This is a genomic window from Telluria sp. ZT3P39 (genome assembly GCF_059685935.1).
The window spans coordinates 55,396-111,154 of record NZ_JCASIH010000014.1 but is presented as its reverse complement, the minus strand read 5'-3'; the positions used below and the strand labels follow the sequence as shown (position 1 = coordinate 111,154).

The 55,759-nt window shown below is 65.8% G+C and carries 53 protein-coding genes (2 of these 53 running past the window's edge); 34 read left to right on the top strand and 19 right to left on the bottom strand.

Going from position 1 to position 55,759, the window contains the following annotated elements; genetic code table 11:
* A protein-coding gene (locus AC56LR_RS14640; protein ID WP_497131444.1) for a CidA/LrgA family protein crosses the window boundary here: on the top strand, window positions 1-288 show its 3' portion. The gene continues 63 nt to the left of window position 1, outside the view; only the last 288 of its 351 coding nucleotides appear in the window; its start codon lies beyond the left edge, outside the window; the stop codon is at window positions 286-288.
* The gene (locus AC56LR_RS14635) at window positions 281-1,018 is read left to right on the top strand and encodes an LrgB family protein (RefSeq protein ID WP_497131442.1); all 738 of its coding nucleotides are present in this window, start codon (window positions 281-283) and stop codon (window positions 1,016-1,018) included. Before AC56LR_RS14640 ends, AC56LR_RS14635 begins: the two co-directional genes overlap by 8 nt.
* Window positions 1,019-1,162: 144 nt before the next feature.
* Here the strand turns inward: AC56LR_RS14635 and AC56LR_RS14630 are convergent, their stop codons facing one another.
* On the bottom strand, window positions 1,163-1,759 hold the full coding sequence (locus AC56LR_RS14630) for a hemerythrin domain-containing protein (protein WP_497131440.1): 597 nt from the start codon (window positions 1,757-1,759) through the stop codon (window positions 1,163-1,165).
* 295 nt (window positions 1,760-2,054) lie between these two features.
* On the opposite strand from AC56LR_RS14630, the gene AC56LR_RS14625 reads away from it, so the two are divergent.
* Complete coding sequence (locus AC56LR_RS14625; protein ID WP_497131469.1) at window positions 2,055-3,002, top strand: manganese catalase family protein; 948 nt, start codon at window positions 2,055-2,057, stop codon at window positions 3,000-3,002.
* Window positions 3,003-3,062: 60 nt separating this feature from the next.
* On the top strand, window positions 3,063-3,986 hold the full coding sequence (locus tag AC56LR_RS14620; RefSeq protein ID WP_497131438.1) for a ZIP family metal transporter: 924 nt from the start codon (window positions 3,063-3,065) through the stop codon (window positions 3,984-3,986).
* A 19-nt stretch (window positions 3,987-4,005) separates the two neighbouring features.
* Here AC56LR_RS14620 and AC56LR_RS14615 read toward each other — a convergent pair whose 3' ends face one another.
* From AC56LR_RS14615 to AC56LR_RS14605, 3 genes are all read right to left on the bottom strand, one after another.
* A complete protein-coding gene (locus AC56LR_RS14615; RefSeq protein ID WP_497131436.1) occupies window positions 4,006-5,256 on the bottom strand; it encodes a lipopolysaccharide biosynthesis protein in 1,251 nt (416 codons plus the stop codon).
* Window positions 5,257-5,581: 325 nt separating this feature from the next.
* The gene (locus AC56LR_RS14610) at window positions 5,582-6,226 is read right to left on the bottom strand and encodes a dienelactone hydrolase family protein (RefSeq protein ID WP_497131435.1); all 645 of its coding nucleotides are present in this window, start codon (window positions 6,224-6,226) and stop codon (window positions 5,582-5,584) included.
* 143 nt (window positions 6,227-6,369) lie between these two features.
* On the bottom strand, window positions 6,370-7,713 hold the full coding sequence (locus tag AC56LR_RS14605; protein WP_497131434.1) for an MFS transporter: 1,344 nt from the start codon (window positions 7,711-7,713) through the stop codon (window positions 6,370-6,372).
* A gap of 190 nt (window positions 7,714-7,903) precedes the next feature.
* Here AC56LR_RS14605 and cyoA point away from each other — a divergent pair, with 190 nt between their 5' ends.
* Genes cyoA through AC56LR_RS14560 form a run of 9 tightly spaced genes read left to right on the top strand, consistent with a single transcriptional unit; the run spans window position 7,904 to window position 15,685 of the window.
* Window positions 7,904-8,926: a ubiquinol oxidase subunit II gene (cyoA, locus tag AC56LR_RS14600; RefSeq protein WP_497131433.1), complete on the top strand. Its 1,023-nt coding sequence runs from the start codon at window positions 7,904-7,906 to the stop codon at window positions 8,924-8,926.
* A 2-nt stretch (window positions 8,927-8,928) separates the two neighbouring features.
* On the top strand, window positions 8,929-10,932 hold the full coding sequence (gene cyoB, locus AC56LR_RS14595; protein ID WP_497131431.1) for a cytochrome o ubiquinol oxidase subunit I: 2,004 nt from the start codon (window positions 8,929-8,931) through the stop codon (window positions 10,930-10,932).
* Window positions 10,925-11,566 carry a cytochrome o ubiquinol oxidase subunit III gene (gene cyoC, locus AC56LR_RS14590; RefSeq protein WP_497131430.1) on the top strand — a complete coding sequence of 214 codons (642 nt, stop codon included), beginning with the start codon at window positions 10,925-10,927 and terminating at the stop codon, window positions 11,564-11,566. The genes cyoB and cyoC overlap by 8 nt, the downstream gene beginning before the upstream one ends.
* Window positions 11,563-11,964: a cytochrome o ubiquinol oxidase subunit IV gene (gene cyoD, locus AC56LR_RS14585; protein ID WP_489872801.1), complete on the top strand. Its 402-nt coding sequence runs from the start codon at window positions 11,563-11,565 to the stop codon at window positions 11,962-11,964. The genes cyoC and cyoD overlap by 4 nt, the downstream gene beginning before the upstream one ends.
* Window positions 11,964-12,761 (top strand): SURF1 family protein, encoded by a 798-nt coding sequence (locus AC56LR_RS14580; RefSeq protein WP_497131428.1) that lies wholly within the window; start codon window positions 11,964-11,966, stop codon window positions 12,759-12,761. Before cyoD ends, AC56LR_RS14580 begins: the two co-directional genes overlap by 1 nt.
* 17 nt (window positions 12,762-12,778) lie before the next feature.
* Complete coding sequence (locus tag AC56LR_RS14575; RefSeq protein ID WP_497131427.1) at window positions 12,779-14,116, top strand: ATP-binding protein; 1,338 nt, start codon at window positions 12,779-12,781, stop codon at window positions 14,114-14,116.
* Window positions 14,113-14,655, top strand: coding sequence for a response regulator transcription factor (locus AC56LR_RS14570; protein ID WP_497131425.1), 543 nt, complete (start codon window positions 14,113-14,115; stop codon window positions 14,653-14,655). The genes AC56LR_RS14575 and AC56LR_RS14570 overlap by 4 nt, the downstream gene beginning before the upstream one ends.
* On the top strand, window positions 14,655-15,035 hold the full coding sequence (locus AC56LR_RS14565; protein WP_497131423.1) for a c-type cytochrome: 381 nt from the start codon (window positions 14,655-14,657) through the stop codon (window positions 15,033-15,035). Before AC56LR_RS14570 ends, AC56LR_RS14565 begins: the two co-directional genes overlap by 1 nt.
* On the top strand, window positions 15,032-15,685 hold the full coding sequence (locus AC56LR_RS14560; RefSeq protein ID WP_497131421.1) for an MOSC domain-containing protein: 654 nt from the start codon (window positions 15,032-15,034) through the stop codon (window positions 15,683-15,685). Before AC56LR_RS14565 ends, AC56LR_RS14560 begins: the two co-directional genes overlap by 4 nt.
* A gap of 21 nt (window positions 15,686-15,706) precedes the next feature.
* Here AC56LR_RS14560 and AC56LR_RS14555 read toward each other — a convergent pair whose 3' ends face one another.
* Window positions 15,707-16,465, bottom strand: a complete 759-nt coding sequence (locus AC56LR_RS14555) for a ZIP family metal transporter (RefSeq protein WP_497131419.1) — start codon at window positions 16,463-16,465, stop codon at window positions 15,707-15,709.
* A 229-nt stretch (window positions 16,466-16,694) separates the two neighbouring features.
* Between AC56LR_RS14555 and AC56LR_RS14550 the strand changes: the two genes are divergently transcribed.
* Window positions 16,695-17,135: a hypothetical protein gene (locus AC56LR_RS14550; RefSeq protein WP_497131417.1), complete on the top strand. Its 441-nt coding sequence runs from the start codon at window positions 16,695-16,697 to the stop codon at window positions 17,133-17,135.
* A 158-nt stretch (window positions 17,136-17,293) separates the two neighbouring features.
* Window positions 17,294-18,376, top strand: coding sequence for a S41 family peptidase (locus AC56LR_RS14545; protein WP_497131415.1), 1,083 nt, complete (start codon window positions 17,294-17,296; stop codon window positions 18,374-18,376).
* Window positions 18,377-18,386: 10 nt separating this feature from the next.
* Here the strand turns inward: AC56LR_RS14545 and AC56LR_RS14540 are convergent, their stop codons facing one another.
* The gene (locus tag AC56LR_RS14540; protein ID WP_497131413.1) at window positions 18,387-18,887 is read right to left on the bottom strand and encodes a MarR family winged helix-turn-helix transcriptional regulator; all 501 of its coding nucleotides are present in this window, start codon (window positions 18,885-18,887) and stop codon (window positions 18,387-18,389) included.
* Window positions 18,888-19,098: 211 nt separating this feature from the next.
* Here AC56LR_RS14540 and AC56LR_RS14535 point away from each other — a divergent pair, with 211 nt between their 5' ends.
* Together AC56LR_RS14535 and AC56LR_RS14530 are read left to right on the top strand one after the other, a co-directional pair.
* Entirely contained in the window at window positions 19,099-21,801 is a 2,703-nt protein-coding gene (locus AC56LR_RS14535) for a bifunctional diguanylate cyclase/phosphodiesterase (RefSeq protein WP_497131411.1), read from the top strand.
* 99 nt (window positions 21,802-21,900) lie between these two features.
* A complete protein-coding gene (locus AC56LR_RS14530) occupies window positions 21,901-24,372 on the top strand; it encodes a penicillin-binding protein 1A (RefSeq protein WP_497131409.1) in 2,472 nt (823 codons plus the stop codon).
* 143 nt (window positions 24,373-24,515) lie between these two features.
* Here the strand turns inward: AC56LR_RS14530 and AC56LR_RS14525 are convergent, their stop codons facing one another.
* Window positions 24,516-24,674 (bottom strand): peptidoglycan DD-metalloendopeptidase family protein, encoded by a 159-nt coding sequence (locus AC56LR_RS14525; RefSeq protein WP_497131407.1) that lies wholly within the window; start codon window positions 24,672-24,674, stop codon window positions 24,516-24,518.
* Between the two features lie 148 nt (window positions 24,675-24,822).
* On the opposite strand from AC56LR_RS14525, the gene AC56LR_RS14520 reads away from it, so the two are divergent.
* The 4 genes from AC56LR_RS14520 to AC56LR_RS14505 all read left to right on the top strand — a co-directional run bounded on the left by AC56LR_RS14520 (window position 24,823) and on the right by AC56LR_RS14505 (window position 31,660).
* Window positions 24,823-27,579: a type VI secretion system Vgr family protein gene (locus tag AC56LR_RS14520; RefSeq protein WP_497131406.1), complete on the top strand. Its 2,757-nt coding sequence runs from the start codon at window positions 24,823-24,825 to the stop codon at window positions 27,577-27,579.
* Window positions 27,580-27,607: 28 nt separating this feature from the next.
* The gene (locus AC56LR_RS14515; protein ID WP_497131405.1) at window positions 27,608-29,641 is read left to right on the top strand and encodes a phospholipase D-like domain-containing protein; all 2,034 of its coding nucleotides are present in this window, start codon (window positions 27,608-27,610) and stop codon (window positions 29,639-29,641) included.
* Between the two features lie 90 nt (window positions 29,642-29,731).
* Window positions 29,732-31,255: a tetratricopeptide repeat protein gene (locus AC56LR_RS14510; protein ID WP_497131404.1), complete on the top strand. Its 1,524-nt coding sequence runs from the start codon at window positions 29,732-29,734 to the stop codon at window positions 31,253-31,255.
* Between the two features lie 150 nt (window positions 31,256-31,405).
* Entirely contained in the window at window positions 31,406-31,660 is a 255-nt protein-coding gene (locus tag AC56LR_RS14505; RefSeq protein ID WP_497131403.1) for a PAAR domain-containing protein, read from the top strand.
* A gap of 85 nt (window positions 31,661-31,745) precedes the next feature.
* Here AC56LR_RS14505 and AC56LR_RS14500 read toward each other — a convergent pair whose 3' ends face one another.
* The 3 genes from AC56LR_RS14500 to AC56LR_RS14490 all read right to left on the bottom strand — a co-directional run bounded on the left by AC56LR_RS14500 (window position 31,746) and on the right by AC56LR_RS14490 (window position 33,753).
* Window positions 31,746-32,273: a M23 family metallopeptidase gene (locus tag AC56LR_RS14500; RefSeq protein ID WP_497131401.1), complete on the bottom strand. Its 528-nt coding sequence runs from the start codon at window positions 32,271-32,273 to the stop codon at window positions 31,746-31,748.
* Window positions 32,274-32,331: 58 nt separating this feature from the next.
* Entirely contained in the window at window positions 32,332-33,480 is a 1,149-nt protein-coding gene (locus tag AC56LR_RS14495) for a mechanosensitive ion channel family protein (protein ID WP_497131400.1), read from the bottom strand.
* Window positions 33,481-33,573: 93 nt separating this feature from the next.
* Window positions 33,574-33,753: a DUF3606 domain-containing protein gene (locus AC56LR_RS14490; RefSeq protein ID WP_497131398.1), complete on the bottom strand. Its 180-nt coding sequence runs from the start codon at window positions 33,751-33,753 to the stop codon at window positions 33,574-33,576.
* A gap of 126 nt (window positions 33,754-33,879) precedes the next feature.
* On the opposite strand from AC56LR_RS14490, the gene AC56LR_RS14485 reads away from it, so the two are divergent.
* The 3 genes from AC56LR_RS14485 to AC56LR_RS14475 all read left to right on the top strand — a co-directional run bounded on the left by AC56LR_RS14485 (window position 33,880) and on the right by AC56LR_RS14475 (window position 36,873).
* Complete coding sequence (locus AC56LR_RS14485; RefSeq protein WP_497131396.1) at window positions 33,880-34,194, top strand: thioredoxin family protein; 315 nt, start codon at window positions 33,880-33,882, stop codon at window positions 34,192-34,194.
* Window positions 34,191-35,495: an MFS transporter gene (locus AC56LR_RS14480; RefSeq protein WP_497131394.1), complete on the top strand. Its 1,305-nt coding sequence runs from the start codon at window positions 34,191-34,193 to the stop codon at window positions 35,493-35,495. Before AC56LR_RS14485 ends, AC56LR_RS14480 begins: the two co-directional genes overlap by 4 nt.
* A gap of 73 nt (window positions 35,496-35,568) precedes the next feature.
* Window positions 35,569-36,873 (top strand): aspartyl/asparaginyl beta-hydroxylase domain-containing protein, encoded by a 1,305-nt coding sequence (locus AC56LR_RS14475; protein ID WP_497131392.1) that lies wholly within the window; start codon window positions 35,569-35,571, stop codon window positions 36,871-36,873.
* A gap of 8 nt (window positions 36,874-36,881) precedes the next feature.
* On the opposite strand, the gene AC56LR_RS14470 is transcribed toward AC56LR_RS14475, so the two are convergent.
* Together AC56LR_RS14470 and AC56LR_RS14465 are read right to left on the bottom strand one after the other, a co-directional pair.
* Window positions 36,882-37,691, bottom strand: a complete 810-nt coding sequence (locus tag AC56LR_RS14470) for a DUF481 domain-containing protein (protein ID WP_497131391.1) — start codon at window positions 37,689-37,691, stop codon at window positions 36,882-36,884.
* An 88-nt stretch (window positions 37,692-37,779) separates the two neighbouring features.
* Complete coding sequence (locus AC56LR_RS14465) at window positions 37,780-39,072, bottom strand: NCS2 family permease (protein ID WP_497131389.1); 1,293 nt, start codon at window positions 39,070-39,072, stop codon at window positions 37,780-37,782.
* Window positions 39,073-39,212: 140 nt separating this feature from the next.
* Between AC56LR_RS14465 and AC56LR_RS14460 the strand changes: the two genes are divergently transcribed.
* Together AC56LR_RS14460 and AC56LR_RS14455 are read left to right on the top strand one after the other, a co-directional pair.
* Complete coding sequence (locus AC56LR_RS14460; protein WP_497131387.1) at window positions 39,213-40,421, top strand: hypothetical protein; 1,209 nt, start codon at window positions 39,213-39,215, stop codon at window positions 40,419-40,421.
* A gap of 452 nt (window positions 40,422-40,873) precedes the next feature.
* Complete coding sequence (locus tag AC56LR_RS14455) at window positions 40,874-42,067, top strand: glycosyltransferase family 1 protein (RefSeq protein ID WP_497131385.1); 1,194 nt, start codon at window positions 40,874-40,876, stop codon at window positions 42,065-42,067.
* A 140-nt stretch (window positions 42,068-42,207) separates the two neighbouring features.
* Here the strand turns inward: AC56LR_RS14455 and AC56LR_RS14450 are convergent, their stop codons facing one another.
* A complete protein-coding gene (locus AC56LR_RS14450; RefSeq protein WP_497131384.1) occupies window positions 42,208-43,299 on the bottom strand; it encodes a mechanosensitive ion channel family protein in 1,092 nt (363 codons plus the stop codon).
* Between the two features lie 104 nt (window positions 43,300-43,403).
* On the opposite strand from AC56LR_RS14450, the gene AC56LR_RS14445 reads away from it, so the two are divergent.
* Window positions 43,404-43,829: an NUDIX hydrolase gene (locus AC56LR_RS14445; RefSeq protein ID WP_497131382.1), complete on the top strand. Its 426-nt coding sequence runs from the start codon at window positions 43,404-43,406 to the stop codon at window positions 43,827-43,829.
* A gap of 140 nt (window positions 43,830-43,969) precedes the next feature.
* A complete protein-coding gene (locus AC56LR_RS14440; protein ID WP_497131381.1) occupies window positions 43,970-44,803 on the top strand; it encodes a phytanoyl-CoA dioxygenase family protein in 834 nt (277 codons plus the stop codon).
* 38 nt (window positions 44,804-44,841) lie between these two features.
* Here the strand turns inward: AC56LR_RS14440 and AC56LR_RS14435 are convergent, their stop codons facing one another.
* The 3 genes from AC56LR_RS14435 to AC56LR_RS14425 are packed head-to-tail and all read right to left on the bottom strand — an operon-like array spanning window position 44,842 to window position 45,789.
* Window positions 44,842-45,123: a DUF5985 family protein gene (locus AC56LR_RS14435; RefSeq protein WP_497131379.1), complete on the bottom strand. Its 282-nt coding sequence runs from the start codon at window positions 45,121-45,123 to the stop codon at window positions 44,842-44,844.
* A gap of 4 nt (window positions 45,124-45,127) precedes the next feature.
* The gene (locus AC56LR_RS14430; protein ID WP_497131377.1) at window positions 45,128-45,385 is read right to left on the bottom strand and encodes a DUF5985 family protein; all 258 of its coding nucleotides are present in this window, start codon (window positions 45,383-45,385) and stop codon (window positions 45,128-45,130) included.
* Entirely contained in the window at window positions 45,385-45,789 is a 405-nt protein-coding gene (locus AC56LR_RS14425; RefSeq protein ID WP_497131376.1) for a hypothetical protein, read from the bottom strand. The genes AC56LR_RS14430 and AC56LR_RS14425 overlap by 1 nt, the downstream gene beginning before the upstream one ends.
* Window positions 45,790-45,967: 178 nt before the next feature.
* On the opposite strand from AC56LR_RS14425, the gene AC56LR_RS14420 reads away from it, so the two are divergent.
* The 3 genes from AC56LR_RS14420 to AC56LR_RS14410 all read left to right on the top strand — a co-directional run bounded on the left by AC56LR_RS14420 (window position 45,968) and on the right by AC56LR_RS14410 (window position 48,834).
* Window positions 45,968-46,744, top strand: a complete 777-nt coding sequence (locus tag AC56LR_RS14420; RefSeq protein ID WP_497131374.1) for a DNA/RNA non-specific endonuclease — start codon at window positions 45,968-45,970, stop codon at window positions 46,742-46,744.
* Between the two features lie 14 nt (window positions 46,745-46,758).
* A complete protein-coding gene (locus tag AC56LR_RS14415) occupies window positions 46,759-47,016 on the top strand; it encodes a hypothetical protein (protein WP_497131372.1) in 258 nt (85 codons plus the stop codon).
* A gap of 147 nt (window positions 47,017-47,163) precedes the next feature.
* Complete coding sequence (locus tag AC56LR_RS14410; RefSeq protein WP_497131370.1) at window positions 47,164-48,834, top strand: hypothetical protein; 1,671 nt, start codon at window positions 47,164-47,166, stop codon at window positions 48,832-48,834.
* Window positions 48,835-48,946: 112 nt separating this feature from the next.
* On the opposite strand, the gene AC56LR_RS14405 is transcribed toward AC56LR_RS14410, so the two are convergent.
* From AC56LR_RS14405 to AC56LR_RS14395, 3 genes are all read right to left on the bottom strand, one after another.
* Entirely contained in the window at window positions 48,947-51,811 is a 2,865-nt protein-coding gene (locus AC56LR_RS14405) for a M16 family metallopeptidase (RefSeq protein ID WP_497131368.1), read from the bottom strand.
* Between the two features lie 102 nt (window positions 51,812-51,913).
* Complete coding sequence (locus tag AC56LR_RS14400) at window positions 51,914-52,825, bottom strand: sensor domain-containing diguanylate cyclase (protein ID WP_497131467.1); 912 nt, start codon at window positions 52,823-52,825, stop codon at window positions 51,914-51,916.
* 220 nt (window positions 52,826-53,045) lie between these two features.
* Window positions 53,046-53,996 carry a sensor histidine kinase gene (locus tag AC56LR_RS14395; protein ID WP_497131366.1) on the bottom strand — a complete coding sequence of 317 codons (951 nt, stop codon included), beginning with the start codon at window positions 53,994-53,996 and terminating at the stop codon, window positions 53,046-53,048.
* Window positions 53,997-54,180: 184 nt separating this feature from the next.
* Between AC56LR_RS14395 and queE the strand changes: the two genes are divergently transcribed.
* The 3 genes in view from queE to tadA are tightly spaced (at most 16 nt apart) and all read left to right on the top strand, a layout consistent with a single transcriptional unit that may run on beyond the window.
* Window positions 54,181-54,816 carry a 7-carboxy-7-deazaguanine synthase gene (gene queE, locus AC56LR_RS14390; protein ID WP_497131364.1) on the top strand — a complete coding sequence of 212 codons (636 nt, stop codon included), beginning with the start codon at window positions 54,181-54,183 and terminating at the stop codon, window positions 54,814-54,816.
* A 16-nt stretch (window positions 54,817-54,832) separates the two neighbouring features.
* On the top strand, window positions 54,833-55,279 hold the full coding sequence (gene queD / locus AC56LR_RS14385; RefSeq protein WP_497131362.1) for a 6-carboxytetrahydropterin synthase QueD: 447 nt from the start codon (window positions 54,833-54,835) through the stop codon (window positions 55,277-55,279).
* Window positions 55,272-55,759, top strand: partial view of a tRNA adenosine(34) deaminase TadA gene (gene tadA, locus AC56LR_RS14380; protein ID WP_497131361.1) — the 5' portion only. 10 nt of this gene lie beyond the right edge of the window; only the first 488 of its 498 coding nucleotides appear in the window; the start codon lies at window positions 55,272-55,274; the stop codon falls past the right edge of the window. Before queD ends, tadA begins: the two co-directional genes overlap by 8 nt.

Genomic DNA, 55,759 nt, shown 5'->3' with positions numbered 1-55,759 from the left:
CTCGGCCTCCCGCTGCCCGGCCCCGTGGCCGGCATGCTGCTCCTGATGGCGGCGCTGGTCGCGTATCCACCCTTGCTCGAGACGGTGGAGCAGGGCGCCAACACCCTGCTCGCGCACCTGTCGCTGCTCTTCATTCCGGCCGGCGTGGGCATCGTCGCCACCGCCGCCAGCGGCAGCGGGCACTGGTTCGCGATCCTCGCCGCGCTGGTCGCCAGCACGGTGCTGGCCCTCGGCGTCACCGGCCTGCTGCTGCGCGGCCTGGACGGCGCGAAGGAACACGATGCCTGAATTCGCGGGCCTGAGCCACTTCTGGGTCTATCTCTCCGCTTCGCCGCTGCTGGGCCTGACCATGACGCTGTGCGCCTACCTGGCCGCGCAGCGCGTCTTTGCCTTTTTTGGGGGCTCGCCCCTGGCCAACCCGGTGGCGATCGCGATCGCCCTGATCGCGCTGGTGCTGTGGGGCTCGGGCATGTCCTACGGCCGTTATTTTGCCGGCGCCCAGTTCGTGCACTTCCTGCTGGGACCCGCGACGGTGGCGCTGGCGGTGCCGCTGGTGCGCCAGCTGCCGCGGCTGCGGCGCGCCTTCCTGCCGCTCGCCTGCGCGCTGGTCGCCGGCTGCGTGACGGCCATCGTGTCGGCGGTGGCGATCGCCGTGCTGCTCGGCGCCACGCCGGAGCTGGCGGCCACGCTCGGACCGAAGTCGGCCACCTCGCCGATCGCGATGGCGGTGTCCGAGCGCCTCGGCGGCATTCCGGCGCTCACGGCCGCCCTGGTGATCGGCACCGGCATCTTTGGCGCCATCGTCGCGCGCTATGTGTTCGACGCCTTGCGCATCACCTCGCCCGCGGCCTGCGGCTTCGCGCTGGGCCTGGCCGCCCATGGCGTGGGCACGGCGCGCGCCTTCCAGGTCAGTGCCGAGATGGGGGCATTTGCCGGACTGGCGATGGGATTGAATGGCGCCATGACGGCGTTGCTGGCGCCGTGGCTGGCGCCGCTGGTGATGCGCTGGCTGGCGTGACAGGTGCTGGCGGAGCGTCGCGGCGATGCAAAAGCTGCTTGGACGCGCGGGCAGCGCACGCGGTACGGCATGGCGCCGTATCGGGTGGAGCTGCCCACCCTACGGTGAGCGAGCAGCCCGGTAATCAGCAGCGCATTCGGCGCGTCAGGCTGGGTTGGATTTCCAGGACTTCTTCGGGCCAAATGCCTTGGCCGCGAACACGGCGCTGGCCAGGCCGACCAGCAGGGCGGTGCCGCTGCCGGCGAAGCCGACGGCATGGTTCTTGGCCAGCTTGCCGGCCTTCGGGCCCGCCAGCTGCAAGCGGCGCTGGGTCATCTGGGCGCCCAGCCCGGACAGCGCTTCCTTGCTCAGCATCGCTTCGGCATGCGGCAGCAGCGTGGTTTCCTCGTCGGCCACGTGGTGCATCACGTCGCGCATCAATTCCATGACGAGCTTGTCGTGGCGCGGATCGGAGCCGCTGGTGCGGCGCAGCTCGGCGATGAGGCGGCGCATCTCGTCGTGCTCGGGCTCGGCCTTGTGCACGAAGGGCTCGCCGGCGTCGCGCTGGCGCATGACTGGATAGAAGATTTCTTCTTCCAGCGTGGCGTGAATCTCGAGGGCGTCGCAGATGGTGTCGGCCAGGGCTTTCTTGACGCTCGGGCGCTTGTCCTTCTGGTACTGGTGGAAGGTGGCCATGACGTGCGAATGGTCGAAGCGGATCATGTTGATGATCGTCGGGCTCAGCTTATTAAGAGAAAACATTGTCGATCTCCTGTGGTCAGTCAACCAACATGGTAGTGCCCGGGCGCCCGACTTTACTGTAGGCGCGCGCGCCGTACCGGCGTCGGTGCAGGTCGCATGCGGCGGCCTGCTCGGGCGCACAGTCAAGATTTCTCGACCGACATTATCTTTACGTTTATTAACAGGATGTCACTCCAGTCCTACAGCCGCACGCGCCGACCCCTGATTACCTCGACCACGCATGCCTGCCAAGATGGATCATCCGGCTGCCGACCCCGGCGGCGGCCACGTGTTCAATCCACGGAGGACCAAGTTCATGTTTGCACATAACAAGCGTCTGCAATATACGGTCCGCGTCAGCGGCCCCAATCCAGGGCTGGCCAACCTGATGCTCGAGCAGTTCGGCGGACCGCAGGGCGAACTCGCCGCGGCGATGCGCTACTTCACCCAGGCCGTCTCCGAAGACGATCCGGGCCGCAAGGACATGCTGTTCGACATCGCCACCGAAGAGCTGAGCCACCTCGAAATCATCGGGCACATCGTCGCCATGCTCAACAAGGGCGCCAAGGGCCGCCTGTCCGAAGCGGTCGACAGCGAAGCCGAGATGTACAAGTCGATCACCGGCGCCGGCAACGACAGCCACATCACCCAGGTGCTGTACGGTGCCGGGACTCCGCTGACGAACTCGGCCGGCGTGCCATGGACGGCCGCCTACATCGACTCGATCACCGAGCCGACCGCCGACCTGCGTTCGAACATCGCGGCCGAAGCGCGCGCCAAGATCGTCTACGAGCGCCTGATCGCGCTCACCGACGACCCGGGCGTGAAAGAGGCGCTGGGCTTCCTCATGACGCGCGAAGTGGCGCACCAGAAGTCGTTCGAGAAGGCGCTGTACGCCATCGAGCCGAATTTCCCTCCGGGCAAAATGCCGGCCGATCCGCGCTTTGCCGGCGTCTACTACAACATGTCCCAGGGTCCGGGCGAGACCCGCGGCCCGTGGAACCAGGGCGCCGACTGGGACTTCGTCACCGACCGCGAGAAGCAGCAGGCGGTCGACGGCGGCTCGGGCGAGGCCGAGGTGGCCCTGCCGAGCGGCGACATCGACATCCTCAAGCAGATGGCGCTGCGCACCATGTCCGATCCGATGTCCTCGCCGCGCACCGGCGCCGAACTCGGTATGAGCATGCAGTCCGCCGCTGGTGGTACGATGGCTGGAACATCGGACAATGCCACGGGCAAACCGACGAAAGCAATGAAGAAGTAAGCCAGCGCCGCGCGGCATGGAGCGACAGCGCCGCCGCGCGGCCTTTTTCACGGGCATTGCATGAATTTTCGTACAGAGCACGCACACGGCAACAAGCTGTTTTCCGCACGCGCTTTCCTGCGCGCGCTGACCTTCCGCCACGTCGTCGGTTTCCTCGTTTGCGGCGTCGGCTGCGCCCTCCTGCTCGGCAGCATGGTCGAGCAGCTCATGACCGCCAATCCCAAGATGCACCGCGCACTGATCGGCGGCGCGACCGCCGCCGCCGCCACTGCGCTGGGCACCCTGCCGGTCTTGCTCGCACAGAATTTCTCGAAACGCACGTACGACTGCTTCCTCGGTTTCGGCGCCGGCGTCATGCTGGGCGCGACCGCGTTTTCGCTGATCATCCCGGCACTGGCCGCGGCCAAGTCGGCCGGCGCCGGCAACTGGGAGGCCAGCCTGATGGCCGGCGCCGGTATCATGGCCGGGGCCGGCGCGATCCTGCTGCTGGGCCGCGCGGTGCACGTCGAGGGCATCCTCGAACAGGGCGAAGAAGGCGTGTCGCTGCGCCGCGCCTGGCTGTTCGTCTGGGCGGTGGCGCTGCACAACCTGCCGGAAGGCCTGGCCATCGGCGTGGCCCATGCCGGCATCGACCTCGAAAAAGCGCATGCCCTGACCACCGGCATCTCGATCCAGGACGTGCCCGAAGGGCTGGTGGTGGCGCTCGCCCTGCGCACGGTCGGCTACGGCCGCCTGACGGCGGTGGGCCTGGGCGTGGCGTCCGGACTGATCGAGCCGGTCGCGGCGGCGTTCGGCGTGGCTCTGATCGGCATTGCCGCCGGCATGCTGCCCTTCGCCCTGGCGGCCGCGGGCGGCGCCATGCTGTTCGTGATCGTCAACGACGTGGTGCCCGAGTCGCGCCAGAGCGGCAACGGGACCTGGGCCAGTATCGCCCTCGTGTTCGGGTTCATCCTGATGACGGTGCTCGATACGGCACTGTCCTAGCGCCTGGCGGTTCCGAGGCTCAGGCGGCGGCCCGCCGGGGCAGCGAGCACTGGTGCGACATGAACAGATACACCAGGTACAACACCGAGCGGCCGATGGTGTAGGCAAGCAGGCTTTCGTGCAGCGACAGCGGCGCGAGGAACACCAGCAGGGTCATCGCGAACAGCACGACCTGCCACACCAGTTCCACTTTCTGTTTGCCCGCGATGAAGAAGACATAGCTCAGCGGGCTGGCAATGAAATTCAGGAAGCACAGCGGCGCCAGCAGGCGCGCCAGCTCGCCCGCCTGGCGCCAGGCGGCGCCGAAGACCCAGTCGAACAACTGGGGCGCAAACAGGAACAGCACCAGCGCCGGTCCCAGCGCCAGGCCCAGCAAGGCCTTGAAGGTCGCGCGGTAAATGTCGCGGCAATTGCCCACGGCCTCGAATTCGTGCACGGCTTCGCGCTTGAACACATCCAGGACCGAGACCGCGATCAGGGCGGTCGGTGCGCTGATCACGCGCTGGGCCAGCGCGAACAGGCCTGCGGCGAGGGCGCCATGGTGGATGCCGATCATGAACAGGGGCAATTGGCCGACCAGGGTGTTGAGCAGGCTCGAGGGCAAGGAAAAGCGCCAGAAGGCCTGGTGCTTGCGCAGGTAGCCGCGCTGTTCCAGGTCGAGTGCGAGTTTCAGGTCCGCCCTTGGGGGCGCCAGCAGCAGGCGCGCCGCCAGCAGGCCGCTGCCCAGGCCGATCAACTGGCCCGCCATCAGCGCGGTACTGTTCAGGCCGGCGTACAGCAGCAGCAGTTGCGCCAGTGCGATGGTGCCGGCCTGTAGCACCTTGGCTTTGGCGGCCTTGGCGAACAGGTTGTGCGAGGCTGCATAGGCCAGCGAAGTCTGCACGGTGGCGGTGAGCCAGGTGCCCAGGCCGATCGTGAGCAGCTCGAACCAGGACATCGCGCACACCACAGGCAGCCCGAGGGCGCGCGCGGCCAGCGCGAACACCGTCATCATGAGGGCCAGCAGGGTGGCCGAATAGGCGACCACGCCGAAACACAGGCGCTGCTGCTCCTTGCCGTGGTCCAACACCATGGCGGCTTCCAGGCGCAGCGTGGCGACGATCGAGGCCACCGCGATCACGCCCAGCCAGACGCTGAAGGCGCCCATTTCGGCCGGTGTGCACATGCGGGTGAGCAGCGGGGCGACCAGCAGCGGCACGGCCTGGGCGCCGGTCGACCCGGCCAGTACCGTGGCGACGTTTTTCCAGAAGCCCGACCGTGGCATGCTCATGAAGGCACCGTCCGCATATGCTTTCCGGCAAACATCACCGGCGCAAGCCCTGGGCGGCGGCAGCGCATCGCCGCGTCGTCTCCGTATTCGATGTCGTGGAAAGTTTGTGATGACGCATTAACAACCCGGACTGTTTGTGAGGACGCAAAGCCACGTCATCAGGCATGCGCGGCGCCGCTTGCTTCGGCGACATGGCCGCACGCGTAATCAGCCTTGTCAGGCTGCCACCACATGCTAGCGTGCGCTGCCGCGCGGCCTTTGTCCGGATCCAATGTGGCGTGTAAATTCGTGTAAATCCGTATGCTCGCCGGCTCCGGGGCGCAGCTCACGGCCTGCCCAGATGGCGCAGGAACCAGTCCCGGGCCAGATGCGCCACCTCCTCGAGTTTGCCCGCTTCTTCGAACAGGTGGGTGGCGCCGGGCACGATCGCCAGCTCCTTCTCGCAGCGCAAGGCGGCCAGTGCCGCGCGGTTCAGCGTGACGACCACGCCGTCGTCGCCGCCCACGATGAGCAGGGTGGGCGCCAGCACCGCCGCCAGCGCGTCCGGGCCAGCCAGGTCGGGACGGCCGCCGCGCGACACCACGGCGCCTATGCCGCCGCCGGCACGCGCGGCCAGCCGCAGCGCGGCGGCGGCGCCGGTGCTGGCGCCGAACAGGCCGAGCCGCAGGGATGCCGTGAGCGGCGCGGACGCCAGCCATGCGGCGCCGGCGTCCAGGCGATCGGTCAGCAGGCCGATGTCGAAGCGGCGTTCGGGGATGCCTTCTTCGGCGGGGGTAAGCAGGTCGAGCAGCAGGGTGCCGATGCCGGCCTCGCGCAAATGCGCGGCGACCTGGTTGTTACGTGGACTGAAGCGGCTGCTGCCGCTGCCATGGGCGAACAGGACAAGGCCGGTGGGCATCGGCGGCAGCTCGAGCATGCCTTCCATCACGGCGGCTTCTGCCGCGATCCTGACCAGGGAATGGTGCGTCATGGCATTCACCTCGGAGCGAATGTGGATTTGACTGCGCAGGGAGGGGAAAATTCGGGGAAAAATGCGGGGAATGCGTGGGTGGAGCGGTGAAGCACCGCGGGGCGGGCGGCAGCGCCGTCCACCCCACGGGTATTGCGGGACGATTAGTCCTTGATCTCGAGCTTCCGGTTCAGGCTCAGCGCCGCCAGCGAGCCGACCGCACCCGACAGCAAATACAGGCTCACATAGCCCAGGCCATAGTGCGCCGACAGGCCCAGGGCGACCAGCGGAGCGAAGGCCGCGCCGACCAGCCAGGCCAGGTCGGAGGTGAGGGCCGCGCCGGTGTAGCGGTATTGCTGCTTGAAGTTCGAGGTCACGGCGCCGGCAGCCTGGCCGTACGACAGGCCCAGCAGCGTGAAGCCGACCAGGATGAAGATGTTCTGGCCGGTTTCGCCGCCATCCATCAGGCTCGGCACGAAGGCCGAAAACAGCGCGATCAGCGCCGCCAGCGTGCCCAGGGTGGTGCGGCGGCCGACCTTGTCGGCGATATAGCCGGATGCCAGGATGGCCAGCGCGGCCAGCACGGCGCCCCACATCTGGATATGCAGGAACTCGTTCATCGGACGGGTGTCGTAGAGCTGGATCCAGGACAGCGGGAACACGGTGACCAGGTGGAACAGCGCATAGCTGGCCAGGGCGGCGAGGGCGCCGATGGCGATGTTGCTGCCTTGCGACTTGACCAGCTCGCCGACCGGCGCCGGATCGAGTTCATGGGAATCGAGCAGGCGCGAGTATTCGCTGGTGGACACCAGGCGCAATCTAGCGAACAGCGCGACCACGTTGATCATGAAGGCGCAGAAGAAGGGATAGCGCCAGCCCCAGACCAGGAAATCGTCCTGCGACAGGTTGGTGAGCAGGAAGGCGAACAGGCCGGCGGCGATCAGGAAGCCGATCGGGGCGGCGAGCTGGCCCAGCATGGCGTACCAGCCGCGCTTGTGCTCGGGGGCCGACAGCGCCAGCAGCGAAGGCAGTCCGTCCCAGGAACCGCCCTGGGCCACGCCCTGGCCGATGCGCATGAGCGACAGCACCACGATCGACGCCGCGCCGATCTGGCCGTAGGTCGGGATGAACGCAATAACAACAGTGCAGGTGCCCATGAGGAAGAGGGCAATGGTCAGCTTGATCTCGCGGCTATAGCGCTTCTGGATCTCCATGAACAGGATGGTGCCGATCGGGCGCGCGATGAATGCGAACGCGAAAACCGTAAATGAGTATAGTGTGGCATCGAGCCGGTCAGCCCACGGGAAAAACACCGCCGGGAAAACCAGCACCGACGCGATGGCGTAGACGAAGAATTCGAAATATTCCGAGGCCCGGCCAATGACCACGCCGACCGCGATGTCGGCCGGGTGGATTTCACCGTCCCGGGCATTGATGTTGCGGGCACCGCTGGTGGGGTGGCTGATGGGAGCGGCGCCTGCGCCGCCGTACTGGGTCGAGCTTTGCATATCTTCTCCTGATTCCTGAATCTGATTCTTTGTTCTTGTTGCTGATCTCTACCCGGCCCGAGGGGTCAATATTTACCGCAATGCATTTATTGCAATACGGCAAGGGTGGGACAAAGTGTCCAATGGTTCCCGTAGGCCGTTGGCAGTACAGTAGCATGTTCTTATTCCCATGTAACGTTAGATACCTAGCATGATTCCTAAAATTGTCCGCCGCGGACTCCCATTACTCCTGCTCGCAGTGCTGTCCGGCTGCAACACAGTCGTAATGAATCCCAACGGCGATATTGCAAGACAGCAGGCCGACCTGATCACGGTCTCGGTCCTCCTGATGCTGATCATCGTCGTCCCGGTGATGATCCTTATTGTTCTGTTCGCCTGGCGCTACCGCAAGAACGCGGGCGCCAAGTACGAACCCGACTGGGACCACTCGACCAAGCTCGAGCTGGTGATCTGGGGCGCGCCGCTCCTGATCATCATCGTGCTGGGCCTGATCACCTGGGTCTCGACCCACAAGCTCGACCCTTATCGTCCGCTCGACCGCATCGACGCCAACCGTCCGATCGCCGCGTCGACCAAGCCGATCGAGGTGCAGGTGGTGGCGCTCGACTGGAAATGGCTGTTCATTTATCCGGAGCAGGGCATCGCCTCGGTCAACGAGCTGGTCACGCCGATCGACACCCCGATCCGCTTCAAGATCACTGCCTCGACCGTGATGAACGCCTTCTACATCCCGACCCTGGCCGGCATGATCTACGCGATGCCGAGCATGGAGACCACCCTCAACGCCGTGCTGAACAAGACCGGCGACTACGAAGGCCGGTCGACCAATTTCAGCGGCGAAGGCTTCTCGCACATGAAGTTCGCCTACAAGGGCGTGACCGCCGGCGAGTTCGACGCCTGGGTCGCGAAAATGAAGGCCACGCCGGGCGCGCTGGACCGCGCCGGCTACATCGAGCTCGAGAAACCGACCTCGCGCGAACCGGTGCGCCATTACGGTTCGGTCGAGCCGGCCCTGTTCAACCGCGTCCTGAACCGTTGCGTGGCCGACGGCGCCGTCTGCATGAACCAGCAGATGGCGGACGACCACAAGCGCGCCCAGGTCGCCGCCGCGATCAAGCAGCTGCCGAAATCGGGCGCCGCCCAGATGGCGGAAGCGGAAGTCTGCGTCACGCCGGTTGCCGGCAGCGCTCCTAACACTATTGTGAAAAAGTAATCATGCAAGACTCATTCGACCTGACGAAGCTTATCTTCGGCCGGCTCAGCTGGGATGCAATTCCCTTCCATGAGCCGATCCTGCTGGCGACCTTCGCCGGCGTGATCGTGGGTGGCCTGGGCCTGGTGGCCCTGATCACCTACTTCCGCCAGTGGAGCGGCCTGTGGAACAACTGGATCACCAGTATCGACCACAAGAAAATCGGCATCATGTACATGATCCTGGGCCTGGTGATGTTCCTGCGCGGCTTCGCCGATGCGCTGATGATGCGCGCGCAGCAGGCGTTCGCCTTCGGTTCCAACCACGGCTTCCTGCCGCCGGACCACTACGACCAGATCTTCACCGCCCACGGCGTGATCATGATCTTCTTCGTGGCGATGCCGTTCGTGACGGGCCTGATGAACTACGTGGTGCCGCTGCAGATCGGCGCGCGCGACGTGGCTTTCCCGTTCCTGAACAACTTCTCGTTCTGGATGACCACCATGGGCGCCGTGCTCGTGATGGCCTCGCTGTTCGTGGGTGAATTCGCGCGTACCGGCTGGCTGGCCTATCCGCCGCTGTCGGGCATCCTCGCCAGCCCCGGCGTGGGCGTGGACTACTACATCTGGTCGCTGCAGATCGCCGGCGTCGGCACGCTGCTGTCCGGCGTGAACCTGATCGTCACCATCGTCAAGATGCGCGCACCGGGCATGGGCCTGATGAAGATGCCTGTCTTCGTCTGGACCTCGCTGTGCACCAACATCCTGATCGTGATGTCCTTCCCGATCCTGACCGCCGTGCTGGCCATGCTGGGCATGGACCGCCTGTTCGACACCAACTTCTTCACGAACGACAAGGGCGGCAACGCCATGATGTACGTGAACCTGATCTGGATCTGGGGCCACCCCGAGGTCTACATCCTGGTGCTGCCGGCCTTCGGCATCTTCTCGGAAGTCGTCTCGACCTTCTGCGGCAAGCGCCTGTTCGGCTATACCTCGATGGTGTACGCCACCGTCGTGATCATGATCCTGTCCTACCTGGTGTGGCTGCACCACTTCTTCACCATGGGTTCGGGCGCCAGCGTCAACTCGTTCTTCGGCATCACGACGATGATCATCTCGATCCCGACCGGCGCGAAGATCTTCAACTGGCTGTTCACGATGTACCGCGGCCGTATCCGCTTCGAGCTGCCGATGATGTGGACCGTGTCCTTCATGCTGACCTTCACCATCGGCGGCATGACCGGCGTGATGCTGGCCATTCCAGCGGCCGACTTCGTGCTGCACAACTCGCTGTTCCTGATCGCCCACTTCCACAACGTGATCATCGGCGGCGTGCTGTTCGGCCTGTTCGCCGGCTTCAACTACTGGGCGCCGAAGATGTTCGGCGTGAAGCTGAACCAGTTCTGGGGCAAGGTCTCGTTCTGGCTGTGGTCGATCGGCTTCTGGGTCGCCTTCACCCCGCCGTACATCCTGGGCTTCATGGGCGTGACCCGCCGCGTGAGCCACTTCGAAGATCCGTCGATCCAGTGGCTGTTCCAGATCTCCTTCTTCGGCACCCTGATGATCGCCGGCGGTATCGGCGCACTGCTGCTGCAGATCTTCTTCACCTGGAAAGACCGCGTCAAGCTGCGCGACGTCACCGGCGATCCATGGGACGGCCGTACGCTGGAATGGGCGACCACCTCGCCGCCGGCCGACTACAACTTCGCGTTCACGCCGGTCGTGCACGACAACGACACCTTCGCCGACATGAAGAAGAACGGCTACCAGCGTCCATTGAAGGACTATGTGGCGATCCACATGCCGAGCAACACCTGGGCCGGTTTCGTGATCTCCGCGCTGGCCATGGTGGTGGGCTTCGCCGTCATCTGGCACATGTGGCTGCTGACCGCGGTGTCCTTCGTCGCCATGATGGCCGCGATCATCGTCCACACCTTCAACTACAAGCGCGATTACTACATCTCGGCCGAGCAAGTGACCCGTACCGAGGAAGCGCATACCCGTCTGCTGGAAAGCCATGTCTGAAATTAAAGCCACTATGAACGCCGGCGCGCTGAGCGCCGACGAGGTGACCGCGCGCTACCTGGTGCGCGAGCACCACCCGGAAAACGGCACCCTGCTGGGTTTCTGGATCTACCTGATGAGCGATTGCCTCATCTTCGCGTCCCTGTTCGCCACCTATGCGGTGCTGGGCCGTAACTACGCCGGCGGTCCGTCCGGCGCCGAACTGTTCGACCTGTCGCTGATCGCGGTGAACACCGCCTTCCTGTTGATGTCGTCGATCACCTTCGGCTTCGCGATGATCTCGGCGCAGGCGAAAAACGTCGGCAAGACCATCCTGTGGATGGGCGTGACCGGCCTGCTCGGCCTGGCCTTCCTGTCGCTCGAGATCTACGAGTTCTACCACCTGATCCACGAAGGCGCCGGCCCGTCGCGCAGCGGCTTCCTGACCGCCTTCTTCTCGCTGGTCGGCACCCACGGCCTGCACGTGCTGTTCGGCTTCGTGTGGCTGGTGACGCTGATGGTCCAGCTGAAAAAGCATGGTCTCACCGGCGAGAACTTCCGCCGCCTGCAGTGCCTGTCGCTGTTCTGGCACTTCCTGGACGTCGTCTGGATCGGCGTGTTTACCTTTGTCTACCTGCTGGGAGTGCTGCCATGAGCGTGCAACACCACGAACACGGCCACAACCACGATGGCCATGAAACCTATGTGACCCATTACAGCGCCAAGGATTACGCGATCGGCTTCGTGCTGTCGCTGATCCTGACCGCGATCCCGTTCTGGCTGGTGATGGGCAACGTGCTGCCGCCCAACACCACCCGCATCGTGATCCTGGCCTTCGCGGCGGTGCAGGTGGTGGTGCAGATGATCTACTTCCTTCACCTGAACTCGAAGTCCGAGGACGGCTGGAACATGATGGCGCTGATCCTGACCATCGTGCTGCTGGTGATCGTCATGTCCGGCTCCATCTGGGTCATGTACCACATGAACGCCAACATGATGCCGGCCATGGGCGGCGCCAGCGATACCACCCACGGCACCCACGACATGCCGTGATGCGGGACCCGCGCGGCCAGCCGGCAGGACCATCCTCGCACCCACCACGCAGCGCCATTGCGCGCCGCGTGGTGGGGGTGGTGACCCTGTTGCTGGCCGTGCTGTTTGCGGGTCTGGGAACCTGGCAGGTGATGCGCCTGCAATGGAAACTGGACCTGATCGCACGCGTCGACGCACGCGTGCATGCCCCGGCCGCCGCCGCACCTCCCGCGGCGCGCTGGGCGCAAGTGTCCAAGGCGGCCGACGAATACCGGCGCGTACGCCTGGCCGGGCACTACCTCTACCCATTCACCACCCCCGTGCAAGCCTTGAGTGAGCTGGGCGCGGGCTTCTGGCTGCTCACGCCGTTCTGCACGGAAGAGGGCCATATCGTCTTCATCAACCGCGGCTTCATTCCAGCCGCGGACAACAAACCGGGTACCTATGCGGCGCGGCGCGCCGGCGCCAATGCCTGCGCCGCCGCGGGCGAGCGGGTGGAAGTCACCGGCCTGCTGCGCATCAGCGAGCCTGGCGGCGGCTTCCTGCGCGAGAACGACCCGACCGGCAACCGCTGGTATTCGCGCGACGTGGCCTTGATCGCGCAGGCGCGCGGCCTGGCGAAGGTCGCACCGTATTTCGTCGACGCCGGCCGCGGCCAGGACCCGCCAGGGGCCCCCGAGCGGGCAGTGGGCGGGCTGACCGTGATCGCGTTCCAGAATAACCACCTCGTGTATGCGCTGACTTGGTATGCTCTGGCCGTGATGGTGATTGGTGCATGGTGGTGGGTACGCCGGCATGGCGCCGGCACCGACGACTGACGCATACACGGGCATCGATGCAATCCCCCCTCGATTTTTTTGCCAAGGCGGCGCGTTCCTCGCCCCAGGCGGCAGCGGCGAACGTGGAGTTCGCGGCCGGCCACAAGAACATGCTGCAGCTGATCGAGCTGCGCTGGATCGCCGTGATCGGGCAGATCACGACCATCGCCTCGGCCATCCTGATCTTCGGCGTCGACCTGCCGCTGGTGCACATGCTGCAGGTGCTGGCCTGCCTGATCGCCTTCAACGTCGCCAGCCACCTGCGCTGGCACGAACGCCGGCCGGTGTCGAACGGCGAAATGTTCATGGCCCTGCTGGTGGACGTGGCCAGCCTGACCGTGCTGCTCTACCTGTCCGGCGGCATCACCAATCCCTTCGCCTTCCTCTACCTGCTGCAGGTGATCCTGTCGGCCGTGCTGCTCGAGGTGTTCTGGACCTGGACCATCGTGGCGATCACGATCGGCTGCATGGCCGTCCTGGCGATGTACGCGCAGCCGCTGGCGCTGCCCTTCGACCATGCGCGCGGCATCTCGAGCCTCTACATCCAGGGCCTGCTGGTGTGCTTCGCGCTCGACGCGGCGCTGCTGGTGATGTTCATCTCGCGCATCTCCGACACGCTGCGCCAGAAGGCCGCGCAACTGGCGCTCCTGCGCCAGCACGCCGTGGAAGAAGAACACATCGTGCGTATGGGCCTGCTGGCCTCGGGCGCGGCGCACGAACTGGGCACGCCGCTGGCCACCGTCTCGGTGATCCTGGGCGACTGGAAGCGCATGCCGCAATTCCGCAACGACCCCGGCCTGCTGGAGGAAATCACCGAGATGCAGACCCAGCTCCAGCGCTGCAAGTCCATCGTCAGCGGCATCTTGCTCTCGGCCGGCGAAGCGCGCGGCGAATCGGCGGTGCGCACCACCGTCAAGAGCTTCCTCGACGGCCTGGTGGCGTCGTGGCAGGCGAGCCGCCAGGTGGGCAGCTTCCAGTACAATGACCGCATCCTCGAGGACCTGCCGGTAGCGTCGGACTCGGCGCTGAAGCAGACCATCGACAACCTGCTCGACAACGCGCTCGAAGCTTCGCCAGGCTGGGTCGGGTTAGAGGCCGGCATCGAGGATGGCGTGCTGTACCTGGTGGTGCAGGACCGCGGTCCCGGCTTTGCGCCGGAGATGCTCGGCCAGATCGGCAAGCCCTACCAGTCGACCAAGGCCCAGCCGGGCCACGGCCTGGGCCTGTTCCTGGCCGTGAACGTGGTGCGCAAACTGGGCGGCGCGGTGACGGCAGTGAACCGGGCGGAGGGCGGGGCGCAGGTGACGCTCACGCTGCCGCTGTCAAGCATCGAACTGGAAGAGGACCGCATTTGACCGCCACACCCGAGCGCCTGCTGCTCATCATCGAAGACGACGAGGCCTTCGCCCGCACCCTGAGCCGCTCCTTCGAGCGGCGCGGCTACACGGTGCTAGTCGCCCACGGCCTGGACGAAGCGACCGCGCTGATCGGCACGCATTCGCCCGGCTACGCCGTCGTCGACCTGAAACTCAAGGGCAACAGCTCGGGCCTGGCCTGCGTCCAGCTGCTGCACGAGCACGACCCGGACATGCTGATCGTCGTGCTCACCGGTTTTGCCAGCATCGCCACCGCGGTCGAGGCGATCAAGCTCGGCGCGGTGCAATACCTGGCCAAGCCATCGAACACCGACGACATCGAGGCCGCCTTCGGGCATGTGGCCGGCAACGCCGAAGTCGAGCTGACGGCGCGCTCGACCTCGATCAAGACGCTCGAATGGGAGCGCATCCACGCCGTGCTGGCCGAAACCGATTTCAACATCTCGGAAGCGGCGCGCCGGCTAGGACTGCATCGGCGCACGCTCGCGCGCAAGCTGGAAAAGCAGCGGGTCAAGTAATGCATCGCGCCTTCGTCCTCGGCTTCGTGCTGATGGCCGCCGCCTCCGGCGCGCAGGCGGCCGATCCGCTTGCGGCCGGACGCCTGGCCTTCAAGCGTTGCGCCAACTGCCATCAGGTCGGGCCGACCGCGCGCAGCAACTTCGGCCCCCAGCTCAACGGAATCGTCGGCCGCCGCGCCGGTTCGGCGCCCGATTTCGCCTATTCGCCGGCGATGAAGCGCGCCGGCTTCGTCTGGACCGAGCAGAAGCTGGCCGCCTTCCTGCGCGATCCGGACGCGGTCGTCCCGGGCAACAAGATGCGCTTCTGGGGCATCGGCAACGAGCGGCAGATTGCCGATCTGCTGGCCTATCTGCGCACGGCCAGGGGTGGGGCGCCTTGATTGAAGCGCTGGCCATCCGTCCGCCGGGGAGCAGCGCTCCGCGCCAGGTCGACGCCGCGCTTGCCCTTGCCGGCGCCGGCCTGGCTGGAGACCGGCACGCCGATCCGCGCTCGCCCCGCCATCTGCTGCTGGCCGGTAGTGGCGTCTACGATCGCCTCGCGCTCCCGCGGCACGCCCTGCGCGAAAACCTGCTGGTCGACCTCGATACCTCGCAGCTGGCGTCCGGCACGGTCCTGCACATCGGCGCCGAGGTCACCCTGCGCCTGATGTTCCACTGCGAAGCCTGCGGCCAGCTCGACCTGCTGCGGCCCGGCCTGTCCAGGAGCGTGGGTGCGCACCGTGGGATGCTTGCCCGCGTCCTGACAGGCGGCACGATCCGGCGGGGTGATGCGATCGAGCAGGTGGGCCGCCGCATGCCCGCATGGTCCGACGACTGGCGCGAGCGCGTCATGCAGGTGCTCGATGCGGCGCCGGAGGGTTGTGTCGTCGCCTATCGCGACCTGGCCCGGCTGGCCGGCATCCAGGCCAGCTATTGCCGCGCCTTCCCGCGCCTGCTCGCGAAGTTGGGCGAGGCGTATGCGGGCAGGGCGGTCGCCGCCAGCGCGGATCCGTCCTTGCCGCGCTGGGACGGCACGGGGCTGTACAACTGACAACCCGGGGCATGGACCGGCTTAGCCCAGCTTGCTCAGCGCGAACGCCGCGAGGAAACCGGTCACCGTAATGAAGCCGGCAAAATCGTGGGTCTCTTCGAAGGCTTCCGGAATCATGGTGTCGACCAGCATCGCCAGCACGCCGCCGGCCGCCACCGCGGTCGTGGCCGCCACGATCTCCGGCGAGAAATGGCGGAACACGGAATAGCCGAGCAGGGCGGCCACGCCCGAGGCCAGCGCGATGCCGCCCCAGATCCCGAAGATGTAATGCACCGAACGGCCCGACTGTTTCATGCCTGCCGCGCTGGACAGGCCCTCAGGGATATTCGACAGGAAAATCGCCGCGACGGCGGCCATGCTCACGCCGTTCCCGCCCAGCATCGACAGGCCGATGACGATCGACTCCGGGATGCCGTCGAGCAGGGCGCCGACTGCGATGGCGGCAGCGCTGCCGCCATTTTCGTGGGCGGGCGGCTGGCATCCGGAGCGCTTGCGGTGGCGTGCGCCGCGGTGCGACAGGCGCCAGTTGGCCAGCGTGTAGACGGCCGCTCCGCCGAGGAAGCCGGCGGCGGTCGAGGCGAAGCCGCCCGTATGAAAGGCGTGCTCCATCAGTTCGAACGAGAGCGCGGAAATCAGGACGCCGCTGCCGAAGGCCATGATGGCGGCGATCAGGCGTTGTGGAACCTTGAAGCGGTAGCCGGCCCATGCCCCCAGCAGCAACGCCCCGCCGGCCACCAATCCCCAGAATCCCGCTTGCAGCCACATCGGTACGCCATCCATTGATGCTCCCGTAGTCAATTGTCTTAATGATAACCCGGGTCGCCCTTCATCCCGTTTTCCGGTAAAGACGTTTGCACAAATATGGTTGCCGGCGAACTGTTCGAGCATGATTCATGATCCCGGTACACGAATCCGAGCATTGATTATTGCGTGGTAGACACGAATCAAGTGGATGGGTAGACTCGGCGGCATGGCGATGACGCCATGCCAATTTGTGGAGCCTGAACCTATGGATGCACCAGCACGCCGTTCTCCTGTCTGGAGAAGCCTGCTCGCCGTAATTGCCGGCTTCGTCGCGGGCAGCCTGGTCAATATGGGACTCATCGGCCTGGGCGGCCATGCGGTCCCGCCGCCCGCGGGCGCCGACAGCACGACCATGGAGGGGCTGCAGGCCTCGATGCATTTGTTCGGGCCGCAGCATTTCGTGTTTCCCTTCCTCGCGCACGCCCTCGGCACGCTGGTGGGGGCGGTCGTGGCGGCGCGCATCGCGGCAAGCCGGGTCTTGACGATCGCAATGGTGGTGGGCGCGCTGTTTTTTGCCGGCGGCGTGGCCGCGGTATGGATGCTGCCGGGTCCCTTGTGGTTCGAGGCGCTCGACCTGGCTCTGGCCTACTTCCCGATGGCGTGGATCGGCTGGCGGCTCGGCGCGCGCCGGGGTCAAGCCAGGTGATCCGAGCATTTATGTGCATCTCATAAGCAATAAATATTGCTACCACATAGCAATGATCATGCTATTCTTGAATCGCTTCCATGTCTCACTGATGAAGTATTTGTTTCCGATACGCCTACCCGGCATTCGAAACCTGCGTGCCACAATCAGAGGAAAAAATGAAAAAAAAATGGATTGTCATACCGTCTTTGCTGCTGCTGACCCTCACTGGCGCGGTTGCTGCACCACCCACGCTGCCGTCTCCTGGCGAGGGGAACAGGCCTGAATCGACCTTGGCGGTCGATCACGCGACGCGGCTGGAAGTGATCGACACGCTGGTAAAAAAGTTGAACGACCACTATGTTTTCCCTGACAAGGCCAAGCAGATTGAAACGGCGGTGCGCCAGCGCCAGAGGGAGGGCAAGTACGACGCCATGTCGGACGGTAAGCAGTTCGCAAGACAGCTCACGGACGACATGCGTGCCGCTGTCCGTGACCTGCATATGTCGGTATTTTTCAGTCCCAGACCGGTCCCGGCCGACGATGCAGGTGGAGCGCCACCCGCGTCTCAAGCCGAGTGGGAGCAGCGCGTGCCCGCCGACAAGCGCCAGGTCATGCGCCAGATGGCAGGCCGCAGCGTGGAACAGGTCGAACACCTGACGCCCAGGATCGGCTACCTGAAGTTGTCAGGCTTCCCGCCGTCTTTCCTCATGGCAGAAAGGTACGCCGCGGCGATGAACGAACTCGCCGATACCGACGGCCTCATCGTGGACCTGCGCAACAACGGCGGCGGCGGCCCGGACACAGTCGCCTTACTGGTCAGCTATTTCGTCGACCAGCGCACGCGCCTCAACGACATCTGGGATCGCGCTACCGGCATCTCCACGCCGTATTGGACGCAAGACAAGCTCGACGGCAAACGCTATGGCGGCAAGAAGCCGGTCATCATCCTGGCCGGCGCCGGCACGAAGTCCGCCGGGGAAGACTTCGCCTACACGATGCAGGCCATGAAGCGCGCCACGGTGGTCGGCGAGCGGTCCTGGGGCGGCGCCCACCCAACGCGCCCATATCGCCTTGGCGAACATTTCCTTGCCTTGATACCCACCCGGCGGACGATTAGTCCGATTACCCAGACCAACTGGGAGGGTGTCGGCGTCATTCCGGATGTCGCGGCAAAACCGGACGATGCGCTTGCGATGGCCAAGGATCTGCTGCAGCGCCAGCTTCCAGGTAACATCCCGCCCGCCGCCGCGGGACAGTGATGCCTACACCCTAAAGCTGCGCCAGCGGCAGCCTGCCTGCCTCCGGATCGGCGCCGAGCGCCTTGATCAGCCGTTCCAGGTCCTGCTCCATCCGCCCCAGCGTTGCCGGGTCGAGGCTGGCGAGCGCATCGGGAAGGACGCCGGCAAACGGCAGTGGGGCGGAGCGCAGCACCTCGGCGCCGGGGGGCAGCACCCGCAGCGCGACGTTGCGCCGGTCGCTGCCTCCGCGGGCGGTGGCCACATAGCCGCGTTCGACCAGGGAGCGCACCAGGTTGCTGGCGGTGGACTGGTGGATGTCGAGTTCGCGCGCCAGGCCGCCGGCGCCGATGCCGGGCTGGCGTTCGATCACCGACAGCGCCCACAGCTGGGCGCCGCCCAGGCCGGCTTCGCGCTCGACCTGGCGGAAATGGGTCTTGACGGCATTGAAGACGATGCGAAACTGGCGCAGCACGCGCATGGAGCTGCCGTCGTCGTCGGGTGGGTGGCAATGGCCGGGCGTTGGTTGTGTCATGCCGCCATCTTAGCGGAAACGCCGTTGCCACACAGGAGCGGCCCCGTCGTTTGCGTGCGCGTAATGTGGTGCGGTGCGCGCCGACTTGCGCTAGCATGGGTCCATGAATCGGCTGCTGGCAAAACCGCTCTTGCGGCGCCGGCATATGGTGTCGCGCGCCGCCGTGGCAACCTTCCTGGCTGGGCTTGCGCTGACGGGTTTACTGTTTGGCGTGGCACGTCAACTGGAGGCCGACAGCGCGCGCGCCGATTTCAGCCAGCGCACGGCCGTGCGCACCGCCGCCGTCACCCGCGCGTTCGCCGAAGCCGTCTCCGACCTGCGCTCGCTGAACCTGCTGTTCGCGGCCAACGGCGGCGATGTGCCGCGCGACGCCTTCGATGCCTTTGCCCAGCCGCTGGCGGCGCGCAACGGCTACCTGATGGCGCTCGAATACCACCGGTTCGTGAGCAGCGCGGAGCGTCCGGCCTTCGAGGCCGAGCGGGCACGCTACTGGCCGGGATTCGCCATCCGCGAACGCGGCCCCAATGGCCTGGTTCCGGCTGCGCCGCGCCCGCGCTACCTGGTGGCGGACTATATCGTGCCGATCGCCTCCAACGCGCCGGTGTTCGGCTTCGATGCCTGGTCCAACCCGCAGCAGCGCAACTTCACCCAGCGCGCGATCGACACCGGCATGCCGACCGCGAGCCCGGTGCTGCGCCTGGTGCAGGGCGACGGCAGCCTGCGTGGCGTGCTCGTGACGATGCCGGTCTACCGCCGCGGCGCCGAGCAGTACACCGTCGAAGGACGGCGCGCGGCCACGCTCGGCTGCACCACGGTGGTGCTCGACGCGGCGGTGCTGGTCGGCGGCAGCCTGCAGGCGGCGCGCCTGCTGACCATGGGCGACTACACGCTCACGCTGTACGGCTACACCGGCGACGGCCGGAGGGTGGCGGTGTTCCGCCATCCCGCCGCGCCGGCCCCCGAGTCGGTGCTCGAGCGCTGGTTCGGCGGCGGCCCGGCCACGATCACCCGCAGCGTCGATGTGGCCGGCGCGCGCTGGGAATTCGAGGCGCAGCGCCTGACCCGCAGGCTGGACACCCAGGCCGGCTCGCTGTCGATCCTCGGCTATGGACTGTTCCTGAGCGGGGCCGCCGGCTGGCTGGTGCACCAGCGCGGCGCCCGCACGCGCCGCATCGAATCCCTGGTCGAGCGGCGCACCGCCGACCTGGCCAGAACCGCTGGCGCCCTGCGCCTGCACCAGCGCGCCATCGACGCCGCGGCCAACCCGATCCTGTTGATCAGCGCGACCCGCCCCGGCTATCCGATCGAATACGCCAACCCGGCCTGCGAGCGCACCCTCGGCTACGAAGAGGGCGCCATGGTGGGCCTGCCCTTGGGCATGCTGGCGAGCCAGGACAGCGACGAGCCGGGACTGGAAGAATTGCGCCAGGCCCTGTATGCCTGCCGCAAGGGCCATGCGCTGGTACGGCAGGCCACGCGCGACGGGCGCGAACTGGTGAGCGAGGTCTACCTGGCGCCGGTCAAGGACGAGCATGGATTTACCGAGCACTTCGTGGTGACCACCTATGACGTCACCGTGGCCAAGCGCTACGAAGCCGAGCTGGCGCACCGCGCGCGCTACGACACGCTGACCGGCCTGGCCAACCGCGCGCTGCTGTCCGACCGCATCGAGCGCGCCATCGCGGTGGCGAACGGCAGCCCGGTGTGGACGGTGGCGCTCGACATCGACCATTTCAAGCTGATCAACGATACCCTCGGGCGCCGACTCGGCGACGAGGCGCTGCGCGCGATCGCCGGCCGCATCTCCGGCGCCATGCGCCAGGCCGACACCGCGGCGCGCTCGGGCGGCGACGACTTCATGCTGGTGCTGTGCGGCTGCCTGGACGAGCGCCAGGCAGCGACCCAGGTGCAGGCGGTGCGCGACGCCATCGCCGAACCGCTGCCGATCCAGGGCCACACGCTGGTGTTCGGTTCCAGCGCCGGCGTGGCCGGCTACCCGGTCGACGGCAAGGACCCGGAAACCCTGGTCAAGCATGCCGAAGTGGCGATGTACCGCGCCAAGGAGAGCGGCCGCAACGGCGTGCAGTTCTACGCCCCGCACATGAATGCGCACGCCACCGATCGCCTGGCCCTCGAAGGCGCCCTGCGCGTGGCGCTGCGCAACGACCAGTTCGAGCTCTACTTCCAGCCCCAGGTGGACCTGGGCAGCGGGCGGGTGGTGGGCACCGAGGCGCTGATCCGCTGGCGCCACCCCAAACTGGGCACGGTGCGGCCCGACCGCTTCATCGCGCTGGCCGAGGAGACCGGCCTGATCGTGCCGATCGGCGCCTGGGTCCTGCGCACGGCCTGCCGCCAGAACCAGGACTGGCAGCGCGCCGGCTTCGGCCCGCTGCGCGTGGGCGTGAACCTGTCGGCGCGCCAGTTCTCCGAGCCCGACCTGGTGGAGACCGTGCGCCAGGTGCTCGACGAGACCGGCTTGAGCGCCGATTCGCTCGAGATCGAGCTGACCGAGAGCATGATGATGGCCGACGTCGAATCGGCAATCGAGACCATGCGCTGCCTGAAGGCGATGGGCGTGACCCTGTCGATCGACGATTTCGGCACCGGTTACTCCAGCCTGGCCTACCTCAAGCGCTTTCCGGTGGACGTGCTCAAGATCGACCAGTCGTTTGTCCGCGACATCGTCGGCAGCGCGGATGGCGCGGCCATGGTCGACACCATCATCTCGCTCGCCCACGGGTTGCGGATGCACGTGATCGCGGAAGGCGTCGAAACCCTGGCCCAGCTCGACTACCTGCGCGGCTGCGGCTGCGACGAGGTGCAGGGCCACATCTATGGCCGACCCGGCCGGGTGGAAGACATCGAGCCGCTGCTGCGCATGGGGCGGATGGAGCCGACCCCCGAGCATGCCTGAGCCCAGCACACAATCCCCACCGCCGTTTTGACCTTGGTCAGCTATACTTGCCGCAGACGCAATGCTCACCACCCGTAACAGGCAGCAAGGATTCATATAGTGGACCAGGAAGACAAGACCGACATCCAGCACGACACCGGCAACACGCCGCGCGCGCGGCTCAAGCAACAAGGACAGCGCCTGTTCGCGGGCGCGGGGCAACATGCCCGCAGCAGCATGGCGATGGCCCGGGCGCGGCTGCGCGACCGTCCGCTGGTCGAACGGGTAGCGCTGGTCGGGCTGTGGGCCCTGGCCGCCGGCCTCTCGGCCTTCTTCATCTACCTGCTGGTCCTGATCCCGCTGACCCCCGGCATCGACGACCTGCACCAGGCCCGCACCGCGCGTCCATCGATCATCCTGTCCGCCGACGGCAAGGAACTGGGCAGCTTCGAGAAAGGCCTGCAGGAGCGCGTCAAGCTGTCGCAGGTCTCGCCGCACGTGGTCAAGGCCCTGATCTCGACCGAGGACCACCGCTTCTACGAGCACCATGGCGTGGACTTCCGCCGCATCGGCGGCGCGCTGCTGGCCACCATCAAGGGCGATGCCCAGGGCGGCTCGACCATCACCCAGCAGCTGGCGCGCAACATGTTCCCCGAAGAGATCGGGCGCGCGCGCAGCATCAACCGCAAGATGAAAGAGCTGATCACCGCGATCAAGATCGAGAACACCTACAGCAAGACCGAGATCCTCGAGGCCTACCTCAACACCGTGCCTTTCCTGTACAACGCCTATGGCATCGAGATGGCGGCGCGCACCTATTTCGGCAAGCCGGCCCTGCGCCTGGACGTGCTGGAATCGGCGACCCTGGTGGGCATGCTCAAGGGGACCCATTACTACAACCCGGTGGCCAATCCGGAGCGTTCCAGGACCCGCCGCAACGTGGTGCTGTCGCAGATGGCCCGGCATGGCGCCTTCAGCGAAGAGCGCTACCGCCTGCTTTCCAAGCGCCCCTTGCGGGTGCGCTTCGCGCGCCTGAGCGACCGCAGCGGCAAGGACAGCCATTTCACCGCCCACGTGCGCAAGTGGCTGCAGGAGTGGGCCGACGAGAACGATTACGACCTGCAGCTCGACGGGCTGGTGGTGCACACCACGCTCGACCAGGGCTTGCAGGAAGCGGCGCAGCGCGCCGTCGAGCGCCAGTCCAACACGCTGCAGGCGGTGGCCGACGTCGAATGGGCGTCGGCGAACATGCCGCGCTCGACCTCGAGCGGCATGTATGCGTCGATGCGCGGCGGCGTCAACCCCTTCTCCTACTACTGGAATTCGCATCCGCGCGAGCTGGACGCCTTCGTGCGCGAATCCGGCGACTTTCGCCGCGCGGTGGAAGACGGCGAAGACCCCGCCGCCGCGCTCAAGCGCCTCAAGGGCGACCGGACGTTCATGGCCAACCTGAAGGCGGCCAAGTCGCGCCTGGAGGCGGGCTTCGTCGCGATGGACCCGAACACCGGCGAAGTGCGGGCCTGGATCGGCAGCCGCAGCTTCGAGCGCGACCAGTTCGACCATGTGGTGCAGGCGTCGCGCCAGCCGGGTTCGACCTTCAAGCCGATCGTCTACGCCGCCGCGCTCGAGCGCGGCATCTCGCCCGACCAGACCTATCGCGACGCGGTGCAGGACATCCGCGTGGGCCCAGGCAAGGCCTGGCGCCCGACCGACATGAACGGCAGCACCGGCGCCATGATGACCATGCGCGACGGCCTGGTGTTCTCCAAGAACACGATCACGGCGCAGGTGATGCAGGAAGTGGGCCTGGGCCCGATCGTGAGCCTGGCCCAGGGCATGGGTATCCGCCAGAGCAAACTGGAGAAGGTGCCCTCGCTGGCGCTGGGCACCAGCCCGGTGACCCTGCTGGAAATGGTCAGCACCTACAGCACCATCGCGGCCCAGGGCGAATACCGCAAGCCGGTGTTCGTGCGCCGCATCACCGACCGCGAGGGCAAGGTGATTGCCGACTTCGTACCCGACGCCCCCGAGCGCGCGCTGTCGCAGGCCTCGGCCCTGAACCTGATCGACATGCTGCGCGGGGTCGTCAACCGCGGCACCGGCGGCGGCGTGCGCTACCGCTTCGGGCTGTACGGCGACATGGCCGGCAAGACCGGCACCACCCAGAACAATACCGACGGCTGGTTCATCCTGATGCACCCGAACCTGGTGGCCGGGGCCTGGGTGGGCTTCAACGACAACCGCGTGACCATGCGCAGCAGCTACTGGGGGCAGGGCGGCCACAACGCGCTGCTGCTGGTGGGCGACTTCATGCGCGGCGCGTTTGACGCCGGCAAAATCGACCCGAATGCGCTGCTGCCGGGCGCCCGCGCGCCGGCCCCGCGCCAGATGGAAGTCCCGAGCGAGGAAATCGAGGAAGGACCGGGCGATTTGCAGTTCGAAGAGGTCGAGGACCCCGCCCAGGATGCGCCGCCGGAATCCCGGATCGAGACCGACGAGCCGGATGTCGAGGAGGTGCAGCCGCCGCCGATGCCGGAAGTGATTCCGCCGCCACCACCGCCTCCGGCGACGGGCGTGGACGAAATTATCTGATCTGCGGGCGTTGTTAAATTGGGCTCCGGCCTTCGCCGGAGCGACGTGCAAATGGTGGTGGCAAGTAGCTGCCGCCGATCGCACCGTCACACGTAAAACCGTCGTTCCGGCGAAGGCCAGGACCCAAGTTTTTGCGAACACCGCTAGCGCCTCCCCGCACCGCGCAGCAGCGGATACGGATTGACCGCCCCCTCGGTCCCATACACCCTGTAGTGCAGATGCGGCGGCGTCGTCGACGCATTCCCCGTATTCCCCACAAACCCCAGCACGCGTCCTTCCTCCACCAGCATCCCGGCCGCCACGAGAGGTGCATCTCACAAAGACTGTAGACATGGCGCAGGGAAACGCATTGATTCGGGTCAATTTCAAATTGACAGCATCAGGGTAAGGTAGCCGTTTACTTTTTCTATTGCGCCCACAGTCACGGCGGGCGGCCATCGGAGGCAATCAATGGGCGACATCCAGGCGCTTGCGGCTGATGCCGTGCGGTCCGCATTCAGTGCTGCATCCCAGCACAAGCGCGTCATGCAGCTGAAATTTCCTTTCGAGGACGGACCGCCCGCGATCCTCCTGCCGGACAAGCTGGTCTTTCACGAAGCCGTCTCTTGCTGTTTTCGGGGCGTGCTCGATGTGCTGTCCGACAACCCGCGCATCCCGCTGAAAATCGTCATGGGAAAAATGGTGACCGTCTCCCTGGTGCGGGAAGACGGGTCGCTGCGCTACTTCAACGGTTACATCACCGAGTTCCGCTTCCTGCGCAGCGATGGCGGTTTTGCCTTTTACCAGATGGTGTTCGAACCCTGGCTTGCATTTGCCCGGCTGCGCAAGGATTGCGTCTCGTTCCACAACAAGACCGTGCGCGAGATCACCGAGGAAACCATCAAGCACTACCGCCAGGCCGACTGGCACATCCACTTGACTGGCGACGATCCGAAGCTGACCGTCGCCAACCAGTACAACGAGACCGACTACAACCACCTGCACCGGCGCTGGGAAGGGCTGGGCCTGCACTACTGGTACGAGCACGAGTTCGGCCGCCACAAGCTCATGCTTTCGGACGACAGCTTCCTGTCCAAGCCGATCGACGACGAAGCATATGTAATCTCGATCCACCACAAGGGCGGCTCGCGCGAGGACGACGGCATCCGCGAGTGGACGGTAAGCCGGCGTCTCGGCTCGGGCCGAACCACGCTGACGAGCTTCGACTACAAGAATCCGCGTGCCCAACGCGTCGAAGCCCCTTCGCTCGACCGGCAAGACGACTTCTTTCCTTATGAGATCTACGAGGACACCGGGGCGTACGGCTTTCGCATGCGCGCTGACGGCGAACAGCTGGCGGGCCGGCGCATGGACGAAGCGGACAAGGACACGCAGTATTTCGAGGCGGCGGGTAACGACAGGTGCGTGCTGCCCGGCCGCACCTTCAAGCTCGGCGGCAACTTCAGCGCCGCGCCGCGCTCGCCTGCATACGAGCCCGAGCCGCGCGACAGCATCAATGACCGCTACTATCTGATCCTGTCCGCCGACCACGAAGTATCGAATAACTACCAGGCTGGCCTGGGCGCACCGTCGCATTACGAAAACCGTTTTACCTGCATTCGCAAGGATATCCGTTGGCGCCCCGGCCTCAGCTACAACAGTGAGCCTGCCACTTATATGGGCTTGCATACGGCGCTTGTCGTTGGCCCGGCCGGGGCCGAGATCCACACTGACGGCTACGGGCGCGTCAAGCTGCAACTCCATTGGGACCGGCTGGGCCATTACGACGAGAACAGCTCCCCCTGGATCAGGGTGATGACACCGGCGGCCGGGGACGAATTCGGGCAGATCCGCTTGCCGCGCGTGGGCGAGGAGGTGGCGGTCGTCTACCCAAACGGGAATATCGATCATCCGTTGATCCTTGGCGCCGTCCATAACGGACAGCACATGCCGCCGTGGTCGCTGCCGGAACAGCAGTCGCTCGCCGGTCTGCGCAGCCGGGAACTGGGCGGCGGGACGCGCGGCAACCATCTCATCCTGGACGACACGAAAGGACAGATCCAGGCGCAGTTGAAAAGCGACCACCAGTGCAGCCAGCTCTCGCTTGGCTACATCACACGCATCGAAAACACCAGCGGGCGCCAGGATGGGCGCGGCGAAGGCTGGGAGCTGAGCACCGACGGGCACGGCGTGGCGCGCGCGGCACGGGGGCTGTTGATCACGACCGAGGCGCGGAAATCCGCGCGCGGGCCGATCAAGGACATGGGCGAAACGGCGAAACGGCTGGATGCCGCGCACAAGCTGCACGATGGGCAGGCCACGGCGGCGCTGCAGGGCCTGGCCCAGGAAAGCGGACAGCAGCACGACGTCGCCGATGCGCTCAAGGTACAGAATGACGCCGTACGGGGAACCGGCGAACAGTTCCCGGAGCTCTCCGAACCTCACCTTGTCCTGGCCAGCCCGTCCGGAATCGAGGCCACCTCTGCGCAATCGACCCACATCGCCAGCGCCGAGCACACGGCCCTGACGACCGGACGCAGCCTTTCGATCGCCACCGGCGACAGTCTGTTCGCGAGCATCAGGCAGACAATGCGCCTGTTCGTCCATAAGGCGGGCATGAAGCTGGTTGCCGCTGCCGGCAAGATCACCGTGCAGGCGCACGACGACGACATCCAGCTCATCGCCAACAAGGTTCTGTCCATGATCAGCCAATCCGACTGGGTCGACATCAGGGGAAAGAAAGGCGTGCGGCTGCACGGTTCCGAGGCCATGGTCGAGATCACCGACCGAATGCAGGTCTTCGCACCCAAGCCGGCGCTATTCCACGGCAACCTCGAAACCCTCGCTCCCCAGAATCGGCCGCAACCATCGGCGGAGCACAAGATCACCATTGCGGAGCCGGAGACGCCCGAAGACCCGAAGCAGCTTGTCTTCTCGCTGCAAACGCACCAGGAAGGCGGTGGCGCATTCGCGAACGTTCCCTACACGCTGTTCAAGAACGGGAGCCAGGTCGAAGAAGGCATCACCGACGACCTCGGCCGTGTTGCTATCGAGCACACACGCGGAACCCAGGGATATACCGTCGAGCTGGCGAACGGCGACAGATACGACCTGAAAGCCTGGGAGAAATTCGATCCCAAGGACAAGGCATTGCACAGCGAGCAGCGTCTCTCGAACGAAGGCGCACGCGCGCTCGATGGATCGGCGCAAGGCCGCACCCGCTCTTGAACTTGCCTCGAACGGAACAGGAATTCTCATGGGCCCGAAAGGCTATCTGCGAACCGAACAGGTTCACATCGACGAAGTCGGCTGCAAAGCCACATCCACCATCCAGTGGTTTGCGGAGAACAGGAACAAGGGGGGAAACGCCACCCATCCCATCACCCATAACAACAAGCTCAGCGTCCTGATATGCGGGAAGGACGGCTTCGCAGCCATCGCCAGGGACATCGCAGCCGCGAAGGACAGCATCGACCTGGTGTGCTGGGGATTCGATCCGGGAATGGAGCTGGTGCGCAACGGGTATCACTGGCCACGGGCCGACACCTATGGCGATCTCCTGATCGCGGCGGGACGGCGCGGCGTGCGGGTGCGCTTGCTGGCCTGGCATAGCGCCAGCGGCGGCAGGCTGCAAAAGCACATGCCGGGCCATACCCATGGCAGGAGTCCCTGGCGCGCGCAGTATGGCGATCTGGAAGCCCAGCGGCTCAATGCCGGGCGCAGCCTGCAACTGATACGCGAGCATGCCCAGGCCAACCGGCATAAGAAGGAATGGAACATCCCGGGCGACAAACTCGCGGCGATGGCAAGGGAAGAGTATTGCTGCAGCTGGTACAGGGCGGCATTCGCGGGGCGGCTGACGAACATCAGTATCCGCCTGCGGGACGGCGATTCCGGCAGCATCGACGACGCGCTTGACCAGGAGGCCAGGCAGCCCGACGCAGTCGAGAGCAAGCTGCTGACCTATGGCGGCACCCATCACCAGAAGCCCATCCTGATCGACTTCGCCCATGACGAGGGCAGGAAGGCGGTCGGCTACGTCATGGGCCTGAATTCGCTGACCGACTATTGGGACACCCCGGAGCATTGCGTCGAGAATCCCCTGCGCGAGCAAGGCGCGGCCAAGACGACCAAAGAACATGCGGAGGGCGTCGATGGACTTTCCGATTTCGAGACCCTGAAGCCTTACCGCGACTACGCCTGCCGCCTAGAAGGCGGCCGCGCCCTGATACCGCTGCACGAGAATTTCGAGCGGGGCTGGGAACGTGCGGGGGGCGCCGCCCCCGCCAAGCCTTACGCGTGCGCCACGCCACCCTCTGCCTTGCTGCGCAAGGCAGAGGGTGGCGACTCGACGGTGCAGATTGTCCGCACCCAGCCCGAGGAAGACGATTTCACGATCAGGGACATCTATTTCAATGCGACCCGCGTCGCCGCCGCGGCGACCGGTTACCTGTACCTGGAAAACCAGTATTTCCAGTACCAGGACTGGGCCGAGCACTTGCTGGCGATCCGGAAAAAGGTGATCGCCGGGTGGAACCGCAACTGCGCGAAGATCGGCAAGGGCAGCGAGGACGTGCCGGTCATGCACGTCTTCGTCGTCATTCCGGCTCCCGAGCGGGCGCAGATGGTTCCGCGCACTTACGACACCCTCGCCACGCTGGGCCAGCACGGCGGCATGAAGGGGCAGGTCAAGATGATCGAGGAAGCCAATGAAAAGGCCAGGCTCGAGCAACAAGCGTCCAGGCAGTTTTCCTTCAGGGGCGTGAGCGGAATGCGGGCGACGCAGCAAGCATCGACGGATGTCGTCTCGACCGCCAACAGGATCGACAAGCCGTCCGCGCTGATCCTCAAGGAGATTTACGGACTGCGGGTATGCGTGGCCGTGCTCAACGCCTGCGAATTCAACCAGGCGCGGCGCCAGTGGCGCTACCGCGAAATCTACATCCATTCCAAGCTGCTGCTGATCGACGACGGCTTCTTCACGCTCGGCAGCGCCAACCTGAACCAGCGCAGCATGGCGGTCGACAGCGAGATCAACCTCGCCACCAACGACCCACGGCATGCAACCGCCCTGCGCAAACGGGTCTGGGCGCAGCTCACGGGCGGGAAATATGACGGGGGGAATGCGACGCCACGGGAAATCGAAGAAACCTTCATTAACTGGGTAAAGCTCATGAGAATAAACAAAGAAAGACAAAAGTCGCGGTCGACCGACCCGAAAAAGAAGCAGATGGAAGGCTTCATCGTCCCGCTGGACGATGGTCGGAGTTCGACCATGCGTCTCGGTTGAGCCATGCGGACCTTTACCGCTTTTTCTCCACATCGTAGCCGCACCGCGGCAACGACCCTCATCACGCTCACACTCCTGGTGGCCTGCAACATGGACAAGACCAAGCTTCCCCCGCATCTGCAAGCCCTGGCGCCCTTCGATCCGCACATTGCCTCCTTCGACTGCCAGACCGAAGCGAGCAAGGTGCCGCCCGTCGACGCCCAGGCCGACGACTGGTTTCTCGAGGCCCGCGCGCTGGAAGATGGTACGACCTTCTATGAAGACCGCGACTACAAGAGAATCGTCCGGCTGACCCGTCAGGCCGCCGAGCGGCATCACTGGAAGGCGATGCTGAACCTGGCCAGCCTGTACGTGGAAAAGCACGATTTGCCGCATGGCGAGGACGAGGCAGCGGCGCTGGTGTCGCAGGCCATGGAACTGGGCATACCGGCCGCCTACGACCGGATGGGCACCTATTACCTCAACGGCACCGGTGTGCCCGGCGATCCCGACCGCGCCTATGCCTTTTTCCAGAAGGCGGCCCAGATGGGCAACCCGCATGCAATGCATTTCCTCGGCGAGAAGATCGATGCGGGCGCGGACGGTCTCAAGCCGGGCTACTGGGGCAACATCCCGATTGCGATCAAGATGTTCGAGTGCGCGCTGGGCCAAGGATACGGCCCGGCTGCCGAAGAACTCGAATTCATGTACGCGGTTCCGCGCGCGCCGGACGGAGCGGAAAGCGGCAGGGAAACCCCGGCGACCCGCGACCGCGTGATGCGGGCGCTGCACGAGGGCGTGAAGGGAGGCTGCATGCACTGCGCATATAGCTTGTTCATCGAGTTTGACCATCCAGGCGACCTGGAAAGCATGTTCGTGCCTTTCATCGACAAGGCACGCGGCCAGCGTTACAAACTGCTCGGTAAGGCACTCAGTTTCAACCCCGACCGGCGCTTCCCCAACCTCGACAAGATCCTGCCCTTGCCGCCGGCCGCACTGCCGCCTTGGGACGGAACCCGCGAAAGCCTGCTTGCGGCGGCCATGGCCGTCGTGCCCGCACCAATCACTCCCGCACCCACCGAGGCTTCACTCAGGAAGGGCCGCTACTTCCTCGATAGCGCCTATGCGTTCAGGCCCATAGCGGAAACGACGAACGCCCTCCAGGCGCCGGTCGCCAGCTACTGGCAACCGACCGCGCCGCAGGAAGCAGCCGAGGTGCGCGCCTTCCTGGCCGGCATTGCGCCCGGCCTCTACGGCAAGGGCGAAGCGTTCGAGCAGCCGCGCATCCCGGACGGCACGGGCGGGAAAGTGGTTTCCGGCGTGGTCTGGCAGCGCGTGATCACCGTACGTAACGACGCCGGCATGGTTGCGCCGCGCACGGCGCTCAGGCTGTCGCGCCAGGTCGCACGACTGCAGCCGCAGGTGGAATGCGACGGAAACAAGACCTGCCGGCGCACAGGCACCTGGCAGCCCTGGCTCGCGCCGGGCCACCCGCTGGAACAGGAAGTCAATCAAGCGTGGCGGCAGCGCTGGCTGACGGCAGGGCAGCCGTTCCCCGACCCGAGGCGCGACTGGATGCTGCCGCTGGAAAATGCCGAGTTGAAGTGGCATCTTCTCGAAGCGGAAACACAATAAGAAAATAGATCAAGCTGCCATGTCAAAGGACATATTTGCTCAGCAGTCGTCTGCATGCTGTACGCGAGTGGCTGTGCTCGCACAAATCGTTTCCTCCGAGCAGGGCATCTCAGCAGGGCGGCTCACCAATTAACACCGGGAGAACTGAACATGAAGCACGAAGGACGTGGCGTGATTCGATTGAATGACAAGACCGATCATGGTGGCCAAGTCATTTCCGTTTCGTCCGGCACGGTGGTGATGGGCACTGAGGCAGCGCTTGCCGACGATGTGACCTTCTGTCCCAAATGCAAAGGGAAGTTTCCTATCAAGCCGAACGGTGCCGGTGCCAAACACAAGGGCCGGTCCTATGCCTATGACAACGATCTCACCGCCTGCGGTGCGAAGTTGATTGCCTCGATATGACTGTCCTGATCCACCGGCATGGCATCGGCAATTACTGTTGCCGTTCCTGGCACTGGATGAACACGGGAGGCTCCATTTGCCGCAGCTACCGCCTGCCCGAACCCTGCAGCAGCGGATACGGATTGACCGCCCCCTCGGTCCCATACACCCCGTAATGCAAATGCGGCGGCGTCGCCGCCGCATTCCCCGTATTGCCCACGAACCCCAGCACCCGTCCTTCCTCCACCCGCATGCCGGCCGCCACGTCCGAAAAGCGGTCGAGGTGGGCGTAGTAGTGCCGCTGGCCGCCCGGCCCCAGCATCCACACCACTTGTCCCCCTAACCGGTTGGTCCCGGTCCGCAGCACGATGCCTTCGGTGGCGGCGCGCACCGGCGTGCCGCGCCTGGCGAAAATGTCGATGCCCTCGTGCCGGCGCCCGTTGCCGCGCGCGGCATGCCAGGTATCGCGCAAGCCCTTGGGACGCACGCCCTGGACCGGCATGGCCAGCGCCGGGGGCGCCGGCATCGACGCCAGGCGCATGGCGTACAGCCCATGGCGCAGCCAGGGACCCATGAGGCCCCAGGCGCCGGCCAGGAGAACGGCAATGAAGAGGCTGCGCAGGAAGCTTCGCATGGGTCGCGGGATGACGGGAATACGCAACAGCTGGGGGCGAATGCCCGGATTGACAGGGTCAGGTGACGAAGCGCGGACGCAGGGCGGTGGGCGCATATTCGTTGGCGGCCACCGGCTGGTCGCCACGGACCTCGCCCTGGTTCGATGCCTCCTGCAAGAGCACGTGCTGCGGGCGCAGCGCCGTCGAGATGCCGAGCTCGTCGAACATGTCCATCAGGTCGAGATTGATCGCCTGCTGGGTATCCATATACAGGCCGTAGTCGGTGTCGAGCATGGTGTAGACGACCTCGTACTCGATCCAGTTCTGGTCCACGGTCTTGAGGTGGGCGCGGTCGAAGCGCGTCCGGTCATGCTTGCCGACGATGGCGCGCACCCGCTCCGGCACCTGGGCCGCCAGCTCGCGCGGGGTGCCCGGGCTGGCGCGCAGCGTGAACTGGATGCGGCGCGTCGTCATGCGGCGGAAGTTGAACACCGTCTGGCGCAGCAGCTCCGCATTCGAGATGATGATCTGCTCGCCGCCGATGGCGCGCAGCCGGGTCGACTTCAGGCCGACGTGCTCGACCGTGCCGGAAAATTTATCGACCGTGATCGAGTCGCCCACTTCGAAGGGCTTGTCGACGGCGATCGACATCGACGCGAACAGGTCGCCCAGGATGTTCTGCACGGCCAGCGCAATGGCGACGCCGCCGATGCCCAGGCTGGCGATAAAGGTGGTGACGTTGATGCCCAGGTTCGACAGCATGGCCAGCACGAACACCACCCAGACGGTGGTCTGCAGCAGCCAGATGACGACGGTATGGGCGACCGTCACCTGCTGGTCGATGCCGGCGCGCTTGTGCTTGAGGAAGTAGCGGCGCGAGCCGACCTTGACCGCGCGGTGCAGGAAGATCGCGAGCTGGATGCCGAGCGTGAAGAACCACAGGTGGCTGATGCGGCCATTCCAGGGTTCGGGCAGGTCGAGCACCGACAGCCCGATCAGGACCGCGGTGGCGAAGATGGCGAAGGTGCCGGTGCGCGCCAGCGTCTTGATCAGCACCTGGGCGACGGGGCGGTGCTGGCGTTCTTCGCTGAGCTTGCCGAGACGCTTGCGGAACAGCATCAGCGCCGCGTGCATCAGGATGAAGCTGCCGATGGCGGCGCCGATGGCGAACAAAGCGTTGGCCAGGGAAATGTCGAGGGATTGTACGAAGACAGTGATTCTATTCAAACCGGGCTCCTTTCGGATGGATCGGCGCCGGGTGCGCGTACCGGGGAGTCCGGCCGGACCGCGGCTGGGGCGGCGCCGGCCGAACAGGGTGCATCAGCCGCGTTTCAGGTGCTCACGGACCTTGTCGGCCACCGGGCCGACCTGCTTGACGGCATCGATGAGCTGTTCCTTGCTGATGCCCAGGGCTTCGGTCCAGTAGCGGACTTCCCATTCTTCGTGCACGTTGATGCGGCTGCGGTCTTGCGATCCGGCTTTTTGCAGATTGTCGGCCATGTTGGCTCCTGTTGACGAGTTTGATTCAACTATGGCACCGGTACTCACCATGGTCAGTTAGGCATTTCACCTTTCACAAGCATTTCTTGGTACGCTTGCCATATCGGCATTATTGAGGAGTACCGCATGACCTACGACACCGTCCAGCCCGAACGCAGCGCCATCGATGCGCTGCCCGGCACCACCGTGCTCGATTTCGGCACCAACTGGTGCGGCTATTGCCGTGCCGCCGAGCCGCTGATCGACGAGGCCCTGCGCTCCGGCCCGGTGCGCCATGTGAAGGTCGAGGACGGACCGGGGCGCGCGCTCGGGCGCTCCTTCCGCATCAAGCTGTGGCCGACCGTGGTCGTGCTCAAGGACGGCCAGGAAGTCGCGCGCGTGGTGCGGCCGGTCTCCAGCGACGAAGTGCGCGTGGCCCTGGCCCAGGCCGGTGCCGCATGACGGAAGCTGCAAGCCACCTCCCGGCCAACAAGCCGCGCACCGTCCTGTTCGCGAGCCTGATCGGCACCACCATCGAGTTCTACGACTTCTATATCTATGCCACCGCCGCGGTGCTGGTCTTCCCGCGGTTGTTCTTCCCGGCGGCCGACCCGGCCGCCGCCACCCTGCAATCGCTGGCGACCTTCGCCATCGCGTTTTTCGCGCGCCCGGTCGGCTCGGCCGTGTTCGGTCATTTCGGCGACCGCGTCGGACGCAAGGCCACCCTGGTGGCCGCGCTCCTTACCATGGGTATCTCGACGGTCCTGATTGGCCTGCTGCCGACCTATGCGTCGATCGGCACCGCGGCGCCCCTGCTGCTGGCGCTGTGCCGCTTCGGCCAGGGCCTGGGCCTGGGCGGCGAGTGGGGCGGGGCGGTGCTGCTGGCCACCGAGAACGCGCCGCCATCCAAACGCGCCTGGTACGGCATGTTTCCGCAGCTGGGCGCGCCGATCGGCTTCTTCCTGTCGGGCGCTACCTTCCTGGTCCTTGGCCAGGTGATGAGCGACGCGGAGTTCTTCAGCTATGGCTGGCGCATTCCTTTCCTGGCCAGCGCGCTGCTGGTGATCGTCGGCCTGTACGTGCGCCTGAAGATCACCGAGACGCCCGACTTCCAGAAGGTGATCGACCGTGGCGAGCGGGTCAAGGTGCCGGTGCTGGCCGTGCTGCACGACCATCGCCGCGCCCTGGTGCTGGGCACCGTCATCGCGGTGTGCACCTTCGTGGTGTTCTACCTGATGACGGTGTTCGCGCTGAGCTGGGGCACGATGAAGCTGGGCTTCTCGCGCCAGCAATTCCTGACCTTGCAGCTGGTGGCGGTGGTGTTCTTCGGCTTGACCATCCCGCCCTCGGCGCTGCTGGCCGACCGTTACGGCCGGCGCGCGGCAATGATCCTGGTGAGCGCGGCCATTGCCTTGTTCGGCCTGCTGTTCGGTCCGCTGTTCGGCGCCGGCACGCTGCTGTCGGTGGGCGCCTTCATGATCATCGGGATGTGCCTGGTGGGCTTCACCTATGGGCCGCTGGGTACGATGCTGGCCGAGATGTTCCCGCCCGAAGTGCGCTATACGGGCGCTTCGCTCACCTTCAATTTCGCCGGCATCCTGGGCGCCTCGCTGGCGCCTTATGTGGCGACCTGGCTGGCGACCAACTACGGGCTGGCCTGGGTCGGCTACTACCTGTCGGGCGCCGCGCTGTTAAGCCTGTTTGCGCTGCTGGCGATCGGGAAAGGCAGCCGCGGCAGCGGCGTGCAGGAGAGAATGGCCTGAAGTAAATACTGCTTGCTAATATGCATAGTGTTGCACCAGAATGTTTGGCTCGTACTTACATCCCGGGGTTCACGTGCAGCAGGTAAATAACAGGCAGCCAGACACTGTCCAGATTGCAGCAATCGAACGCGAGGCGCTGCAGGCCAGTGCGCGCGGCGAGCACCAGCGCGCGAATCGCTTGTGGGAAAGCATCCTGGCCAGGGCGCCGGACCATCCGCGCGCGCTGCGCTCGCTGTCGCACGCGGCCTTCCAGGCCGGGCAACATGCGCAGGCGCGGGCGCTGCTCGAACGCCTGGTCAGCGTCGACGGGCGCGAGGTCCAGCAATGGCTGAACCTGGCCGTGGTCTGCCTGGCCATGCAGGACGATGCCGCTGAAGAAGCCGCGATCCGCGGCGCCCTGACGGTGGATCCCTACGACCTGGTCGGGCTCTTGATGCGCAGCCGCCTCTACATCCGCCAGGGCAAGCGCCAGGCCGCGGCCTCGGCCTGCGCCGCGGTGGCCGCCGTGGCGCCACCCCTGCAATCGCTGGCGCCGGATTTGCAGCCGGCGGTGCGCGAAGCCCTGGCCTGGCACGAAGCCTATAGCCGCGAATTCGGCAGCTACCTGGACGATTTCCTGGCGCCCCGGCTCAAGGACATGCAGGGAGAAGACCTGCGGCGCTTCCGCGATTCGCTCGACGTCATGGTTGGGCGCAAGCGCCGCTACGACTCGCAGCCGGCGCTGTTCCATTTCCAGGGCCTGGCCCCGGTCAGCTTCTTCGAGCGCGCCGATTTTCCCTGGCTCGACGCCTTTGAAAGCGCAACCGGCGACATCCGCGCTGAATGCTTGACCGTGATGGCGTCGGAAGAAGGCTTCTCGCCCTATATCAATTATGGCGACGACCAGCCGCTGGCCCAGTGGGCGGAACTGAACCGCTCGCCAAGCTGGAATGCCTTCCGCCTGATCGACAATGGCGAGTCGGTGGCCGGCAATGCCGAACGCTGCCCGCGCACGATGGCGCTGCTGGCCGGGGCGCCGCAGCCGGACCAGCCGGGCCGCACGCCCAGCGCCATGTTTTCGGTCCTGAAGCCGCGCACGAAGATCCCGCCGCACACCGGCGTGAGCAACGTACGGCTGGTCACCCATCTGCCGCTGATCGTGCCGCCAGGTTGCGGCTTCCGGGTCGGGAACGACACGCGCGCATGGGAAGAGGGCAAGGCCTGGGTGTTCGACGACACCATCGAGCACGAAGCCTGGAACGAGAGCGACCAGCTGCGGGTCGTGCTGATCTTCGACATCTGGCATCCGGGGCTGTCGCCAGCCGAGCGCGCGATGGTCACGGCCATGAGCGCCGGCATCAACGCATTCACGCAGACGGCCGGCGGCTTCCAGCTATAGGATAGCGGCTAGAACGAATAGACCATCGTCAGCGAGGTCTGGGTATCCAGGTTCTTCTTGCCCGCCGGGACGCTGGTGTCGTTGCGGGCGGAAAAGCCAGCCTTCATCTGCATGGTGGAGTTGATCTTGGTGCTTAGCGAGGTCTCGGCCACCGAGTGGGTGTTCGAGGTGCCTTTTTCGACGCTGACGCTCTGCGCGAAATAGGCCGAGGGGCTCACGCGCCAGCGGAACTGGGCCGCGCCGCGCACCGTCAGGCCGCTTTCGTCCTCGCCGGTGGCGCGCTCGCCCGCGAAATAACCCGGGCCGATCTCGACGTCGAGCGATTTGTCGCCGGTGTTGAACCAGTTCGAGCCATGGCCCACCGACACCGACGAATAACGGGTATACGCGCCGAAGCGGTCGTTCACGTGCGAACCGAGGATGAAGGCGCGCTTGCCTTCGCCGAGCAGCTTGAGCGAAGCCTTGGCCGACGCCGCGAAGCGTTCGGCCGACTTGCTCTTTTCGATATTGCCCTCGTCGTCCTCGTACTCGTCTTCCTTGAAGAAGCCGCTGACCACGAATTCATGGCTCCAGGCGGCGGTCTCGTGGCGGGCGTCGATCTTGCCCGTGATGGAGGTGCCGCTGGTGTTGCCGGAGGTCGTGATCGCGCCCAGTTCGGCGGAGGTGAACCAGCCGCCTTCTGGAATCTCGGGCAGCGCCACGCTCAAGGGAGCGTGGACGTTGCCGACCATCGGCAGGTCGGGCTCGGCCTGGGCCGCGCCGTGGACGGCGCACAGGGCCAGGGCCAGGCTTTTCGCAAGAGAGTTGAATGATTTCATGAGCATCGTTACCACGAGGGCGCTTGCAGGATGCCGGACATTGTATCCCAAAGGCAGCGCAAAACGATGCTTTCCGACACAATTGGCGCTAGGTACCGATGTACACGATCTTGAAAGTGAAAAGCGCGGCAATCACCCACACCACCGGCGCCACTTCGCGCGCCCGGCCCGTGAGCAGTTTGAGCACCGCATAGGTGATGAAGCCGAACGCGATGCCTTCCGCGATCGAGAAGGTGAACGGCATGGTCAGCGCCGTCACCGCGGCCGGGATGCTTTCGGTGGAGTCGCCCCAGTCGACGTCGCCCAGGTCGCCCAGCATCAGGCAGGCCACGAACAGCAGGGCGGGCGCGGTCGCATAGGCCGGCACCACGCCGGCCAGCGGCGCGATGAACAGGCAGGCCAGGAACAGCACCGCCACCGTCACGGCAGTCAGGCCGGTGCGCCCGCCGGCCTGTACGCCCGAGGCGCTTTCCAGGTAGGCGGTGGTGCTCGAGGTGCCCAGCAGGCTGCCGGCCACGATGGCGCCGCTGTCGGCCAGCAGGGCCTTGTTGAGGCGGTCCATCTTGCCCTCGACCAGCAGGCCGGCGCGGCGCGCCACGCCCATCAGGGTGCCGGTGGCGTCGAACAGCTCCACCAGAAAGAACACCAGCACCACGTTCAGGATGCCGGCGGACAGGGCGCCGGGGATGTCGAGCCTGAGCAGGGTCGGGTCGATCGAGGGCGGGAGCGAGACGATGCCCTTGTAGGTGTTCCCGCCGAAGAAGAAGGACAGCACCGTCACCAGCACGATGCCGATCAGGATCGCGCCCTTCACGCGCAGGCGGTCCAGCGCCACGATCGCGAAGAAGCCGATGACGGCCATGATGGCTGGCGGCTGGTGCAGGTCGCCGGCTTTCACCAGGGTAGCCGGGCTGGCCACCACGATGCCGGCGTTCTTCAGCGCGATCAGGGCCAGGAACATGCCCAGGCCGACCGTGATGGCCACCCGCATCGAGCGCGGGATGCCGTTGACGATCATGCCGCGCAATCCCAGCACCGAGACCAGGATGAACAGGCAGCCCGAGATGAAGACCGCGCCCAGCGCGGCCTGCCAGGCGATGCCCATGCCGAGCACCACGGCATAGGCGAAATAGGCGTTCAGGCCCATGCCCGGCGCCATCGCGATCGGGTAGTTGGCGTACAGGCCCATGACGGCCGTGCCGAGCGCCGCCACCAGGCAGGTGGCCACGAACACGGCCTCTTTGGGCATGCCGGCGTCGCCGAGGATCGAGGGGTTGACGAAGATGATGTAGACCATCGTCAGGAAGGTCGTCAGCCCGGCCAGCAGTTCGGTGCGCACGTCGGTGCCGCTCTGGGTGAGCTTGAAGAATTTGTCGAGCATTGTATCGGCTCCATGCTTGTTTTGACTGAAGCATAACACCGTGCTGTCCAGGCGGGCGTGCGCATGGGCGGCAACGATAGGGTGCTGCATCCGATGCCGATGCGCTAACATGGCGATTCATTCATTACCGACCCACCGCCATGCCAAAGAACAAGCGCCCGCTGCCCCGTACTTCGAACAATCCGCGCGAGGAGGAAGCCGGCTCCCAGGCCAACGAGCTGGCCGAGCTGGCGCTCGCCATCGCCGAGCAGGAAGAGTTGCCGGGCCCGGGCGGCGACGGCGAACGCGAGGCCGAACTGGTGGCGCTGGTGCGCAAGCTGCTGCGCAAGAAGCGCGACGAGGTGCTGTACGAAGCGATCGAGCAGGCCCGCTATACCGACCCCGAAGCCTGCCGCCTGCTGCGCGGGCGCATCGAGGAAGAAGCCGCGACCCTGCGCCTGCGCCGCGACGACGGCGCCGAGTACGAGATCGACGCCTTCCTGGTGCCGCTGTTCGTGCGCAGCAGAGGCGGCCTGGCGGCGCAGGAAACCTTCCAGGACGCCGGCGCCTTCGAGGAGCTCTCCACCAGCTTCCACGCGGCCGGGCTGGAAGGCAAGGATGCCAAAGTGGTGCTGATCCAGCATGCCTACGACCTGGCCGAGATCGACCATATCGCGTTCTCGACCCTGCACGAGATGCTGCGCGAAGCCGCCGCCTCGCTGCTGGAGAAGAAGCTGCAGCCGGCGCCGACCATCGAGGCCAGCATCCGCGGCTGGACCGGCGAGCGCTTCGCCCCCGACGAGACGGCGCTGGAACTGCGCTTCCTGCTCGGCTTCTCGCTCAAGCGCGCGAACGACCCCTTCCATGCGGTGCCCAAGGACGAAGCCGCGGCGGACGCCTGGTATGCCGCACGCGCCGAGCGCTACCGCGGCTGGACGGTCCAGGTGGCCCCGCTGGTGCGCCGCTGCCTGTCGCACGACCCGGAGCGCGTCCACGCCGATTTCCTCTACCAGGACCTGTTCTACGGGGCGAAGGAGCAGGGCGTGGCCGAACTGACCACCCTCGGCACGCTGTCCGAGGTGGCGCGCACGCTGGTGGCCAAGGAGCTCGAGGCCGACCAGGTGCATGCGGCGGTGGCGCCGATCGACGCCGGCGAACACATCCTGCTGCGGGTGAACCTGTACGCCCTCGACGGCGGCACGCCCTGGGGCAGCGTCGAGGTGCCGGTCGACCTGGCCGCGGACCTGGGTGCGGAAATGGACAACCTGTGCGATGCGCTGCTGTCGCTGGGCCTGGAAGGGGTGTCGGTGGCCACCGGCTTCAGCCCGGACGGACATGCCGAAGGCGCCGAACCGTATCGCGCCGATTGATACCGGCGGTGGCCGGGAGGCCTCCTTTTTCCTACAAGCTTCCTGTCGGGTAAGGCGGGGCGGCGCCAGCTGCCGCCACGACACCGGCCGCCGAATGAAAACGCAGGTGAAATGGCCTTCGCGGAAGCCCGGCCGGAAGCACTTATCGCTCGTACAGGGTAAAGAGTTTGACAACTTTTCGTAGTTGAACTTCCTGTTTTTCTGTAGGAGCAGCCCTACAGCAGCCAGCTCATCAGTGGGCTCCTCCCTATGAGGGGCGCCTGCCCAGCTCGCTTGCACTATTTCTTGATGCCAATATTGCAATGCATAAATGAAAATATTGGAAAATTTGCATGTTACGATCTCCGGGTACGGTCGGCTCCATGCTCGGCCGGAGACTGGCATCGAGAGAGAAAATCCGCCAGGCATCACCAACAATTAGATAGCGCCAACTAGGCGAAAAGGAAATGAATATGCCGACCCTGATCGTGTTTTGCCACCTCCGTTGGGACTTCGTCTTTCAGCGTCCGCAGCACCTGATGACCCGTTTGGCGGAACACTACGACATCGTGTTTATCGAGGAACCGGTATATGGCGAAGGCCAGGCCTTCCTGAAAAAGACGGCCGTGGCGCCGAACATCACCGTTTGCCAGCCGCATACCCCGATCCACGCACCGGGCTTCCACGACGACCAGATCCCGACCCTGCAGAACCTGCTGGCCGACCTGGTGCCAGGCGGCGAACAGCCGATCGTCTGGTTCTACACCCCGATGGCGCTGCCGCTGCTGCAGGGCCTGAACCCGTCCAAGATCGTCTATGACTGCATGGACGAACTGGCGATGTTCAAGAATTCGCCGAAACAGCTGCTGCAGCGCGAAAGCGCACTGCTGAACATGGCCGACGTCGTCTTCACCGGCGGCCCGAGCCTGTACCAGTCCAAGCGCGACCGCCACGCCAACGCCCACTGCTTCTCGAGCAGCGTCGACGCCAAGCACTTCCGCCAGGCGCAGGACCCCGACATTTCGCATCCTGACCAGGCCCATATCCCAGGCCCGCGCCTCGGTTTCTACGGCGTGATCGACGAGCGTTTCGACGTCGACCTGGTGTCAAACATGGCCGACGCGCACCCGGAATGGCAGATCGTGCTGGTCGGCCCGGTCGTCAAGATCGACCCGGCGACGCTGCCGAAGCAGCCGAACGTGCACTACATGGGCCAGCGCACCTATGACCAGCTGCCGCAGTTCCTGGCCGGCTGGGACGTCTGCCTGCTGCCGTTCGCGATCAACGATTCGACCAAGTTCATCAGCCCGACCAAGGTGCTCGAATACATGGCGGCCGAGCTGCCGTCGGTATCGACCCCGATCACCGACGTGGTGGTGCCGTACGGCGACGTGGTGGCCATTGCCGACACCGCCGAACAATACATCGCCGCCTGCGAACGCCAGCTGTCCATGAGCGAGGCCGAGCGCCAGGCCATGGGCAAGCGCATGCGCGAAGTCGTTGCCGGCACCTCCTGGGACCGCACCGCCACCAAGATGCACGAGCTGATCACCAGCGCCGTCCCGAACACCGCGGCCCAGCGCCTGGTCGCCGGCAAGGCCGAGGTGGCAAGCCCGGAACTGGCCACGGCCAAGGCCAGTCCGCTGCCGATTGCGAAAACCGCCTGAAGCGCATGACCGGCCACACAGCGTAAGCGGCCAGCGGGTGGCGACACCCGCTGGCTGGCGACTGCACGGCGGCGGACCTGTGAGGGTACCGCCGCCGTGTCTTTTTGCGCCTGCGTTTTTGAGCGCCAGTGGGCGCCGGCTCAATGCCGGACGAAACTGGCGCCGGGCGGCATCGGCGGCCAGGCGCCGGCCGGGTCGGCCGCATCGGCCACGCGCACCACCGACAGCGGGTGCGCGAACTGGATCTGCTCGCGCTGGAAGGCGCGGTAGACCTCCAGCAGGATCTCCTGCTGGGCATCCATGTGCAGGATGTAGTCGGGGCTGCGGAAGTGGTACACCACCTCGAAATCGAGCGACCAGTCGCCGTAGCGGAAAAAATGGGCACGCTCGAAGTCGACGTCGCTGCGCGCCGCGATGATGCCGCGCACGATGCCGGGAATGGCCGTGACCTGGGCTTCGCAGGTGCCGTAGGCCACGCGCAGGATGAAGGCCACGCGGCGCGACAGCATGCGCTTGTGGTTGTGGATGCGGCTCTTGAGCAGTTCGCCGTTCGAGAACACGATCTGCTCGCCGCCCAGGCCGCGCAGCCGGGTGGTCTTCAGGCCGATGTATTCGACTTCGCCGAGCGCGTCGCCGACGATGATGAAGTCGCCGACCTCGAACGGCTTGTCGAGCATGATCGAGAGCGACGCGAACAAGTCGCCCAGAATGTTCTGGGTCGCCAGCGCAACCGCGATGCCGCCCACGCCCAGGCTGGCCACCAGCGTGGTGATGTTGAAGCCGAAGTTATCGAGCATCATCAGGAAGGCCACGGTCCACACGACCAGGCGCAGCATGAAGAACAGGATGGTGCTGGACGCCTTGCGCGCGCCTTCTCCCGGCATGCCGAGCAGCTGGCTGCGCCAGCCGCGCAGGCCGGTGTCGCCCCAGATCCCGAGCTGCAGGATCAGCGAAGCGACCGCGAGGCGCGACACCACCAGGCGCAAGCTCTCCGGCATGTGGACGAAGATGCTGCCCAGGTAGACGCCGATCGCGAGCAGGAGCAGCAGGTAGGTCTTGCGCAGCATGCGCACCACCAGGTCGTCGATGCGCGTGACCGTCCGGCGCGACAGGTCGTCCAGGCGGCGCAGCGCCAGCGCCCGGATGACATACATCGCCGCCGTGGACCCGACGCACACGCCCAGCGCCAGCATCCAGCTTTCCAGATCGTTATTGTTCAGCAGATACTCCATCCCGCACTCCCGTCAGCGCTTGACGCCAGCACCCAGTGTGCGGTGCAGGGGGGCGCGGGGCGCGCACAGTTGACAGTCAGGCACCTGCCTCGATACATTGGCCCATGGCCAAGCACACCCTCTCCTGTGGCACCCTGGTGGTCAATCCGCGGCGCGAGCTGCTGCTGTGCCACGTCACGCACACGCCCAAATGGGATATCCCGAAAGGCATGCTGGACCCGGGCGAAACCGAGCTGGAGGCGGCGATGCGCGAGCTGCGCGAGGAGTCCGCCCTGGTGTTCGATGCGGCGCGCTTCCGTGACCTCGGGCCCTTCGCCTACCGTCGCGACAAGCGCCTGCACCTGTTCATGGTGGAGTGCGGCCCCGGGCTGGAGAGCCTGGCCCACCTGCACTGCAGCACCACCTTCCCGCACCATGTGACCGGCAGGCCCACGCCCGAGATGGACGGCTACCGCTGGGCGGCGCGCGGGGAGCTGCCCGGCCTGTGCTGGCCGCGCATGGGAGAGGTGCTGATGAAGATCGACTGGTAGGGACAGGCCTGTGGGAGTCGGCCTTGCGCCACCGGCCGGCGAATGCCGCTAGTATGGGCGCCCTGTGATCGCGCCGTGACCGGACGCCGTGAACGGCATCCGGCGGCGCTCCTGCCGCAACCTGTACTGGAGGAAGAACAATGACTAGTCAACTGCCCGCCACCGGCTATGAAGTGGCCGACATCATGCGCGGCATCTACGGCGACGGCATCATCGCCTGCCGCGGCGCCTTCGAGCGCGGCCTGATCGAAGAACTGGGCGCCGACATCGACCTGCTGTTCCGCGAGGCCCAGGCCCGGCCCGGCGGGGCGCTCAACCGCGGCCCGAACCGGTTCTATGTCGAAGTCCACCCGGAGCGGCTGCGCGGCTTCGTGGCGATCGCCAGCCATCCATGGGTGGTGGCCGTGTGCAGCGCGGTGCTGGGACCGGACTACCGGCTGGTCGAAGTCGGCTTCGACGTGCCCGGCCCGGGCGCCATGCACCAGCCCTGGCACCGCGACTTCGCGTCGCCGCCGGAAACTGCGCGCGGCCGGCGCCTGAGCTCGCTCGCCTTCAACATCACCACCGTCGACGTCACCGAAGACATGGGGCCGTTCGAGATCGCCCCCGGCACCCAATGGGACCTGTTCGGCGGAGACCCGATGTTCCCAGGTCCAGAACTGTGGCCGCGCTACGACGCCCGCGCCGAGCGCAAGATGCCGAAGATGGGCGACATCTCGGCGCGCTCGGCCCTGACCATCCACCGCGGCACGGCCAATCAGTCGAACCGTTCGCGCCCGGTGCTGGTGGTGGGCGCCGACGCGCCCGATGCGACCAACGCCATCCGCCACGACCTGCAGATGTCGCGTGCTTTCCACGACAGCCTGCCGCCGCAGGTGCGCGAGCACCTGAGCTGCCGGGTGGTGGATCGGCTCGAGCCGATCCAGCAGGCCCATACCATCGAGGGCCTGAAGATGGGCGTGACGATGGGGTGAGGCGCCTGGCCGACGCGGCGCCCTCGTGCGGGCGCACGCTAGCTCTGCCCGTCCTTGTGCCGATCCCGCGAAGGCAGGTTCTTTTCCAGGATCGCCCACAGGATCAGGCCGTAGGCCAGCAGGCGCACCAGGTAATGCAGCGGCGAATCCTCGCCGGTTTCGTTCAGCACCGCGGAATAAATCCGGTGCAGGCCCTCGATGAAGAACGAGAGGGCGAAATACATGAAGAAGCGGTCGCCCGAGCTGCGCCAGAAGCGCAGGAAGAACAGGGCGATGGTCAGCGAGGCCATCGAGATCGCACCGTACATCATCTGGCTCATCGGCTTACTCCTTCTCGTAGATCAGGCCGTACAACAGCAGCAGGCAGGCCACCAGGGCGCTGACCAGGCGCAGCGGCATGAAGTCGACATCCGGGAAGACGATCTTGTCGAATATCAGGAACAGGTTGTTGAAGGTCATCACCGCGAAACAGGAGCCGCTCCAGAACAGGAGGCGGTGGCGGGTGCGGCGGTAGCTGGCGAACAGCAGCCAGGTACAGGCCAGCGAGGTCAGCATGCACAACGTATAGATGAGTGCGCCCATTAGGGTTCCTTGCGCAAACGGAAAGCATCGGCGAACTGCTGCGCCTTGCGGTCGAGGGTGGAGTGGATCAGGAGGGTGATGTCGACCAGGTGCCGGGCGTACAGTTCGGCCAGCAGGTCGATGCGTTCGCGCAGCGGCTCGGTCGCCGGCGCGTAACAATAGGTATGCGCGCGCTTGGCCGGGTCCTGCGAGGCGCAGGGCCTGGCCATGACGGCGCGGCACAGTTCGTCGAGCAGGGCCAGGGCCGTGCGCTCGCTGATATACAGCCGGGAAGCGAGCATCTCTCCAGTCCATTGCTGGTCGGGATCGGCGCGCAACAGCAGCAGTGCTTCCAGGAAGGGCACGGAGGGCACGCTCGTCAGGACGAACCGGCGCAAGTCCTCGGGGATGGGTGGACGGTCCATTCGGGTCTATCGGAATTTCCCAAAAGGAATCTTTAAAATAAAACGGGAATTCTAGACCATTCTTTGCGGAAAGGCATTCAATCGTGCGCACGGGTATGAAGGCAGCGCAAACAGCTGTTTGCGCCCCATCAAAGACAAGCGGCTACAATGCGGCTTGTTCCCCTGCCATTCGCACACCATGCTTCGTTCTTTCCTGGCACGCCTCGGCCTCGCGGCGGCCCTGCTGTTCTCCGGCGCCGTCTATGCCGCCGGCTGCCCCTCGCATTACCTGGACGGGCGTCCGCCCGAAATCCGCAACCCGAAACTGGCGGTCGACACGCGCGAGCTGTGCTACGGCGTGTTCGGCGTCATGCATTCGGGCGTGACCCGCACCCCACTGTGGTCGGCCGAGTTCCTGCGCGCCGACAACCTGGAGGCGGCCGAGGGGCTGGAGCGCGACAATGCCTTCCACGCCGAGCCGCGCCTGCCGCGCGGCCAGCGCGCCGAGCTCTCCGATTACGCACGCAGCGGCCTGGATCGCGGCCACCTGGCGCCGAACGGCGACATGCCCGACCGCCGCGCCCAGCGCGAGAGCTTTTCGCTGGCGAACATGGTGCCGCAGGACCGCGACCACAACCGCCATATCTGGGCCCCGATCGAAGGCGCGGTGCGCAAGATGGCGAAGAAGGAGGGCGCCCTGTACGTGATTACCGGCCCGGCTTTCCTGGGCACGAATTTGCGCAAGGTCGGCCAGGTGCTGGTGCCGAGCCACCTGTACAAGGTGGTGTACAGCCCGCGCCAGAAAGCGGCCGCCGCCTGGTTCGTCGAGAACCGGGCCGACGCCCCGATCCAGGCCATTCCCGTGGCCGAGCTCGAGCGCATCGTCGGCATCGAACTGCTGCCCTCGCTGACGCGGCAGCAGAAGGAACACATGCTTGCCTTGCCCAAGATCCGCCAGCGCAAGAACAGATACTGAACCCTGGAGGCGCCATGACCCGCAAGAAGAGCTTTACCCCGTATGCCAACGAAGCCGAGGTATTGGAGATCGGCAACCTGATGCTGGAGAACCGGGTCGACCGCATCACGGTGTCGGGCGACGTCGACCTGACCGCCGACAAACAGGGCTTGCAGGACGCCAGGGTTCTGCACGAAACACTGGGCGCCATTGTCGCCGCGCTCGAGGCGCGCGAGCTGCCCGACCGGCTGCCGCCACCGGAGGTCAAGACCGTCGCCAACCCTTTCGACTGAGGCCGGGTTTTCCTGCGACTCCGTGCACGGCAGTCGCGCGCGCGCCCCGGCAGGTTTGGAGTAATCTCGACCCATTCGCCCAGCCGTGGCGGGTGCATCGCCTGCAATGGCCTGCGCCATGACCTTGACCATTTCGGAGGAACGACCATGCAACATACTCTCGTAGCCGTGTTCGACAACCGGACCGACGCCCAGAATGCAATGAACGAACTCTTGTCCTCGAACTTCTCGCGCCAGGACGTTCGCATGTCCAATGCCGACCCGACCGGCATGACCGACAGCGTGACCGGCCATCCCGGCCGCGATACCTCCGAGCCCGGTGAAAGCCTCGGCGCCAGCATCAAGCACTTCTTCCACGACCTGTTCGGCGCCGACCACGGTGACCGCATCAGCCGCTACGAGGGTGCGGTCACGCGCGGCCACCATGTCCTCACCGTCACCGCCGAGTCGCTGCCGGAAGTCGAGCGCGCGGCCGACATCATCGAGCGCTATGGCCCGACCGATATCGACGAACAAGCCTCGGGCACCGGCATGGCCGGCATGCCGGAGTCCATGCGCATGAGCGGCGCGGGCGGCATGCAGCAGTCGGCCCAGCCGTCGGCGCAGGCGGCCCCGGTCCTGTCGCAGCAGCTCGAAGACGCAGGTGACCGCAAGCTGTTCGCGCAGCAGTCGCTGAACCAGGCCGAGCCGATGGGCCAGACCTACCAGGAGCCGATGGGCAAGAGTGGCCTGAGCGCCACCGGCGGCACCTCCTTCCAGGGTTCGACCCTGCAGGAAAACGCGGTCCAGGGCTCGTCCCTCGAGGGTTCGGCCTACCAGGGCGCCGGCGCCGCTTCGCAGCAGCGCGACACCCGCACCGGCAGCGCTTCCACCCCCAACATGGGATCGATGGAAATCCAGCGCGGCAAGTCGCGCATCTATTCGCCGGCGACGGGGACGGGTTCAAGCCCTAGCCTGGACATCGGCAGCACCTTCGGCGACGACGACGAGTACTACCGCAACCACTTCCTCGCCAACTACAGCAGCAGCGGCGACGACTACGACAGCTACCGTCCGGCCTATTCCTTCGGCTCCGACATGGCGCGCGACACCCGCTACAGCGGCCGCCAATGGGACGAGGTCGAGCCCGAACTGCGCAGCAGCTGGGACAGCCGCAGCGCCGCCGGCGCCGGGGCCGGCGCGACCTGGGACAAGATGAAGGCCGCCGTGCGCCGCGGCTGGGACCGTATCACGAGCGACGATGACGATACGCGTTTTCGCAGCCACTACGACACCCACCTGAGTGTCTCGGGCGACGACTACGACGACTACAAGCCGGCCTATTCCTACGGCGCAGAAATGCGCAAGAGCCAGATGTTCCGCAACCAGCCATGGGACGACATCGAGGGCGACATGCGCCGCGGCTGGGATTCGCGCATCGCCAACGGCACCGGCAGCACGGCAGGCACCGAAGGCGTGGGCGGGGCCTGGGACAAGATGAAGTCGGCCGTGCGCCATGGCTGGGAAAGCATGACCGGGGGCCATGGCACGTCCACCGCCGACCGTCTGGATCTCGACGACGACGACACTGCCTACCGCAGGCACTGGAACGCCACCTACAGTTCCACCACCGAGGCGTCGTCCTATGACGAATACAAGCCTGCCTATTCCTACGGCTCGGAAATGGCGCGCAACGAGAAATACCGCGGCCGCCAGTGGATCGAGGTGGAAAACGACCTGCGTACCGACTGGGATGCCCGCTACGGCAGCGGCGGGCAGTCGACCTGGGAGAAGGTGAAGTCGGCGGTGCGTCATGGCTGGGATCGGATGACGTCGTAATTTGCGGTAGCGGTTCGCCCCGGCGGAGGCCGGGGCCCAAGTTTTCACGCCCACCCACAAACCCAAAAAAAATCGGCGCCCACGGCGCCGATTTCACAACCAAAGAACTAACTCACTCCGCAAACGCCTGCACCGCCGGCGTGATCTTCACCGCTTCCGGCTTGATCCCCAGCTTCATCGAACCGATCTTCTGGTCTTCATCGAGCAGCGCCTGCGGCTTGTTGGCGTCGTACTTGACCGGCGAGAAGGCGTCGCTCACCAGCTTTTCCTTCAGCTCGGCCGCATCCTTGGTGATCACCACCACCGACAGGTTCTTGCTCGACAGGTGCTTTCTGATCGCCGCATTCACGTCGGCCACGGTCAGCTTCGCCAGGCTGTCTCGCATCATGCGGGTAAATTCCGGCGTGCGGTACCACTGGGCGTCGAGCGCATAGCCCAGCTGCTGGTCTTGCGTCGCCGTCATGACGAACACGTTCTTCATCAAATAGCCGCGGGTGGTCTCGAAATCCTGCTGGCTCAAGCCATTTGCCACCAGCTTGTCCAGCTCGAACAGCGCGGCGCGCAGGGCGAAGTGGCCGTTCTGCGGGGCGACCGGGCGGATCCAGACTTCGAACAGCTGCGCCTTGCGGCCCAGGTTCGGATTCGGGAAGAACTGGAACATCCCGCGCGGGAAGGCTTCGATATAGGCGTAGTCGCCGTAGTTCAGGCCACGCTTTTCACGAATGCGCTGGTACAGGCGCGCGCTCGAGGCGCGGTGCTCGCCCAGCCAGGTCTTGGCCATCCACAGGGCCGGGAAGTCCGGATGCGAACGGGTGACTTCCAGAGGCAGGCCGAAGGAGATCGCGGTCGCGCGGGTGTTCTTCTCGACGATCTCGACTTCCAGGCCATTGGGCATGCGGCCGCGGATGGCCGGGGTCGGCGCCAGGCCGGTGCCGGCGGGCAGGCGCGACAACGCGGTCGTGAGCGAAGCGATCATCTTCTCGGACACGTCGCCCGAGATGGCGACACGCACCGCGCCCTTGGCATAGGCCTGGCGGTAGAAGTTCTTCACGTCCTCCAGGGTGATCGACTCGATGCCCTTGCCGGTGCCCAGCACCGGGTGGCCGTAGGGCGTGCCGGCGAAGACGTTCGCCTGCAGGCGCTCCTTGCCGAATTCTTCCTCGTTGTTATCCTTGAGGTCGAGTACCAGCGCATTCTTCTGCGCGTCCTTCAGGCGGCGGAAGTCGTCCTCGCGAAAGCCGGGGTCCGTCAACAACGGCAGGGCGATGCCGAGATACTGGTCCCAGTTGTCCTTGTGGGTGGTGCCGGTGAAGGTGGTCATCTCCTTGTCGGTCTGCTCGGTAAGGCTGGCCGCAAGCGGGAACAGGGCCTTGGTGACCTCGTCGATCTTGCGCTCGCGCGAACCGGCGGACGCCACCATCGCGGCGGTCAGCGCGGCCAGGCCTTCCTTGCCTTTCGGATCATGCGCGGAGCCGGCCGCGAACAGCAGCTTGAAGCGGATCTGCGGCAGCGCCGATTTCTGGACCAGCACGTCGAACTTCGTCTCGCCGGCCTTGGGTGCGAAAGCCGCGAGCTTGGGCAGCGTGCCAACCGCCGCCGGCAGCGCCTCATGCGACAGGGTAGTGACCACCATCGAGTCGTCCACCAGGTATTTGCGGGCGGCAGCCTGCAGATCGGCCGGGGTGAGGCTGTCGACCACGCGGTAGTAGCGGTTCAGGGTGCCGTAGGAACGGTCGAAGTGCACATAGGACGCGAGGGTCGAGGCGATCGCCTCGGTGTTGTCGAGCGAGCGGATCAGGCCGTACTTGTTGGCCGACTTGGCATCGGCCAGGGCGCTCGCCGCCACCGGCTCGTCGCGCAGCTTCGCGACCGTCTCCAGGATGGCGTCGCGCACGTACACGGCGTCGGAGGCCTTCTTGACGCGGGCGCCGATCGTGGCCAGGTTGGCGTCGACCCGGTTCGGCGTGAAGTCGAACAGCTGGTCGACCTTCTGTTCGTCCTGCACCAGGCGCTTGTACAAGGTCGAAGTGCGCCCGAACGAGAGCGACAGCAGCATCGACAGCGCGGCCTGGTCTTTCTGCGTTTCCGAGAAGGCAGGGGCGCGGAAGGCCACGGTCACCAGGGGGAGGGTCGGGGTCGGCCATGGCACGTGGCGGTATTGGGCGCCGCGCGCCGGCGGCTCGACCGGGACGTTCGACTTGAAGCTGCCGCGTTTCCACGCGCCGAAGTAGCGCTCGACCATCGCGATGGCCTTGGCCGGCTCGACGTCGCCGGCGATGATGACGGTGGTGCGCTCCGGGCGGTACCAGCGGTCGAAGAAGACCTTCGAATACTCGTACTGGTTGGGCATGTCCTCGATGTCCTTGAGGAAGCCCATCGTCGTGTGGCGATAGGTGTGGGTGGTGAAGGCGGCTTCGCGCTGGACCTCGAACAGCTTCTGCATCGGGTTCGCGCTGTTCTTGTTGTACTCGCCGAGCACGGCGCGCGATTCGGTCTTGAAGGCCTCGACCGGATAGGACAGGTGCTGGAAACGGTCGGCTTCGACCTTGAGCACGGTCTCCAGGTCTTCCTTGGCGAAGGTGGTGTAGTAGTTGGTCAGGTCGTCGCTGGTGTAGGCGTTCTGGCGCGCACCGGCTTTCGTGATGATCTGCTGGTATTTCTCCGGCGGATAGGTAGGGGTACCGCGGAACATCATGTGCTCGAAGAAGTGGGCGAAGCCCGACTTGCCCGGCTCGACTTCATTGCGTGAACCGGTCTGCACCGGGATGTGCACGGACACCAGGTTCGGGAAGCCGGTCGGCACCACGATCACCTTCAGGCCGTTCGGCAGGGTTTTTTCAATGGCCTTGAAGGGCAGCACGTTGGCGCTGGCGGCCACTTTGGCGGGCGGCGCGGCCATGGCCGGCGCCGCGAAGGCCAGCAGCGCGGCGGGAATGATGGTCGCCAGCAGGCTGCGGGACAGGATGGGTTTCGACACGGTCTCTCCTTATTGGAATATTGCTAACCGCGAAGGATAGAATATTCGACAAGGAAAGAACAGCGAATTCAGGCGTGCATATGCGCGGCGCGGCGGCCGCTGTTACGCCGCTTCGCTCAGGGGCAGGCTGATGCGGTTGCGCCCCAGGTGCTTGGCCCGGTACAGGGCGGCGTCGGCGATCGCGACCAGCTGGCTGGCGGTGCTGTCGGGACCGGCAATCGCGGTGGCCGCGCCGATCGACACCGTCACGTGCCGGGTCGGGGCAGTGGAGGGCAGCTGCAGCTGCTCGACCCGGCAGCGGATGCGTTCGGCCACGATGGCCGCGCCCTTGAGCGACTGGTTCGGCAGGATCACGGCGAACTCCTCGCCGCCGTAGCGCGCGACCAGGTCATTGGCGCGCATTTCGCTCGACACCGCCTTGGCGATGCGCTTGAGGCATTCGTCGCCCCCTAAATGGCCGTTGGCGTCGTTATAGGCCTTGAAGTTGTCGACGTCCACCATCAGCAGCGACAGCGGCTGGCCCTGGCGCAGGGCGCGCGCCCATTCGGCGTGCAGGGTGTCGTCGAAGCAGCGGCGGTTGGCCAGACCCGTCAGGCCGTCGCGGGTGGCCAGCTGCTCGAGCGCCACCTGGGCCATCTTTTCCTCGGTCAGGTCGCGCAGGGTTTCCACCACGGCCGACAATTCGCCTTCGGAATCGTAGATCGGGCTGGCGTCGGCCGCCAGGTAGCGGCGGCGGCCGGCGCGCGGCATGTCGAACCAGCTCTCCAGGCACAGGCTGGCCGGGGCGGCGTCGGGCGCGCAGCGCGGGATGATCTGGCGCACCTCGTCGGTACGGTTCTGCAGCACCAGGTCGGCCAGGGTAGGGCGCCGGTGCTCGTAGAAGCTGCGCCAATGGTCGCTGGTGCCGAGGATTTCGCGTGCGGGAACGCCGGTCAGCCGTTCGCAGGCCCGGTTCCAGATCATGACGCGGGCATTGCGGTCGAGTACGAAGACCGGGATCGAAATGGTTTCCATCAGTTGACCGACGAAGGCATCGTCTTTGACGAGTGCGTTCGCGGCTGGCAGGTTGATGCCGGCGCTTGTTATTGTCGAACTGATCATAAGGTCCTCTGCGGTTCCGGTCCGGCAGCCGAATGACTGCCAACAGGAAACGATTTTGCTACCGCAAGCGGAGAATCTTATTGATTTTGAGCAAGACTATTCACAGGTGCTCGACATTACCCGTGGCGCCGATTCACGCCATGAGCGGCTCCCGCCTGACCGGCAGGGTGACGGCGACGACCGTGCCGCCGCGCCGCCCGCCGGCCAGGCGCATGCTGCCGCCCAGGGCTTCGGCGCGTTCGCGCATGCCGTCCAGGCTGCTGCCGCGTTGCGGCTGAACGGCCGGGCCGGTGCCGTCGTCTTCCACCTTCAGGGTGATGTCGCGGGCCGAATCGACCAGGGTGACGCAGACCATGGTCGCCTGCGCATGGTGGGCCACGTTGGCCAGCGCTTCCTGCAGGGCGCGGAACAGCACGGCGTCGGTTTCGCGGTCGGTGGCGCACGGGGCGGCCGGGTCGCTGCCGGCGTCGAAGCGGTAATCCAGCCCGTGCAGGCGGGCGAACTCGGCAAGATGGCGCTCGGCGGCCTGGCGCAGGGTGGTGCCGGGGGCGATCGGGCGCAGGCCGGCGACGATGGCGCGCACGGCCCGGATCGATGCATCGAGGTTGGCGATCGAGGCAGTAAGCTTGTCGTGGATCGCCGGCGAAGTGCCGCGCACGGCGGCCTGCTGCAGCGCGAGTTCGACGCGCAGGGCCAGCAGCCGGTGGCCGAGCTCGTCGTGCAGGTCGCGCGCGATACGGGACCGCTCGGATTCGCGCACGCTTTCCTGGCCATGCACCAGCCGGCACAGCACTTCATGGCTGCCGGCCAATGCATTTTCGACATCGGCATGGGCATGGCGTTCGGCCGCCAGTTGGAGCTCGAGCGAGCGGCTGCGTTCTTCCGCGGCGCGCGAGCGGCGCTGCAGCAGCACGGCCAGCGCGAGGGCGGCCAGCGCCACCATGGCGGTTGCCAGCAACTCGGGCGCCGCGCCGCGCAGCGGCAGCGGCACCGCCGCGGCAAGCTCGGCGCGTGCTGCTGGCGTGGCGGCGGCGCTTGCCGCCAGCGCCGACAGCAGGATTAGGAATGAGATGGACTTTGTCATGGCTTCCTTCTGACTCACGTTCGGAACATTCCTCAGGAAGGTACATCGGAGTCCGACGGAGAATATTGTCGATAGTCAATGCATGAACGCCACACCGGGTCGCGCCAGGGGCCTTGGGCGGACCGCGGCAGTAGCATGGCAGCGGCGCGGCGCGCTATAATGGAAGGTTGACGAGAGGCTTACCGTGACTTACAGCATCAAAGAGATCTTCTACACCTTGCAGGGAGAAGGCGCCCATGCGGGGCGCCCGGCCGTGTTCTGCCGCTTCTCCGGCTGCAACCTGTGGACCGGCCGCGAGCAGGACCGCGCCACCAGCATCTGCCGCTTCTGCGATACCGATTTCGTCGGCACCGACGGCGAGCGCGGCGGCAAGTTCCGCGACGCCGCGGCTCTGGCAGCCGAGATCGACGGCCTGTGGCCGGCCCTGCACCCGGCCAGCAAATACGTCGTGTTTACCGGCGGCGAGCCGCTGCTGCAGCTCGACCGAGCCCTGATCGACGCCATGCACGCGGTCGGCTTTACCATCGCCATCGAGACCAACGGCACGCTGCCGGTGCCGGAAGGGGTGGACTGGATCTGCGTCAGCCCGAAGATGGGCTCGCAGCTGGTGGTCGCCCGGGGCAATGAGATCAAGGTCGTCATCCCGCAGGTCGGCCAGGATCTGGCCGCCTACGAGGGACTCGATTTCGAGAACTTCTACGTACAGCCGATGGACGGCCCGCTCGCCGCACAAAACACGCGCCTGGCGATCGAGACCTGCCGCAGCAATCCCAAGTGGAAGCTCAGCCTCCAGACCCACAAACTCCTCCAGATTCCTTAAGTTCACCGAAGCCGCAATGTTGACCATTACCCGCAAGCTGGAATTCGATGCAGGCCATCGCATTCCCGACCACAAGAGCCAGTGCCGCAACCTGCACGGCCACCGCTATACCCTCGAGATCACCCTGACCGGCGAAGTCATCAACGCTGAAGGAAATTCCGACAACGGCATGATCATGGATTTCTCCGACGTCAAGACGCTGGCCAAGGAACACCTGGTCGACGTCTGGGACCATGCCTTCCTCGTGTACGAAAAAGACGACAAGGTACGCGAGTTCCTCGCTTCGCTGCCCGGCCACAAAACGGTCGTGATCGACTGCATCCCGACGGTCGAGAACCTGGCGCGCGTCGCCTTCGGCATCCTGAAGACGGTCTTTACCGACCGCTACGGCACCGGTTTGCGCCTGCACAAGCTGGTGCTGCACGAAACCCCGAACTGCTGGGCAGAAGTCCTCGATGCCTGAGCAGGCGCCTGGCGACGCCGCCTTCCGCTTCATGGGACTGGCGCTCGAGCAGGCCAGGCTGGCCTGGGCCGAGGGAGAGGTGCCGGTCGGCGCGGTCGTGGTCAAGGACGGCGAAGTCGTCGCCGTCGGTTACAACCAGCCGATCGGGCGCCACGACCCCACCGCCCACGCCGAGATCGTCGCCTTGCGCGCGGCGGCGGAAAAGCTCGGCAATTACCGGCTGCCCGGCTGCGAGCTCTACGTCACGCTGGAGCCCTGCATCATGTGCTCGGGCGCGATGATGCACGCACGGCTGGCGCGGGTGGTGTATGCCGCGCTCGACCCCAAGACCGGCGCCTGCGGCTCGGTAGTGAATTTGTTCGAGCAGGAAAAACTGAACCACCACACCGAGGTGGCGGGCGGCCTCATGGCCGAGGAGGCCAGCAGCCTGCTCAAGGCCTTCTTCGCCGAGCGCAGGGCAGCGTCCCGCAAATTGCCGGC

What these genes read in the sequence shown, in the direction of transcription:
- AC56LR_RS14445 (WP_497131382.1), top strand. Translation starts at nt 43,404, where the DNA reads ATGGCCAAGCACACCCTCTCCTGTGGCACCCTGGTGGTCAATCCGCGG.
- AC56LR_RS14605 (WP_497131434.1), bottom strand. Translation starts at nt 7,713, where the DNA reads ATGCAAAGCTCGACCCAGTACGGCGGCGCAGGCGCCGCTCCCATCAGC.
- AC56LR_RS14515 (WP_497131405.1), top strand. Translation starts at nt 27,608, where the DNA reads ATGGGCCCGAAAGGCTATCTGCGAACCGAACAGGTTCACATCGACGAA.
- AC56LR_RS14415 (WP_497131372.1), top strand. Translation starts at nt 46,759, where the DNA reads ATGACCCGCAAGAAGAGCTTTACCCCGTATGCCAACGAAGCCGAGGTA.
- AC56LR_RS14460 (WP_497131387.1), top strand. Translation starts at nt 39,213, where the DNA reads ATGCCAAAGAACAAGCGCCCGCTGCCCCGTACTTCGAACAATCCGCGC.
- cyoA (WP_497131433.1), top strand. Translation starts at nt 7,904, where the DNA reads ATGATTCCTAAAATTGTCCGCCGCGGACTCCCATTACTCCTGCTCGCA.
- AC56LR_RS14410 (WP_497131370.1), top strand. Translation starts at nt 47,164, where the DNA reads ATGCAACATACTCTCGTAGCCGTGTTCGACAACCGGACCGACGCCCAG.
- AC56LR_RS14440 (WP_497131381.1), top strand. Translation starts at nt 43,970, where the DNA reads ATGACTAGTCAACTGCCCGCCACCGGCTATGAAGTGGCCGACATCATG.
- AC56LR_RS14510 (WP_497131404.1), top strand. Translation starts at nt 29,732, where the DNA reads ATGGACAAGACCAAGCTTCCCCCGCATCTGCAAGCCCTGGCGCCCTTC.
- cyoD (WP_489872801.1), top strand. Translation starts at nt 11,563, where the DNA reads ATGAGCGTGCAACACCACGAACACGGCCACAACCACGATGGCCATGAA.
- AC56LR_RS14425 (WP_497131376.1), bottom strand. Translation starts at nt 45,789, where the DNA reads ATGGACCGTCCACCCATCCCCGAGGACTTGCGCCGGTTCGTCCTGACG.
- AC56LR_RS14520 (WP_497131406.1), top strand. Translation starts at nt 24,823, where the DNA reads ATGGGCGACATCCAGGCGCTTGCGGCTGATGCCGTGCGGTCCGCATTC.
- AC56LR_RS14505 (WP_497131403.1), top strand. Translation starts at nt 31,406, where the DNA reads ATGAAGCACGAAGGACGTGGCGTGATTCGATTGAATGACAAGACCGAT.
- AC56LR_RS14580 (WP_497131428.1), top strand. Translation starts at nt 11,964, where the DNA reads ATGCGGGACCCGCGCGGCCAGCCGGCAGGACCATCCTCGCACCCACCA.
- cyoB (WP_497131431.1), top strand. Translation starts at nt 8,929, where the DNA reads ATGCAAGACTCATTCGACCTGACGAAGCTTATCTTCGGCCGGCTCAGC.
- AC56LR_RS14565 (WP_497131423.1), top strand. Translation starts at nt 14,655, where the DNA reads ATGCATCGCGCCTTCGTCCTCGGCTTCGTGCTGATGGCCGCCGCCTCC.
- AC56LR_RS14420 (WP_497131374.1), top strand. Translation starts at nt 45,968, where the DNA reads ATGCTTCGTTCTTTCCTGGCACGCCTCGGCCTCGCGGCGGCCCTGCTG.
- AC56LR_RS14555 (WP_497131419.1), bottom strand. Translation starts at nt 16,465, where the DNA reads ATGGATGGCGTACCGATGTGGCTGCAAGCGGGATTCTGGGGATTGGTG.
- AC56LR_RS14550 (WP_497131417.1), top strand. Translation starts at nt 16,695, where the DNA reads ATGGATGCACCAGCACGCCGTTCTCCTGTCTGGAGAAGCCTGCTCGCC.
- AC56LR_RS14450 (WP_497131384.1), bottom strand. Translation starts at nt 43,299, where the DNA reads ATGGAGTATCTGCTGAACAATAACGATCTGGAAAGCTGGATGCTGGCG.
- AC56LR_RS14485 (WP_497131396.1), top strand. Translation starts at nt 33,880, where the DNA reads ATGACCTACGACACCGTCCAGCCCGAACGCAGCGCCATCGATGCGCTG.
- AC56LR_RS14500 (WP_497131401.1), bottom strand. Translation starts at nt 32,273, where the DNA reads ATGCGAAGCTTCCTGCGCAGCCTCTTCATTGCCGTTCTCCTGGCCGGC.
- AC56LR_RS14430 (WP_497131377.1), bottom strand. Translation starts at nt 45,385, where the DNA reads ATGGGCGCACTCATCTATACGTTGTGCATGCTGACCTCGCTGGCCTGT.
- queD (WP_497131362.1), top strand. Translation starts at nt 54,833, where the DNA reads ATGTTGACCATTACCCGCAAGCTGGAATTCGATGCAGGCCATCGCATT.
- AC56LR_RS14545 (WP_497131415.1), top strand. Translation starts at nt 17,294, where the DNA reads ATGAAAAAAAAATGGATTGTCATACCGTCTTTGCTGCTGCTGACCCTC.
- AC56LR_RS14400 (WP_497131467.1), bottom strand. Translation starts at nt 52,825, where the DNA reads ATGGAAACCATTTCGATCCCGGTCTTCGTACTCGACCGCAATGCCCGC.
- AC56LR_RS14490 (WP_497131398.1), bottom strand. Translation starts at nt 33,753, where the DNA reads ATGGCCGACAATCTGCAAAAAGCCGGATCGCAAGACCGCAGCCGCATC.
- AC56LR_RS14635 (WP_497131442.1), top strand. Translation starts at nt 281, where the DNA reads ATGCCTGAATTCGCGGGCCTGAGCCACTTCTGGGTCTATCTCTCCGCT.
- AC56LR_RS14435 (WP_497131379.1), bottom strand. Translation starts at nt 45,123, where the DNA reads ATGAGCCAGATGATGTACGGTGCGATCTCGATGGCCTCGCTGACCATC.
- AC56LR_RS14575 (WP_497131427.1), top strand. Translation starts at nt 12,779, where the DNA reads ATGCAATCCCCCCTCGATTTTTTTGCCAAGGCGGCGCGTTCCTCGCCC.
- AC56LR_RS14465 (WP_497131389.1), bottom strand. Translation starts at nt 39,072, where the DNA reads ATGCTCGACAAATTCTTCAAGCTCACCCAGAGCGGCACCGACGTGCGC.
- AC56LR_RS14610 (WP_497131435.1), bottom strand. Translation starts at nt 6,226, where the DNA reads ATGACGCACCATTCCCTGGTCAGGATCGCGGCAGAAGCCGCCGTGATG.
- AC56LR_RS14455 (WP_497131385.1), top strand. Translation starts at nt 40,874, where the DNA reads ATGCCGACCCTGATCGTGTTTTGCCACCTCCGTTGGGACTTCGTCTTT.
- AC56LR_RS14470 (WP_497131391.1), bottom strand. Translation starts at nt 37,691, where the DNA reads ATGAAATCATTCAACTCTCTTGCGAAAAGCCTGGCCCTGGCCCTGTGC.
- AC56LR_RS14630 (WP_497131440.1), bottom strand. Translation starts at nt 1,759, where the DNA reads ATGTTTTCTCTTAATAAGCTGAGCCCGACGATCATCAACATGATCCGC.
- AC56LR_RS14540 (WP_497131413.1), bottom strand. Translation starts at nt 18,887, where the DNA reads ATGACACAACCAACGCCCGGCCATTGCCACCCACCCGACGACGACGGC.
- cyoC (WP_497131430.1), top strand. Translation starts at nt 10,925, where the DNA reads ATGTCTGAAATTAAAGCCACTATGAACGCCGGCGCGCTGAGCGCCGAC.
- AC56LR_RS14395 (WP_497131366.1), bottom strand. Translation starts at nt 53,996, where the DNA reads ATGACAAAGTCCATCTCATTCCTAATCCTGCTGTCGGCGCTGGCGGCA.
- AC56LR_RS14625 (WP_497131469.1), top strand. Translation starts at nt 2,055, where the DNA reads ATGTTTGCACATAACAAGCGTCTGCAATATACGGTCCGCGTCAGCGGC.
- AC56LR_RS14480 (WP_497131394.1), top strand. Translation starts at nt 34,191, where the DNA reads ATGACGGAAGCTGCAAGCCACCTCCCGGCCAACAAGCCGCGCACCGTC.
- AC56LR_RS14615 (WP_497131436.1), bottom strand. Translation starts at nt 5,256, where the DNA reads ATGAGCATGCCACGGTCGGGCTTCTGGAAAAACGTCGCCACGGTACTG.
- AC56LR_RS14620 (WP_497131438.1), top strand. Translation starts at nt 3,063, where the DNA reads ATGAATTTTCGTACAGAGCACGCACACGGCAACAAGCTGTTTTCCGCA.